43 protein-coding genes (1 of these 43 running past the window's edge) are annotated in these 57,671 nt (G+C 40.4%); 6 read left to right on the forward strand and 37 right to left on the reverse strand.

The window, feature by feature from the left end:
• The first annotated feature begins 28 nt into the window (after positions 1 to 28).
• Both Q0081_RS07035 and Q0081_RS07040 read left to right on the forward strand, forming a co-directional pair.
• Positions 29 to 280 carry a hypothetical protein gene (locus Q0081_RS07035; RefSeq protein WP_298350692.1) on the forward strand — a complete coding sequence of 84 codons (252 nt, stop codon included), beginning with the start codon at positions 29 to 31 and terminating at the stop codon, positions 278 to 280.
• A 149-nt stretch (positions 281 to 429) separates the two neighbouring features.
• Entirely contained in the window at positions 430 to 1,470 is a 1,041-nt protein-coding gene (locus Q0081_RS07040) for a hypothetical protein (RefSeq protein ID WP_298350694.1), read from the forward strand.
• Between the two features lie 56 nt (positions 1,471 to 1,526).
• On the opposite strand, the gene Q0081_RS07045 is transcribed toward Q0081_RS07040, so the two are convergent.
• The 22 genes from Q0081_RS07045 to Q0081_RS07150 all read right to left on the reverse strand — a co-directional run bounded on the left by Q0081_RS07045 (position 1,527) and on the right by Q0081_RS07150 (position 36,084).
• On the reverse strand, positions 1,527 to 2,846 hold the full coding sequence (locus Q0081_RS07045; RefSeq protein WP_298350696.1) for a sulfatase-like hydrolase/transferase: 1,320 nt from the start codon (positions 2,844 to 2,846) through the stop codon (positions 1,527 to 1,529).
• 293 nt (positions 2,847 to 3,139) lie between these two features.
• Entirely contained in the window at positions 3,140 to 4,177 is a 1,038-nt protein-coding gene (locus tag Q0081_RS07050) for an alginate lyase family protein (RefSeq protein ID WP_298350698.1), read from the reverse strand.
• 164 nt (positions 4,178 to 4,341) lie between these two features.
• The gene (locus Q0081_RS07055) at positions 4,342 to 5,922 is read right to left on the reverse strand and encodes a sulfatase (RefSeq protein WP_298350700.1); all 1,581 of its coding nucleotides are present in this window, start codon (positions 5,920 to 5,922) and stop codon (positions 4,342 to 4,344) included.
• A gap of 64 nt (positions 5,923 to 5,986) precedes the next feature.
• Positions 5,987 to 7,471: an alkaline phosphatase gene (locus tag Q0081_RS07060; protein ID WP_298350703.1), complete on the reverse strand. Its 1,485-nt coding sequence runs from the start codon at positions 7,469 to 7,471 to the stop codon at positions 5,987 to 5,989.
• The gene (locus Q0081_RS07065; protein WP_298350705.1) at positions 7,468 to 9,054 is read right to left on the reverse strand and encodes an arylsulfatase; all 1,587 of its coding nucleotides are present in this window, start codon (positions 9,052 to 9,054) and stop codon (positions 7,468 to 7,470) included. Before Q0081_RS07065 ends, Q0081_RS07060 begins: the two co-directional genes overlap by 4 nt.
• A 56-nt stretch (positions 9,055 to 9,110) precedes the next feature.
• Positions 9,111 to 11,447 carry a glycosyl hydrolase family 95 catalytic domain-containing protein gene (locus Q0081_RS07070; protein WP_298350707.1) on the reverse strand — a complete coding sequence of 779 codons (2,337 nt, stop codon included), beginning with the start codon at positions 11,445 to 11,447 and terminating at the stop codon, positions 9,111 to 9,113.
• Positions 11,448 to 11,551: 104 nt separating this feature from the next.
• On the reverse strand, positions 11,552 to 11,743 hold the full coding sequence (locus tag Q0081_RS07075) for a hypothetical protein (RefSeq protein ID WP_298350709.1): 192 nt from the start codon (positions 11,741 to 11,743) through the stop codon (positions 11,552 to 11,554).
• A 227-nt stretch (positions 11,744 to 11,970) separates the two neighbouring features.
• Positions 11,971 to 13,413: a glycoside hydrolase family 88 protein gene (locus tag Q0081_RS07080; protein ID WP_298350711.1), complete on the reverse strand. Its 1,443-nt coding sequence runs from the start codon at positions 13,411 to 13,413 to the stop codon at positions 11,971 to 11,973.
• Between the two features lie 420 nt (positions 13,414 to 13,833).
• The gene (locus Q0081_RS07085) at positions 13,834 to 15,264 is read right to left on the reverse strand and encodes a sulfatase (RefSeq protein WP_298350713.1); all 1,431 of its coding nucleotides are present in this window, start codon (positions 15,262 to 15,264) and stop codon (positions 13,834 to 13,836) included.
• Between the two features lie 11 nt (positions 15,265 to 15,275).
• A complete protein-coding gene (locus Q0081_RS07090; RefSeq protein ID WP_298350717.1) occupies positions 15,276 to 17,942 on the reverse strand; it encodes an alginate lyase family protein in 2,667 nt (888 codons plus the stop codon).
• Between the two features lie 12 nt (positions 17,943 to 17,954).
• Positions 17,955 to 19,163 carry a glycoside hydrolase family 88 protein gene (locus Q0081_RS07095; protein ID WP_298350719.1) on the reverse strand — a complete coding sequence of 403 codons (1,209 nt, stop codon included), beginning with the start codon at positions 19,161 to 19,163 and terminating at the stop codon, positions 17,955 to 17,957.
• Between the two features lie 24 nt (positions 19,164 to 19,187).
• On the reverse strand, positions 19,188 to 20,327 hold the full coding sequence (locus Q0081_RS07100) for a DUF4861 family protein (protein WP_298350722.1): 1,140 nt from the start codon (positions 20,325 to 20,327) through the stop codon (positions 19,188 to 19,190).
• A 1-nt stretch (position 20,328) separates the two neighbouring features.
• Positions 20,329 to 21,738, reverse strand: coding sequence for a sulfatase-like hydrolase/transferase (locus Q0081_RS07105; RefSeq protein WP_298350725.1), 1,410 nt, complete (start codon positions 21,736 to 21,738; stop codon positions 20,329 to 20,331).
• The gene (locus Q0081_RS07110; RefSeq protein ID WP_298350727.1) at positions 21,717 to 23,177 is read right to left on the reverse strand and encodes a sulfatase; all 1,461 of its coding nucleotides are present in this window, start codon (positions 23,175 to 23,177) and stop codon (positions 21,717 to 21,719) included. The genes Q0081_RS07105 and Q0081_RS07110 overlap by 22 nt, the downstream gene beginning before the upstream one ends.
• Before the next feature lie 27 nt (positions 23,178 to 23,204).
• Positions 23,205 to 24,815, reverse strand: coding sequence for an arylsulfatase (locus Q0081_RS07115; protein ID WP_298350729.1), 1,611 nt, complete (start codon positions 24,813 to 24,815; stop codon positions 23,205 to 23,207).
• Between the two features lie 121 nt (positions 24,816 to 24,936).
• Positions 24,937 to 26,055, reverse strand: coding sequence for a formylglycine-generating enzyme family protein (locus Q0081_RS07120; protein WP_298350732.1), 1,119 nt, complete (start codon positions 26,053 to 26,055; stop codon positions 24,937 to 24,939).
• A gap of 5 nt (positions 26,056 to 26,060) precedes the next feature.
• Positions 26,061 to 27,515, reverse strand: a complete 1,455-nt coding sequence (locus Q0081_RS07125; RefSeq protein ID WP_298350735.1) for a polysaccharide lyase 6 family protein — start codon at positions 27,513 to 27,515, stop codon at positions 26,061 to 26,063.
• On the reverse strand, positions 27,512 to 29,101 hold the full coding sequence (locus Q0081_RS07130) for a sulfatase (RefSeq protein WP_298350737.1): 1,590 nt from the start codon (positions 29,099 to 29,101) through the stop codon (positions 27,512 to 27,514). Before Q0081_RS07130 ends, Q0081_RS07125 begins: the two co-directional genes overlap by 4 nt.
• Before the next feature lie 9 nt (positions 29,102 to 29,110).
• Positions 29,111 to 30,658 carry a RagB/SusD family nutrient uptake outer membrane protein gene (locus Q0081_RS07135; RefSeq protein ID WP_298350740.1) on the reverse strand — a complete coding sequence of 516 codons (1,548 nt, stop codon included), beginning with the start codon at positions 30,656 to 30,658 and terminating at the stop codon, positions 29,111 to 29,113.
• A 20-nt stretch (positions 30,659 to 30,678) separates the two neighbouring features.
• Complete coding sequence (locus Q0081_RS07140) at positions 30,679 to 34,242, reverse strand: TonB-dependent receptor (protein WP_298350743.1); 3,564 nt, start codon at positions 34,240 to 34,242, stop codon at positions 30,679 to 30,681.
• 184 nt (positions 34,243 to 34,426) lie between these two features.
• On the reverse strand, positions 34,427 to 35,482 hold the full coding sequence (locus Q0081_RS07145; protein WP_298350746.1) for a FecR family protein: 1,056 nt from the start codon (positions 35,480 to 35,482) through the stop codon (positions 34,427 to 34,429).
• Between the two features lie 8 nt (positions 35,483 to 35,490).
• Complete coding sequence (locus tag Q0081_RS07150; protein WP_298350749.1) at positions 35,491 to 36,084, reverse strand: RNA polymerase sigma factor; 594 nt, start codon at positions 36,082 to 36,084, stop codon at positions 35,491 to 35,493.
• A 790-nt stretch (positions 36,085 to 36,874) separates the two neighbouring features.
• Between Q0081_RS07150 and Q0081_RS07155 the strand changes: the two genes are divergently transcribed.
• The 4 genes from Q0081_RS07155 to Q0081_RS07170 are packed head-to-tail and all read left to right on the forward strand — an operon-like array spanning position 36,875 to position 44,025.
• Positions 36,875 to 40,087: a VPS10 domain-containing protein gene (locus tag Q0081_RS07155; RefSeq protein ID WP_298350751.1), complete on the forward strand. Its 3,213-nt coding sequence runs from the start codon at positions 36,875 to 36,877 to the stop codon at positions 40,085 to 40,087.
• 53 nt (positions 40,088 to 40,140) lie between these two features.
• On the forward strand, positions 40,141 to 41,679 hold the full coding sequence (locus tag Q0081_RS07160; protein ID WP_298350754.1) for an arylsulfatase: 1,539 nt from the start codon (positions 40,141 to 40,143) through the stop codon (positions 41,677 to 41,679).
• Positions 41,680 to 41,725: 46 nt separating this feature from the next.
• Complete coding sequence (locus tag Q0081_RS07165; protein ID WP_298350757.1) at positions 41,726 to 43,045, forward strand: Gfo/Idh/MocA family protein; 1,320 nt, start codon at positions 41,726 to 41,728, stop codon at positions 43,043 to 43,045.
• Between the two features lie 11 nt (positions 43,046 to 43,056).
• A complete protein-coding gene (locus tag Q0081_RS07170; RefSeq protein WP_298350759.1) occupies positions 43,057 to 44,025 on the forward strand; it encodes a hypothetical protein in 969 nt (322 codons plus the stop codon).
• A gap of 8 nt (positions 44,026 to 44,033) precedes the next feature.
• Here Q0081_RS07170 and Q0081_RS07175 read toward each other — a convergent pair whose 3' ends face one another.
• The 15 genes from Q0081_RS07175 to lon all read right to left on the reverse strand — a co-directional run.
• Complete coding sequence (locus tag Q0081_RS07175; protein WP_298350762.1) at positions 44,034 to 44,489, reverse strand: cytochrome c; 456 nt, start codon at positions 44,487 to 44,489, stop codon at positions 44,034 to 44,036.
• 22 nt (positions 44,490 to 44,511) lie between these two features.
• Positions 44,512 to 45,150 (reverse strand): SCO family protein, encoded by a 639-nt coding sequence (locus Q0081_RS07180; protein ID WP_298350764.1) that lies wholly within the window; start codon positions 45,148 to 45,150, stop codon positions 44,512 to 44,514.
• Positions 45,151 to 45,222: 72 nt separating this feature from the next.
• On the reverse strand, positions 45,223 to 45,654 hold the full coding sequence (locus tag Q0081_RS07185; protein WP_298350767.1) for a viral A-type inclusion protein: 432 nt from the start codon (positions 45,652 to 45,654) through the stop codon (positions 45,223 to 45,225).
• 34 nt (positions 45,655 to 45,688) lie between these two features.
• Complete coding sequence (recN, locus tag Q0081_RS07190) at positions 45,689 to 47,380, reverse strand: DNA repair protein RecN (protein WP_298350769.1); 1,692 nt, start codon at positions 47,378 to 47,380, stop codon at positions 45,689 to 45,691.
• Positions 47,381 to 47,454: 74 nt separating this feature from the next.
• Positions 47,455 to 47,682, reverse strand: coding sequence for a hypothetical protein (locus tag Q0081_RS07195; RefSeq protein ID WP_298350771.1), 228 nt, complete (start codon positions 47,680 to 47,682; stop codon positions 47,455 to 47,457).
• Positions 47,683 to 48,615: a DUF4835 family protein gene (locus tag Q0081_RS07200; RefSeq protein ID WP_298350773.1), complete on the reverse strand. Its 933-nt coding sequence runs from the start codon at positions 48,613 to 48,615 to the stop codon at positions 47,683 to 47,685.
• 48 nt (positions 48,616 to 48,663) lie between these two features.
• Positions 48,664 to 49,866, reverse strand: coding sequence for a bifunctional phosphopantothenoylcysteine decarboxylase/phosphopantothenate--cysteine ligase CoaBC (gene coaBC, locus Q0081_RS07205; RefSeq protein ID WP_298350776.1), 1,203 nt, complete (start codon positions 49,864 to 49,866; stop codon positions 48,664 to 48,666).
• Positions 49,867 to 49,941: 75 nt separating this feature from the next.
• Positions 49,942 to 50,256 (reverse strand): DNA-directed RNA polymerase subunit omega, encoded by a 315-nt coding sequence (locus Q0081_RS07210; protein ID WP_298350778.1) that lies wholly within the window; start codon positions 50,254 to 50,256, stop codon positions 49,942 to 49,944.
• A 46-nt stretch (positions 50,257 to 50,302) separates the two neighbouring features.
• Positions 50,303 to 51,205, reverse strand: a complete 903-nt coding sequence (locus Q0081_RS07215; RefSeq protein WP_298350781.1) for an outer membrane protein assembly factor BamD — start codon at positions 51,203 to 51,205, stop codon at positions 50,303 to 50,305.
• 92 nt (positions 51,206 to 51,297) lie between these two features.
• Complete coding sequence (locus Q0081_RS07220; RefSeq protein WP_298350784.1) at positions 51,298 to 51,924, reverse strand: T9SS type A sorting domain-containing protein; 627 nt, start codon at positions 51,922 to 51,924, stop codon at positions 51,298 to 51,300.
• 159 nt (positions 51,925 to 52,083) lie between these two features.
• Complete coding sequence (locus Q0081_RS07225; RefSeq protein ID WP_298350787.1) at positions 52,084 to 53,781, reverse strand: OstA-like protein; 1,698 nt, start codon at positions 53,779 to 53,781, stop codon at positions 52,084 to 52,086.
• A 192-nt stretch (positions 53,782 to 53,973) separates the two neighbouring features.
• Positions 53,974 to 55,077 carry a M15 family metallopeptidase gene (locus Q0081_RS07230; RefSeq protein ID WP_298350790.1) on the reverse strand — a complete coding sequence of 368 codons (1,104 nt, stop codon included), beginning with the start codon at positions 55,075 to 55,077 and terminating at the stop codon, positions 53,974 to 53,976.
• A gap of 47 nt (positions 55,078 to 55,124) precedes the next feature.
• Positions 55,125 to 56,102: an N-acetyl-gamma-glutamyl-phosphate reductase gene (argC, locus tag Q0081_RS07235; RefSeq protein ID WP_298350793.1), complete on the reverse strand. Its 978-nt coding sequence runs from the start codon at positions 56,100 to 56,102 to the stop codon at positions 55,125 to 55,127.
• A 61-nt stretch (positions 56,103 to 56,163) separates the two neighbouring features.
• On the reverse strand, positions 56,164 to 56,505 hold the full coding sequence (gene gldC / locus Q0081_RS07240; protein ID WP_298350795.1) for a gliding motility protein GldC: 342 nt from the start codon (positions 56,503 to 56,505) through the stop codon (positions 56,164 to 56,166).
• A gap of 101 nt (positions 56,506 to 56,606) precedes the next feature.
• Positions 56,607 to 57,671: the final stretch of an endopeptidase La gene (gene lon / locus Q0081_RS07245; protein ID WP_298350798.1), read on the reverse strand. Its footprint extends 1,428 nt past the window's final position; only the last 1,065 of its 2,493 coding nucleotides appear in the window; the start codon falls outside the window, past its right edge — the gene reads right to left on this strand; it ends in the stop codon at positions 56,607 to 56,609.

The following is a 57,671-nucleotide window of genomic DNA, read 5'->3' on the forward strand; positions in this document are numbered from 1 at the left end:
AAAAAACGCAATACACAGCCAATAAAAAATGACAGAGAAAGTCAATAACGACAATGGTTTACAGGCACGGTGGACAGAACGCCAACTGGTAATAACTAAGCATTCGTTTTGGGCGAAGCCCTCGTTGTTTGTTGTCTTCCGAAGGGAGACTGCGAACTCAAAATACATGGAGTTTTTGCAACACGGCAAATGCTACAATATTGGCTTTATCGTCCCTGTTGGCCGTAATTGGCTGTGGCCAACCGTAACGGTCCAAAATAATTTGTGTGCTGTCGGGTAATCAAGGACATTCGGTTTGGTATTTTCTGACCGCACTGAGAAGTTTATAAATAAGGGGTGTTTCTTTGATTGATTGTCAGTACTAAATTGATAATTTAGGCCCTTTAAGTTTTAAAATTTGAAGGTCTTTTTCTAAAAATCGTAAAAACTATGAAAGCACTTTTACCCATTTTATTCTTCATTTTGCTTTTGTCAAAAGAAGGAATTGCACAAGATGAGAAACCACAGGCCATAGAAAGGGCTTGCCCAAACACATTTAGTGTGACTAAAAATACAAAAACCTATTCGTTAAGATACGCCAGTAATCACGCCATTGCCGAATCAAATAAAAACATTACTCAATTGGTTATCTACATTCATGGGGCCAGAAGAAACGGATTGGACTACTACGAATGGGGTGAAAAAGCGGTCATTGCAGCCAATAAAACGAATGAAACCCTGTTTATATCCCCTCAGTTTACTTCTGAAAAAGATTTGGAAGACCACAAACACGATGCTAACCATTTGTTTTGGACAAATAACAATTGGCGAGTAGGCGACGAGTCGGTGTCGAGTAAAAAGCGTAAAATGGACGATACCTTTAGCAGTTTTAGCTTAATAGATTCTATGATTGCCCGAGTTTGCAACAAAAAGCTTTTTCCAAAACTTAAAAATATCCTTATCGTAGGCCATTCGGCTGGTGGGCAATTTGTTTCACGTTATGTAGGTATGACACCAATGCCTACTATACAGAAGAAATACAAATTTCGCTTCATTGTGATGAATCCCTCCAGCTATTTATACTTAGACGATAGAAGGCCGATGAAAACAAATTCAGGGTTGACTTTTGCCAGACCTGATACAACAGGTTGTAGTAGTTTCAATGACTATCCACGAGGCACTGAAAAACTAAATCCCTATGCTTCTAAGGCAGGAATCGGAACCATCAAAAATCAATTTTTGAACCGAGACGTTGTGTTTATACTTGGCGGAAATGATGTCAATATGAACGATAGTAGTTTAGACAAATCTTGTGGTGGCAACCTTCAAGGGCGTTTTCGTCTGGAACGCGGACAGTTTTTTTATGAATACATTCAGCTTTTTTCAACCAAAAAGAAAATTCATCAAATTGAAGTAGTACCCAATGTGGCCCACGATGGCGACAAAATGGTCAATTCAATGGCTGCTCAAAGGTTTATGTTTAATTTTTAAGGGTAATTTGTTTACTGAATCGTTGTTATCAGATGTGTAACTCAGTACATTAATTATCATTTTTGGACTAATGCTAATTTTAAGGCAAGATTATCTTTAATTGTCTTAAAATTAGCATCTTGTGCTAAGTTTTTTTGCTCGGATTCATCTTTTGTTAAATCGAAAAGATACTCTGCACCAGATTTTGTTTTAATGTATTTGTATTGTTTATCTCGAAACGTAGTTCCGTTTTTAGTATCGGGGTTCATAACATGATCAATCTCTTCATAAGTAAAATCACGGGCAAAACTATTGGGTGTTGTTAATAATGACTTGAAGCTCTTTGAGTCTTGATAAGTAGTTATGTTTGTTCCTGCAATGTCGGCAATTGTTGCAAATAAATCGGTTGTATTAATTAAGGAAGCATCTATTCCTTTTCTGTTTACGCCTTTGCCATAAATAATCATTGGAACTCGTACACCACCTTCAAAAAGAGACCCTTTTGAGGTGTCTTTTGTGAAAGGACTTTGAGCAAGTACTTCTGGTGTTCCATTATCACCTAAAAAAATAATGATTGTATTGTCCAACTGAGCCTTCGGAATGTTCTGTAATAAGCGATTAATTTCTGTATCCATCGCCTCAATTGAAGCGAGATATTTTGACAAATTTGTATTCGTAGGCGTGCTGGTTATTAGGTTATTTGGTGGCTCTTGATAAGGAAAATGAGCGGCATTATGTGCCAACCATAAAAACCATGGTTTGGTTTGATTCTTTATCCAGTTAATTGACTCGTTCGTAAATTCTGTTGTTGTATAATTTGTTGAACTTGTAGTTTGTCCGTTCGTAACTTTTTGCCATTTATAATAATCGGTCACTTCACCACCCATAAATCCTGCAAAATAATCAATACCCATTTTGTTGGGGTTAGATGGTCCTCCATTGGTATTGTCGGACAAATGCCACTTGCCTATTACAGCATCGGCGTACTTGTTTGAAGTATTTTGTTCAATAAATTGTTGTATTGATGTAGTTGTCAGCTTAATACCCCCCGCATTAGGTGTAGGCAATCGAACAACACCAGTCCGAAATCCGTATTGACCCGATAAAATGGTAGCCCTTGTTGGAGAGCATAAAGGATTGGCATATACTTGCGTAAAAATTAAGCCATCTTTCGCCAATTTGTCTAATGTTGGCGTTTTTGCCTTCTGTGTGCCAAAATTTGAAAATCCATTAAATGGATCTATCCCAATGTCATCGCCTATTATTAGGAGAATATTAGGCGAAAGGTTTTCGGTTGCAGGCGTACTATTATCAATTGTATCACTTTTTTTACAAGAAGATAAGATAAACAAAACACTCATCATCAAAATGGAGAGCTTGATTATTTTTAAAAACATCGTTGCTAAATTTGATTGATTTGAAACATTTATTTATTCGGTAATAGCTAAATACACTGTTTTATTATTAATTCTATGTCTCGCAGATATACGCTGATTTGGCTGAATAACCCACAGCCTCGGACGGTCGCACGTTTTCGCGGAAATCAGCGAGTATCAGCGGATTTTAGATTTGCGTAAATCTGCGAGAGAGAAAAAATAACTTTTAAAACACTGTACTGAACGTAAAAAATTATAAACTTGAAATAGATAGTTGTTAGTTGAGTACCGATATTCTCTACTTCTAATATTCGTTAAAATACCCAAATCAACGGATTACGTATTGGTAAATTCCGAATTACTTCATCGTTTTTAGGGAAATGTTCGAGTTTTTTCCAAGTATCCAACCAAGCCTTTTCTTTATATTTTTGATACCCAAAAATCAAAAAAGGCTGTGCCACAGGCCATTCATTCCAGTACATTACATCCTGTGAACTTTTCCAAGTGGCTTTATTTTCTACAAAAGGATAGAGAAATTCTACCCCTTTTTTGAGGGTTCGGCTATCTTCTAACGCAAAATCCCACAGGCTCTCTTTTTCATCAGAAAGTACATGGCAAACGGTGGTCATGGCATCTAAATTGAAGAGCGAATAGCCATAAGGTTTAGTCCTTTTAAGTTCGAGCGGAAAGCTGCCGTCCTTTTCTATTTGATTGGGCATTAAGACCGTTTTGAATCTGTTTTTACAATAATCAAGCATTTCTTGGTTGCCAGTAAGCTTTGCAAATGAGGCTACTTGCATTACCCAACACGTTCCGTGGTTATTTTTTGCATCACGTTCTTCTATGCCGTAAGGATGTGAATTTACCCAGACTAAATACTTAGAAAACCAATCTTTTACCTTCCCTAAGTCTTGTTTATTGACAACTTTGGCATTTTGCATCACGAGTACACCTTGTGCCACTTCCATCATTTGTATCATGTCAATCAAGCCTGTACCACGTCCTGTTACTTTTCCTTTGATGGCTTGGGCATAAAGCAATGAGGGGTTCATGTAGGTTTTTTCGTCAATGAACCAAGCATTTAGATGTTCAAACGCTTTCTTGACGTATTTTTCGTCTTTGGTTAGCATGTACGCCGAGGCCAAAGTACCAATTATCTGACTGAACCGAATCATTGCCTTACGATGTGCCACGAAGTTATTGGGGTTTGACTGCCCATCTCTTTGGATGTAAGGCCCATTTGGGTCGTTTGGGTTTTGCCACCAATAATCACCTTCCGAATAAAAATCATGTAGCCCACCTGCCGAACGTTCGCATTGTTGAGCAGTAACCGTGATTGGCTTCTCGGTCATCGCAATTTTAGCGTTTCCTAACACTTGGCTTCTAAGAATTGGGCTTATAGTCTTAAATAACGAACTTTGTCCAATTCCAACAATTGGAAATAGTACGGAAATAATCAATATTTTGGCAAAAATTTTCATCTGGTATTTGTTATTGAGTCCTTTGATTAAGAATTTTATCTCGACTGCTTTTGATTTGTTAAAAATTCTGACATCAATTTCTCGTGGTCTTTCAGCACAGCCTTATATTCTGTTTTTGATGCTAAGTTTTCAGTTTCCAAAGCATCTTTTTGATAGTTATACAATTCCACTGCGACAGGTTTTGCAGTCGATAGAATGATTGTATTTCTGTAATTTTGTTCGTACCAAGCCACATAACGATAGCGTTTTGTCCGAATCGTATAACCCATCATTTTGTCGCCTTTTCTTGGATATTGACTTTGGGTAAATGATTTTAGTTCAATCTCAGGATTTTTCAAAACTGGAACTAAACTTTTACCAGCTAGATCTGCGGGTGTTTTTAAACCTGCCATTTCGGTTAAAGTTGGGAAAATATCTACAAACTCACTTAATCCTTGGGCTTTTTGATTTCCTTTAAATGCTGGCGATGCAATGATAAGTGGGGCTTTGGTGGCTTGTTCATAATTATCGTGTTTGCACCAAAGTCCGTGGTCGCCCAAATGCCAACCATGGTCGCCCCACAGAACAACGATGGTGTTTTTATCTAAGCCTTGTTTTTTTAATTCATCCAACAATTTTCCTACCTGTGCATCCATGTAGCTTACTGCCGCATAATAGCCATGAATTAACTCTCGTTGAATAGCCTCTGATTGTGGCGTGGCTTTGGCATCAAAATGTTCAAAATTGCTTTGCATATAAGCATTGTATAATTCCCCTGAATTTTGAGCTGCATAATCGGGAGCTCCTACGGGCATACGTTGAACACCAGAAATCTTGATTTTTGAACGGTCATATAAATCCCAATATTTTTTAGGCGAAATAAAAGGTAAATGTGGTTTAACAAAACCCACAGCATAGAAAAATGGCTTTTGGTCTTTGGCAAACTTCCCGAGCATTTCAATGGCATTTTTAGCGACAACGCCATCCATGTAGGCATCATCTGGCACATCTGCCGACTCTACAGCTGGACCTTTATTGTTTGCCAAATATTCAGTTAATTCTGTGCCTGTAAGCCCTCGACTTTTGGCATCAGCTTCAATTTTGGCAACTTTTGCTTTCGTTTCAGGCAACTGATAGCCGTTTACAGGTTTTTCAAAGCCTGCGGCATAATTGCTCGGAAATTTTCCATAGGATACTGCTGGAATACTCCAAGAAGGTACATCCATTCCTTTATCAACCGAACGTTGGTCAAACATTTTACCAATCGTCGCTGTAGTATAGCCATTTTCTTTAAAGTATTGAGGGAGGGTAACTACATTGGGAACCATGTCTCTGAGCTGGGTTTTCAAATCCCAAATTCTGGTATAATCAGGTCGTTGGCCAGTTAAAAGACTGGCTCGGGTAGGGGCACAAACAGCCTGCTGGCAGTAATTATTCATAAAAACTGTCCCCATTTTGGCCAATCGGTCAATATTGGGCGTAATCATTTGGCTTTCACCATAACAACTCAACAATGGTTTTAAATCATCTACAGCGATGAAAAGAATATTGGGTTTTTCTGTTTTTTGTGCAAAAAGGTCATGGCCTAAAACAAGTAAGCATAAAGCCAAAGTCCAAAGGGTAGTGGTTTTTTTCATAAAAAAGATTTGCAGTTTAAACTATTTCTAAAAAATCAGTAGCAAGCCAAAAATGATTGAAAAATTAAACAGTCCTTTCCTTTTTCCATTCATAAACAACTGCCCCATGAATGTCATGGTGTTGAAAAGTAATGCTACTTTTATTGTCTATTCGTTTTAAATCAACCGATAAAAAACCGCCTTTTACCAAATGAAAACGGTGATAGGCTTTGTTTTCACCTGGCGTACCACCTGCGTGCTCATCGCTTGCTGCACCGATGCTGAATTCATTAAGACCCGTTTCGGGATGCACCGAATGGTATTGCCAATGACGGTCGCCACAAATCACGAAAAAATTATCTGGGACATTCGCTTGAAGCCAATTTCGCAATTCATCGCCTTCGTGTTTGAAACCTTTATTGGTATGATTATCATCCTTCTGCGGACGGTCAGGCCCCACTAAAGGTGTTGGACTGACAAGCACTTTCCATGTAGTAGTGCTTTCTTTGACCGTTTTTTGAAACCATTCTTTTTGTTCTTTGCCCCAAATCGTTTTTTCGGGACCATCGGGCATTTCATTGGGAGAACGAAAATCCCGTCCATCCGTCAGCCAAATTTGTAGATCTTGTCCCCAACGGAAAGTGCGGTAACTTGGAGAATTTCCATACATGGGGGCTTGTTGATAGAAAATATTCTGCCCTTGTGCGAATGTAAAATCACCCATTTTTGCACCTGGTTCAGAGTCATTATCAAGGGTGTCGTGGTCGTCTTTTAGCCAATATGTACCGACATTGCGGTTAAATTCCATCAAACGAGGCAAACTAAACATGCGTTCCCAATGGTAACGCGCCAATCGCTCTGTAAAAGCCCTTGGCATATCGTTGTCATAATAGACCAAATCGCCTGTCAGACAAGTGAATTTGGGTTTAAGTGCCAGCATCGCTGGATAAATATTGTGCCCATCTGGATGCCCACGGTCGGGATAGCCTTGACAGGTCATCAAGCAAAAACGAAAATTGCTGGGTGTGTCAGCGGCAGGTGCGGTTCCAAATTTGCCTTTAAATGTTTCGCGTCCTTTTTTGCGTTTGTTGGTGGTCGCTTCGCTTTCGTAATAGTAAGTTGTATCGGATTTTAAACCTTCCAAAGTAAAATGATGAATGAAATCGGTGCTTTCTGATACTTCAACCCATTCAGTCGTTTGAGCTGTTTTTAAATTTTCATCTACCCCATAACGAACCCGCACAAAGCCTGAAACACCAGGACAAGCACCTTCGAGTTGCTCAACAGGAACGGTGACAACTGGTAATTGGCCTTGGGGATAATCGTTCATACGTCCAGGAATAAGTACACCTTTGTTATTGCGAACAGGCACTGAAGTTAAGCGCGTCCAAATAATGGCAGAAGTATCCGTGACTTCACCGACCCGCGTACCCATGGCTTGATAAATGATTTTATTTTCATCAAAAATACGGAGGGGTATCCCCGAAAGTACGGAAGAGCCCAAAGCGATTGAAGCCGTTTGTTTTACAAATGCACGACGAGTTACGGGTGTTTTATCTTTTTTTTTCATTTTTTTACCTTTTTCTTACTTTGTTTCACACCTACTTTTTTAGCCCAAACATCAAAATCAATGCTCATTTCAGCGACTTTTTTTTCAGATTGTTGAGCGATATTCTTATTTTCGCTTGGGTCTGTTTCGAGGTCGTACAATGCCCAATCGGCCTCATCTGCTTCTTTTACTAATTTAAAATTGCCTGTTCTAATCGCTTCATTGCCTTGATGTTCCCAATAAAGTGTTCTTGGATTCGCTTTTTTACCCGTCCAAAGATAGCTTAGGCTTTGACCATGAATATTTGTAGCGGCAGGGGCTTGTGCCAAATCAAGGCTTGTCGGCAAAAGGTCAATGACGTGACTTGGGGCATCCATATACCCTTTTTTCGGTTTGATTTTAGCGGGCCAGTGCATGATACAAGGGCTGATAATACCGCCTTCGTGGGTGAATTTTTTATACAATTTGAAAGGCGTATTCGAGACATTTGCCCATTGATAATCATACGTGCCGTAGGAACCCCGCTCCCCGATCCTTTTAGTGGGTAAGCCGAGTTTTCTATCGTCCACATTTTCATCGCAGCCGCCATTATCCGATAAAAAGACGATGAATGTGTTGTCTAACTGCTTCGTGTCTTCTAAATTCTTTATCAATTTGCCAATATTTCTGTCCATCCTGTCAATCATCGCTGCATAAACAGCCATTTTCCTTGCCCAAGTGGCTTTGTCTTGCACTGAATTCCAAGCTGGAATATTATTTGGGCGAGTCGTAAGCGCATAACGTTTGTCCAATAAACCCAATTTCTGCATTTTTTTGAAACGGTTTTCACGGGTCACATCCCAACCTTGTAGGTAGAATTTTTCATATTTGGCAATGTCTTCTTCGTAGGCATGAAGCGGAAAATGCGGCGCAGTATAAGCGAGATATAAAAAGAACGGATTGGCCTTTTTGCCTGCCTGATTAATAAATTCAATCGCCTTGTCGGTAAAAGCGTCAGTGGCGTAATACCCCTCAGTAGGAAGCACATATTCTTGGTCATTCAAGACCATAAAACGTTTTCTTTTCTCTTTTAAAACCTCAAAATAGCTCGAAGCACCCGAAATCAAGCCGAAATATTTATCAAAACCCCGTTTAAGAGGCCAATGTTCTGGGCTTTCACCGACGTGCCATTTGCCCGTCATATAGGTATTGTATCCTGCCGCATGTAGTCGCTCGGCAATTGTCGGCACACTCGGGTCGAGATAACCTTGATAGCTGCCTTTCTCTACTTTTTCATCTTCAAAAGACACCATGCCGCCCATGCCGACCGCATGAGAATAATTGCCCGTCAGTAAAGATGCGCGTGTCGGACAGCAACGACCTGCATTGTAAAAGCTTCTCAATTTAATCCCATTCACCGCTAATTTATCAATATTGGGTGTGCTGATTTCGCTGCCGTAGCAACCAATATCCGAAAAGCCCATATCATCTGCCATGATGATAATGATATTGGGGCGAGGATTTGCCGTTTCTGTTTTTTTCAGCGATAAGAAACTGCACAAAACGATACCACTCAACGCTGTGAGCAAGAGTAGAGCGGATTTGGTTTGTTTAAATATTTTCATAAAAAATTGATTTTTAACGCTTTGTAAAATACCCCCCTCCGTATGTCTGCTAAAATCTAAGGTTTTTTAGTTCTCACACCCCAATTATTCATATCTTCTACTTTCATTGGCAAAGATGAAATTATGAAATCCTTTGGTTTTTCACCTGTGTAAAGTATCGCTTCTTCTCCTTTTTTTAAATTCAGTTCAACCACGCCATCGTGCTGTTTCATTTTGACAGTTTTTGACGCAATCAGTTTTATTTCACCCATAAAATCTGCTTTAATCAAACAGGGGTCTCCTGCAAGACTTTGGATTTTTATAAACTCAGTTTTACTATTTTTACTAACAGCACTGACTAAAAAGCCCCCCTCAGTACGTAGGTTAAAAAACTCGGTATTTTGCCAAGTTGAAGGTATCGCAGGGAAAACTCGAATGACTCCACCCCAACTTTGTATCAACATATCTAAAATACTGCGTGCCGCTGAAATAGGCGACTCAAATGTGGGGTTTTCTCTTTCACTGTAAAAAGTATTGGGTGTAGCCGTTGGCGTGCGTTTCGGGGCAGGCGGTTCTGCAAATCGGGGTAATAACTCTAAGGAACGATTGAGCCATTTCAACGCCTTATCGCCCTCGCCCAAAGCTGACCACAAAGACGATGCGCCTGAAAATTTATAAATACAATTGTCGCCATCTAAATCGGTAAAATGTTGAACAGATTTTTGCATCATCGGAATACGATTGGGTTCGTTTTCAATCGTCATGTCATACAATGGAAAAATTGCAAAAAGGTGGCTATAATGCCGATGGGGTTTCGCAAAAGGCACGTCTTTGCCTATCATTATGCCGTTTTCATCTGTATTGTAGTCCTGCATTTTAGCAAGCGTTTCTTTCCAACGGGGCAATAAAGGGTCGTCAATTTTCAAGCGTTCAGCTATCGAAATCAATGTTTTAAAACCCCACCGAGCTAAGGCAATATTGAGACTGGTTTCTTTTGCATTACCGTATTCATCGGAATAGGTGTAGGGAATATGGTACAAACCATCGTCGCCTTTATACAAAATGCGTAAATAAACATTGAACGCCCGCCGCATCAAGGGATAAATCGCATTTCTCAAACGTACATCGTCCCCAATGCGGCTGTTGTGTACATAATACATCTGCATCAGCCATGGTAAAACGATGATATTCAATTCTTTATCATTATTTTTGTCGTCCGATAAAAACAGTGGATTGTACATATCGTCGTAGTTAACAGGATTTCTAACACCTGCACAATCGGCTTGAAAAGCTGCGGGAACATTGGCGATGAGTTGGTCTTTATGACGGTCAATCAGTTGGTATAAATTATCTTCCAAATCCGCGTGATTGGCAGTGCCAAACACAAAATACGTGAGTTGCACATTCAAATTCATCCACACGAGGGGCCAAGAAGTCGGCTTGAACCAAGGCCCCAAAAGGTCAATCACAGGCCGATTGGGGTGGGTCGCACTGCCTAATTTGTACAATTGAATCCAATAAAAACTTTCCAAACGGGCATCTGGAATAGATATAAAACTTGCAGAATAGTAGTTGTGCCACCAATTTCGGTGGGCTTTTTCCATATCGCTGACTTTTTTCTGTAGCCCCGCTTTTATCGTAGCTACCGCATCCATCGCCGAACCCGAAGCGGCTTTGCGGTATTTGCCCCAACGATTGGCAACTGTCACCAAAACGGTTCGTGAATTATCGGCATTAGTTTTTTCGCTCCACGCCGTTGCATAATCATCGCCCATCAACAAAGGCTGCGTGACGACTTCTATAGCGTCCATTATTTCTGTGCGAAAAGGTGGGTTTTGTTCATATTTTACATTCAATTCTAAACCCATTGCCCGTTTTGCAATGTAGCGTGCGCTTTGTGCTAATTGTGGTCGGAATTGAAATTTTACCGTTTTTTCATTGCCCGTTGTTGTCATATTGACCACAATCAATTCTTCTTCCGAAGGGGTAAAACAGCGAAAAGACAGTGTGCCTTCGGTCGTAGTCAATTCGCCTCTGATTTCAGCGTTCCATAAATCAGTGCAGATTGATGTTTTTATGATTTTGCCGACAGGCTTTAAAAGCAATTGCCCAATGGGCAAACGCGAAGTTTCATAGGCACTCGGTTCTTTTGTACGGTGGTCAAACACGTCCGTTCTGCCAATTTCAAAACGCAGCGCATTGGTGTCTATATCGTCTTTAAAAAGTATCGTTCCCAATAAACCATTGCCGACAAAAGCCCCTTCAAAATAGTCGGCGGGCATTTTATCCCACACTAAATCGTGTTGCGCCAAATAGGATTGCCAATGGACGTTTAGTTGAACGGCCGTTTGTTTTTGTGCCGAACAAAGGATGTTTGTTATGAGAAAACAGAGTATTGTAGTTGTTATTTTCATAATTTAATTGGTCGTGAAGTTTCCCCTCCATAAAAAAGGTATTTTTAAGGTATAAAATGCTCATTTTATCGCATCTCTCACTTCTTCAATAAACTTAGCCACTTTCACTTTTGGGTCGCCTTTGCCAAGTGTTTCAAGTGGAATATAGCTTCGATAACTGCTGTTTGAATAAAATCATTGTGGTTTTGAATGGCGTCAATAACACCGTGTTTTTGACCGTATTCGACACATTCTTTGATGTCTTTGACCATCCATGTCGCAATCGTATCCCATGAATATTCTTTTATGGGGTTCATGGTTTTTGCCATCAACGGGTCGTTGAAAGAAAAGGCATTTAAACTGGTTTTTAAAAATCTCTTTTTAGGGTTTTTGGCACTTTTTTTGTACGATATAAATCAAAAGATGTCAACGCAGGTGCAAATACCATTGATTTTATAAAATTTCTTCTTGCTGTTTGATTTTTCATCACGTTGTTATTTAGTTCTGTAAAAAAGGTGAAATACAGAGGGGGTAAAAAAGTAAATCATTTCCCCAATTTCAACTCCTCCATCAAAGCTAAAGAGAAAAATGCAGCTGAATAAGCACATGTCACAGGATACCACGGTCTGAAAGCTGCGCCCACTGCCGAGTGTAAATTTACGCCAACTAAACCGCCTTTGGCTTGCAAGTCGGGTCCATCGTATTGATTGTTGATGCACCAAGTCAAGGCTTTTCGGGCAGCATTTAGGTATTTTTTATCCGAAGAGGCTTTGTAGGTTTGATACAAAAGATAACTCCAAAGGGCTGTTCCTTTTTCACTCGCCCCCGCTTTTTCTATGGTTTCATCGGCGATGAAAGCCCAACAGCCTTCTTTTTTTTGCCATAAAAGCATTTGGTCTGCCATTTTTTTGGCTAATGTCAAATATTCGCCTGTGGGAACAGCTCGGTGCGTTGCCAACAGGCCTTCCATTGCCCAACCTAAGCCACGGGTCATTTTTATAGACGTTTGAACACCCGTTTTTTTGTGCCAACCCCGTTCCCAAAGCCCATCAGCACGGCTTAGTTTTTTAATGTGTTCTTTCATGTATCGGTCTGTCATTTTTTGATAATACGGGTCTTTTGTCACGGCGAACAATTCGGCTAACCCCTCTGTTCCAAAGCCCGATTCATCAATGGTGTGTACCGAAAACTTATTTTCATCTATATAAAAATCTTGTGGAATAAGCCCATATTTTTTCATCAAAGTATCTGTCGTGGCGGCTAATAATTTGGCAGCGTCCAAATACTCTTTTTTACCTGTAAAATTATAAAGCGGTAGCCAACCCCATCCTGACAAAAAATTAGCATCGGAAGTAGCAACACAATGTTGATAACCAAAATCGGGCAAAATAATGTCTCTGCGCCAGCGTGAAATAGGCACGCCGTAAACAGGGTGTTTGGTATCCATAATGCGGAGGGATAAGCCATTTTGACCTATTGCATCGGCAATGTTGATTAACTCTGTTGTGTTTTTCGATAGATTTAAATCTTGAATTTTGGTCGCTTCCAATAAAGCTTTTATGGCTGGCCCTGCGCCCCAAATCCAATGAGAGGAACGGTAAGTTTGGGCTTCAATGTCATAAAAAAGATTCAAACTGCCATAAGTTGGGCTTGCTGGATTGTGATTTTGAGAACGAATAATGTATTCTAAGGCATTTTTAAGGGATAACTTAACGTTTTTAGACGATAAATCATCTGTCTTCGGTTTTGTGAAAACGCTTAATTTTTTTGTAAAATCAATCTTTTGTGTGCGTGTTTCAGTTTTACTATTTTGAAGATAGCTAACTTCGACGGTACCCGACCAAGTTTCAGATAGTGGTTCGATATTATATCTAAATTGTCCGTTGATGAGCGGAACTTCTTGTAAAAAATAAAAATCCTGTACTTTAACTGTGGCAGGCTCTACATACAATGAGTTTTCCCAATCTTCTAAAAGATGTGGTGCCAAATAGAGTATTTGTTCATTTGGATAAATAGTTTTGTGGAAATGTTGGTTCCATGCCCACAATGTTGGCTTTTCATTCAATTGGACAACGGGTTTTACACCATTTTGCAATCTTAAATCTACAACAGGATACCATATTTCTTTATTTGGTCGTGGACTTGGAACAACTGTACTTGGGTCTGGATTTTTTGGTGAAATGTCAGTTATTTTTGTTATTCTGTTATTTCTGTCTGACTTTATTTTTACATAAACTTTCTTAATATCAGTAGAAAAGGTAGCTCTCAACTCTATTTTATTTTCAATTGAAAATACAGAGATTTCGTTATTTGTTTGCCCAATACTTTCTAATGAAAGATACATTAGAAAGTATAAAAAACTGAGTTTGATAGATTTGTAATTTTTCATTTTAAATAAATAGTTTACTCAATTTGTCTTCATTCCCGGTTTTAACAATGCCCTGGGGCGATTGGCCTCTGCGGTTTTAGGTACTTGTGAATTTGCAATAACCGCTTTACCTTTTATTGCAAATTTTTGAGTTTTTTGGTCGTTCACCTGATTGATATATTCTTTCGGGTCATTTTTATGAATATAGAGTTCTGTGCCTCTTTTGCCGCCATCCCATTCCGTATATCGCCATTGATTATTAATGACAGTTCTGCCTAAAACATCTACATTTTGGGTACTGTCATAATGAAAAACCATGCTTTTTGCAGGTGGAATGATTCTGTTTTTTCCACTAAAAAAGGGGACTAAATTTTTTCCTTCTAAAACTGGTAAAGTTGACCCGCCACTTAATGCCACTAAAGTTGGATAAATGTCTAAAAGTTCTACTGGCGAATTGACAACTTTTCCTTTTGGAATTCCAGCCCCAGCCATAATCATCGGCACATGGGTAGAAGCATCAAATTGACTTAACTTTGCCCAAAGACCATCATGGTCGCCAAGGTGAAATCCATTGTCGCCCACCAAAACCACGACGGTGTTTTCCCATAAAGAAAGTTTATCCATTTCATCTAATAAAAGCCCAATTTGTGAATCTGTAAATGAAATACAGGCATAATATCCTTGAATCGCTTCTTTTCTGTTGGGTTGAGAAAAACCTGATAGCTCAGTTTGTAAAGCAATTGGTGGGACATTAGACATTTTTGGTTCGGCTGGAATAGAAATTTTGTCTTTTGGATATAAATCAAAAAAACGTTTTGGGGCAGTCCATGGCAAATGCGGTTTGTGAAAACCTGCTGCTAAAAAAAAGGGCTTTTTTTCATTTACTTTTTCCCTCAAAAATCTCAAAATAGTTTGGGTATTGTGTGCGTCACGAGTTCTTGAACCGTCTGATGACAGTGCCAAAGAACTTGGTTTGCCGTCTCCTCCACCTTGGCGAGTATCCACGGCACTTTTTTCTTCTGGATCTTGGCTTGGATTATCTTCGTAAAAATCCCAAGAAGCAACATCACTCATTTTAGCATTGTGGAAAACCTTACCAGCCCCTGCTGTGAAATACCCTTTCTGGCGAAAATATTGAGGCAACATCACGGCATTGGGCAGGGCTGTTCTGGCTGAAACATTTAAGACATAAATACCCGTAGTCTCGGGTCTTTTACCACTTAGAAATGATGCCCTGCTTGGATTGCACAACGGATATTGGCAATAGGCACGGTCAAAACGCACCCCTTTTGCAGCTAAACGGTCAATGTTTGGTGAAAAAACTTCTTTGTTTCCATAGCAACCAAGCGAAGTGTTCAAATCATCAACTACAATGAAAAGTACATTGGGTGTTTTTTTAGATAATTCTTGCGAATAAACTGGTGTTAAAAAAAAAGTTATAAGTACAAAAACTTGAATAGCCTTTATCATTGTGTCCTATTTTAAAAGGTTAATTGCCCTAAAAATGAATTGTAAATCGTTTCATCGACTTCCTTTGCCAATTTATCATAAGCAGGATTGGAATAAGCTTTTGCTGCTGTTTTAAGTATATTGACGGTTTCGCCGTATTCCATTTTCTTGATTTGCTTATAATTCCAAGTTTTTTCTTTTTTTAGATAAGGTATTATCCAATTCACACATTTTTGAAGGCTTTTGCCATCGGCAGTCTGGTAGTTCCACAAATCAATATTTAGATGTTCAGCTAAATGTGCATTATGAAAAAAGCCCATTAAATTCATGTTCACGTACCCCCAAGAGGTGGTGCGTTCTAATTCGTGTGGTTGACTGCCATCGGGTTTAAGCTGACTTTCAATGCGTTTTTTTGTAACTGCTATCTGTTTTTTTGCTAAATCATTCTGACCTGTAAAAAGTGCATAGGATATAATCTGAACATCATAATACGTTCCATGATTATTATGCTCGTCGGCTTCGTCAATGCCCAGTGGGCTTTCCAAAGTCCATGTCAAGAAATCCATGAACCATTTTTTTAAATCCTCATGGTCTTTTTTTGACCAGTTTTTAGAGTTTTGCAATAAAATAGCAGCGTCAATTACTCGGTTTAAGGCACGGGTTTCGATGAGTCCAATGCCTCGCCCTGTATTGATTCCTGGAATTCCCTGTCCAAAGTTTAGATTTGGATTTTGGCGGGTTTCTTTGTCCAAAAACCATGTTTTGATGATTTTGGAAGCAAATTCGGCATAGTGTTCGTCTTTTGTGAAAAAATAAGCCAAAGCCAAAGTTTCAGCATCGTCTTCGACTTTATCCATTTCATCCGAGTCTGTTATTTCATAATATTCTGGATTTCGTTCGCCATCACGTCGGATATACGGCAATCCGTTTGGCTTTGAAGGGTCAGGCCACCAATACGGCCCTATACTCATGTAGTCGTGTTTGTCGCCACTGGGTGGGGTTTGCTTTTTGTGCATTACCGAGTACAATTTTCCTTCTTTAACAATCTTATCAGCACTTTTCAAAAGATTTTTTAGTGCTTGTTTTTTAGAAGGGTCAGTATTATTGGTAATGGCTTTAAGGTTTTTCGCCAAAATCCCTTCATTTAATAGAAGTGTCGAAGAACTGTTTGTTGCAAAATCGTTGTCTAACACACCTTTTATTATTTCTGTCCAAACCTTATAGCCTTTTTCGTTAAAATGTAGTTTGTCATTGATGTACATTTCGGGCTGGTATTTTCCATCTTTACCCAAAAGCTGTTGCATGGTTTCAATAAAATGCAGGTTTGGTGTATTTTGACAGTAGCTTTTAAACAACTCATTTGCTTCTACTATTTTGTTTTGAACTGCCCAACGGCGTTCATTTGGTGAAATAGCAATATAGTAAATTGGCGTAGTTGGGTGTTTTTGACGCACCTTTTGTACGACAGATTTAAAGGCTTCCAAAACTTGGGTCGGAGTTTTATCTTGTTTTCCTGCCGTAATATCGTTACTTCCAGAATAAAAAACGATGGCTTTGAAAGCGTGATTAGCCATAATTCGGTCAATGTAATAAGCCATTTCTCCAATATTAGACCCTCCAAAACCACGATGAATGATTTCGTGTGGGGCTAAATCTTGCTTGATGGTTTTCCATAAACGGATGTAGGAACTTCCAGTAACTAAAATGGCATTTGATGAATAGGATTCCGTTTTATCTAATTTTTCAAATTCTTGAATTTCTTTTTCAAATCTTAATATTCCCTTTGAATCTTCGTTTCTATTTAGTTGTGCAAAAAGCCATTGATTTACTTCCTTTAACGCATCTAATTGATTTTCATTTCCGATGTTATGCCCTGCGTTCACATACAGTCGTATGCCTGTCGGAATGCCTATGGCTAAGGCTCTTTCATACAAAATTTTGCTGCCGTATTTAAAACCATGATAAGCGTATGAAGAATCAAAAGGCACAGTGACGTCGGCAGTTCCATGAATATTAAACATGGGAATATCACCTTGTTGAATCCAATGATAGTCAACCATTGCCCCCCAACAGTCCACTACAGCATGTACCTTTGAAGAGTAACCCGCATTACCACTTGTTCCTTCTAACGTACCATGTTTTTGAATATTGATGTATTTGGGTACTTCCTGTTGGTCCAAATACGCCAGTTGCAGGGCAGTCATAGAGCCAGCCGAGCCGCCCATAACATAGATTTTGGTAGTATCTACGCCGTATTTTTCAGCGTTTTTTCTAAAAAAACGAATGGCAGCCTTGGCATCTTGAACGGCTCGAATCATTGCTTCAAAATACGAGGTGTCAGATTTTGGTTTTTCTATTCCTAATCTATAATTGATAGAGCTTGTTACATAACCACGTTTTGTAAAACTTCGACTAAATAGCATTTGAAAACCTTTTGCTTTATCGCCATTGACAAAACCACCGCCATGAATGAATACAATGAGAGGGCGTTTTTTTAAAGTGTCAGAAGTTGGTGAATAAATATCGAGCAGTAATTTTTCGGATTCACCCTTGATGTTTTTAGCTTCGCCATATTGAATATTTTTTAGAGAATCTATGGAAGCAAATACTTCATTTTTAAAACGTTGTGTGTTTTGTCCTTGCATGTTTTGTGCAAAGAAAAACAGCGTAAATAATGGCGTGAAAATGTAACGAATCATATCTTTCAAGTTTTACTTATTCAATTTTCTTTTTCTCAACAAAGCTTCCAAATAATAGTAGTCAGCATATACGATAGGGACATCAATTTCTGATTTTGCTGGAAGATTACCCGTGCTATGAATCAATAAAAAACCTTTGTTTGTTAGTGGTTCGGCCTTGTAAGTTTTGTTGAGACTTTTCATGATTTTGTCGGCCGTTTCTTTATATAAAACTGCTTTCTCAGGAACCATTGTACTGAGTTCGTAAAGAGCCGAAGCGGTGATTGTAGCAGCCGAAACGTCTCTTGGTTCGTTGGGTATTTTTGGGGCATTATAGTCCCAATAAGGCACTAAATCTTTTGGCATACTGGGGTGATTGAGGATGTAATTCCCGATTTTTTCGGCTTGCTGTAAATACTTTTTGTCGCCTGTTTCACGATAACACATGGTGTAGGAATAAAGCCCCCAAGCTTGGCCTCTTGCCCAAGAAGATTCATCGCTAAATCCTTGATGGGTATTTCTTTTTGTAACCTGACCTGTTTTTGGGTCGTAACCAATAACATGGTACGAACTAAAATCGGGTCTAAAATGATTTTTCATGGTTGTATTGGCATGGCTAACAGCTACTTTATAAAAAGTAGAATCTTTGGTTTCTTTAAATGCCCAAAATAGTAGTTCAAGATTCATCATATTGTCAATAATTACCGGAAAATCCCATACTTCGGCGTGGTGGTCCCATGAGCGAATACAGCCAACAGTTGGATTGAAACGAGTAATCAACGTGCGAGCCGATTGAATCATGATGTCACGATATTTTGGGTCTTTTGTGAGACGATACCCATTGCCAAAACTGCAATAGATTTTAAAGCCCATGTCGTGCGTAACGCCATTTGTTTTTTCTTGCTCGATGGGTGCAGAAAATTCTTTGGCTTTTTCGAGCCATTTTTTGTCTTTGGTAAGTTCGTACATATACCATAAATTGCCAGAAAAGAAGCCGCTTGTCCAGTCTTTTGAAGCCACTAAAACCAAGGTGTCGCCTTTGGTTGTTCTTGGACTTACGCCTTTTGCACCACTGGCTTTTACTTTTGCGAACTCTTCAAAAGCATAATCAAACTGAGCTTTGGCGTGGTCAATGGCTGAGACTTTTCCTTCTTTGTTTTCCTTCTTTTCTTTATTCTGAGCTTCTGCATTTTGTGAGGCAATTGCAAAACAAATGCTTAGGACTAAAATATACTTTTTCATGTTTTTTGATTGTTTACAAAATTTTTATTCAACTGTAACTTTAAGTGGGTTTTCAATGCGGTTTTTGTAGGATTGCAAATAGCCAAACCATGCTGTGGCTGAGGTGATTACATTTGCTTTGTTCCAAGCTGCCCCTGTGTAGTACACAAATGGAACGTCTTTTTGCGAGGTAGCTTGGGTTAATAATTGCGTATTGCTAACTTTCATTTTAATAATTGGGGTAGAAAGAATGGTTCCTACACCCGTTATGCCATCTTCGCCCATTTGTGGTTCCCAATAGCCCATGATGCCTTGTTGTTCGTCCAATAACATAGTGCCTTGGTCTTTTCTTTTGATGATACCGACTACCAAATCCATACTTGGTTTATCTACATATTTGTATTGAGCCTCAATCCGATTGAGCTGAGAACCAGCATCTAATGAAATGGTTTTGGTGGCGTTGACTTTCATCCCCGCCACGTCCCAGTCATCGTATTCTAATGCAAAAGTTGTTCTGAGCGGGCCATTGTCTAATACTTTCCAACGAACATAATTTTTGGAATAATAGATTGAGTCATTGACGTAAGGGTAGGCGTTTCCTGCACCGCAGGTGTAACCAACGTGATAATAATCCATGCCATCGCCCAGATTGTCATGGTATTTTCCTCTTTTATAACGCTCATTAATAACCATTCTACTGGTACTTTTCACCCAGACATCTACGCCATAAGCCATTTCTTTGGGGGTTTGTTCGAGTGCTTTTCCGTACATTCTGAAAGCAATTTTATCATTTTCCCAAGCAAAATCATCTTTACGCTCGGGTACATAACGCCCATAGGTTTTTGTGACAGAAGTACCTGATTTTCCTTTCTGAATCAAAAGTTTAGTTGAAGCATTCGCCGCTAAATCTACTTGGACTAAGAGATTTTGAATGGTTTTTTCGCCCCGAAATTCAAATTGAAAAGGCACATCTTTTTTGGCGAGGTTATTAATTATCTTAAAATTGGATGTATCTATGCTTGGGTATTTTAGTAAAATATCTTTCCAAGCAATAGCCACAACTTCTTCCTTTCGTTCTGACGAAGTGGGGTTTGAAACAGTGATGATTGCTTTTTGATTTTGTGCGATTACTGGCTTTGAATATACCCAACTGAATGCCATCAAAATGAAGCCTAATTTTTTCATCTTAGTCGTTTTTACTTTTTTCTTTTTCCTTCAATTTTTCGGCCTTTTTGGCATTTTTCTCTGCTTTATTTGCGTGACGACCACTTCCGTCACCTTCATCCATAATTCCCCCTGCTGGATTGAGTTGCTCTAAAACTGCCGACAAACGTATTTTTGCCTCACTTACTTCTTTATTTTCAGAAACATTGGCTACCAGATTCTCTTCAAAGGGGGCTTTGCTCATATCAAACAATTTACCTTCTCTGTTCAATTTGAATTTTTGGTCTCTGACATACCATTGACTGCCCAATTCCATGAAAATCCATTCTCTCGGATTTCCTTTTTGACCTTTGAGTTGTGGAACAAAACTTCTGCCGTCCAAAACCTTGCTTTTGGGCAATTTTGCTCCTGCTATATTTGCCAAGGTTGGTAAAATATCGGAGGCGTCTATCAAATCATTGGTGACTTTATTAGGAGAAATTACGCCTGGCCAATTGGCAATCATGGGTACTAAACTGCCCCCTTCCAGCATTGAGCCTTTTTTACCTGAAAGAAGTTTGCCACCAATGGTTGCTTTTGGATATTGTTCGCTAGCGGTACCGTTGTCGCCCATGAAAACGATTAGGGTATTTTCTCGAAGTTTAAGTTCTTCTAATGTCGTTATTAATTTACCTACTAACTTATCCATATAAGCCACATTGTCGGCATAAAAATCTTTGCTATCGGGTTTGCTATCAGGTGTTTCTTGTATCAAATTATGCACATGTGACATGGCATAATGAACATAAAATGGCTGGTTTTTATTTTGTTTGATGAAGTTTACCAATTGCGTATGCATCAAATCAGGCATATATTCTTGCTTACCCAATGTTTTGGTTTCTCCATTAACCAGGTAATCTTTTTTATCTTTTGCCCAATATCCTCCACTGCCTTTAAACGTAATATAATCGTCAAAACCAAAATCGGCTGGTGTCAAACCAAACTGACTCCATTTGCCAATCATGGCACTTTTATAACCCTCCGTTTTTAAGATAGAGGGAATAAGGGTTTCTTCTGAGGGTTTTATTTTTGCCACATTGTCTTGATTTACTGCACCAGTTCTAAAAGCATAACGACCTGTCAGAATCAAAGCCCTCGATGGTCCGCATAACGGTGCTGTATATGCATGGTTAAATTTTAAACCATTTTTAGCGAGCTTATCAATATTGGGTGTTTTGTTATTGTCAGAACCATAACAGCCTACTTCACCAGTACCTAAATCATCGGCAAGGATAAAAATGATATTTGGTTTACTGGTATTTGTATTATTTTTCTTGGTTTGTGCTGAAATGTTTTGACCAAGAAAAATTGAAATCAGCAGAATTAAGTATCGAATCATTTTACAGTTTCTTAAAAATATTTTTTTAAAATTTAATCTTTCGCCTTTTTCCAATGTAAAGTGTCGCCTTTAAATCGAGTAAGAGCTTTCATTTCGGTTGGAATACCCAAATCGCCTTGCTGATTCATCCAAGATTTTAATTCAGCAACTAAATTTTCTTGGATACCTTTTAACTTGGGGTCGTTAGCCAAATTATTCAATTCATATTTATCATTTTTGATGTTGTACAGTTCTAATTCAGGGCGGTTTCTGTATAAACTGGCGTGGGCGTTTTCTTTCTTATTGTTTTTAGTTTCGTCCAACCAGCCTTCGTACAATTTGTTGCCAAGCTTGGATGCAGAGCAGTAAAAAGGCTCATTATAATTGAGATTCCAAATCAGTTTATAATCATGGTCTTGTACTGACCGAACAGGGTAGTTTTCAGAGCCGTTGTTGATACCACGTGTGGTATGAACGCCATAAACATATTTTCTGATTTCAGTATTTTTTCCTAACAAAGTGGCATAAAAACTTTTGCCATCAAGGGTCATAGAACCTTCTTTATTGGCTCTTAATGTAAGCGGGTCACCTCCTGCTGCTTCGTAAAGCGTGGGTAGGACATCGATGTATTGTGAAAGAATGCTGGTACGAGTTGAGGGTTTAATTGCTTTTGGCCAACGGGCGATAAATGCCGCTTTCAAACCCATATTATAGCAAGTCCATTTTCCAAAAGGTAATGAAGTGCCGTGTTCGCTGGCAAACATAAAAATGGTGTTGTCTTTTTTGGGTTGATTATCAACAATTTTCATACAATTGCCTACGAGGCTATCGGCATAAGTGATTTCGGCATAGTATTTTACCAACTCTTTTCTGGTCTCTTTGGTATCTACCATGTACGGAGCAATTTTAAGTTTTTTGGCGTCATATTGGGCGGGATTTCCACGAGTCCAAGGGCCATGGGGTTGGTTGGTGGCAACTACCAATAAATAGGGTTTGGTTTTATCTTTGTTTATCCATGCTTCGGCATCGGCTAAATTTATGTCTTGCCCTTCGCCGTTATCGCTGTCCCTGCCACCAAGGTACTCAAATGGGAAAGATGAAAGTGGAGCCGTATGCCGTTTGCCAATCAATGCTACTCGATACCCCATTTTTTTGAAGTGGGTAAAAACACTTATTACACCATCATAAACTTTGGCGTGGTTGGGATAACTGCCATTTTTTACTGGAAAAACACCAGTATATAAACTTTGGCGTGTAGGGCCACACATAGCAGTTGCGTTGTTCATATTATCAAAACATAAACCTTGCTGGGCTAATTTTGCCAAATTGGGCGTTTTTACATCTGGGCTTCCGTAAGGTTCGCAATCAACAGAAGTCATATCATCGGCTATGAAAAACAGGATGTCAGGCTTTTTCTGTAAATCGTCTGTTGATTTTTTTGAAGACTGAATATAAGATGCCAACAACAGAATAATGGCTATTGAACTCAGCGATAAGATTATTTTTTTGTTCATAATTCTTGATTTTTTTGACTACATGTTTTATTTGGAAGGTTTCCAAGGCCAAGGTTTTGTTTTGGTTCTGATGGCTTCGGTTTCCCATTTCTGTGCCATTTCTTTGGCTTTTTCTGGGTACGTTGTTACCAAATTGATTCGTTCGCTTGGGTCATTTTTCAAATCATACAGTTCCCATTTGTTTTCATCAGCGTCACCAAAGGTCTTTTGTTTTCCAGTTTTTGAAACCAATTTCCAGTCACCTATTCTGATGGCACGATTAGCAGAATGTTCCCAAAAAATAAAATCTCGGGCTACGGGCTTATTGATAAATGCAGGCACAAGACTTTTTCCTTCTAATGCTTGCATCTCATTCCCATTAAATTGTTTTGGATACTCTAAACCCGTAATTGCCAAGCAAGTAGCCATGATGTCAATCAAATGAGAAGGTTGTTTTCTTAGTTGTCCTTTTGCGGCAATACCTTTGGGCCAGTGAACTATCAAAGGCGAGGCAATTCCGCCTTCGTGGGTGTATTGCTTGTAGCTTCTAAAAGGTGTATTGCTCACATTTGCCCATTCTTCACCGTAGGTTGACCAAGAATTAGCATCTCCTGGCATTACACCTCTGCCACTTTGAACGAATCTTCCATCACGAGTGTATTCAGGTTTTTTATCTAAAAAAATGGCATCTTGTGGCATTGGCTTTAATACTTTTTGTGCCTCGGTGAGCGGCTTTGCAGGTTTATCAGTCTCGACTGGTTCGGCACAGCCGCCGTTGTCGTGCATGTAAAAGATGACAGTATTTTCTAATTCACCTTTCTTTTCGAGTGCGGTAATTATTTTGCCAATTCCTTCGTCCATGATGTCCACCATTGCGGCATACACTTCCATTCGTTTTACTTGCCAATCTTTTATTGGTTCATCTTTCCAAGCAGGTACGTCAACACCACGGTCGGTTAGCACACATTTATCGCTGATGATTCCTAATTTTTTAAGTTTGTTGAATCGTTGCTCTCGCATCACATCCCAACCTTTATCATAAACACCTTTGTATTTTTTTACATCGTTTTCTGGGGCATGAAGTGGCCAATGAGCAGCCGTATAAGCCACATAAAAGAAAAAAGGTTGCTGTTTTGGATGTTCTTGAATGAATTTTACAGTGGTGTCGCTGATAGCACGGGTATAATAAAAGTCTCTGTAAGGAGCAACGAACGTGTTATTGCTAATCAAAGTGCCAGGGTCATAATAACTGCCTGAGCCGTTGAGTGTACCGAAATAACGCTGAAAACCACGTTGCAAAGGCCAATTACTTTTATCACCGCTCGGTTTCATGTCTTTGGCTATGTGCCATTTACCTGTCATGTAGGTTGCATAGCCTGCTTTTTTAAAAACCTCAGCCATCGTAACCGCATTTTTACTCAAATCGCCCTTATAGCCTTCTTCGGTATAGTTCTCCGTAGAAAGATGCCCCATGCCTGCTTGATGCGGATACAAACCCGTGAGTAAAGACGCCCGTGTGGGACTGCAACGTGCCGTGTTATAAAAGCTCGTGAAACGTAATCCATTTGCTGCTAATCGGTCAATATTAGGCGTTTTTATTTCTGAGCCAAAACAACCAATGTCAGAATAGCCCATGTCGTCTGTAAGAATGACTATCACATTTGGCTTCTTGGTTTGAGCATTTATTGTTGAATATTCAAACAAAAGGCATGTTAGAACCAAGAAAAAGAAGAATTTATTAGTAGTTTTTTGGGAAATATTCATAAAAAAGAAATTAAAATCATTTATCAGCTACACATCTAAAACCCAAGTGTTCCATACCCGAATCGGGAGAACTTTTCATTCGGGCTGCAACTCTATAACCGCTACAATAGGATTCATTACAGAGAAATGAGCCACCTCGCATGGTTCTTTTAGGTACAGTTGGTTCGTCGGGGTCGTAGCTACTTTTCGGGCCTTTGGGGTTTTCAATCACCTTGACATTAGCCATCTGCTCATAATAATCGTGGTGATATAAATCGGCACACCATTCCCAGACATTACCTCCCATATCGTATAAACCGTAGCCATTTGCAGCAAAGGATTTTACTGGTGAAGCACCGTAAAAGCCATCTTTTGTGTCATTTTTATAAGGAAAACTACCTTGCCAATAATTACATTTGTTTTTGCCTTGTTCTACGTTTTCATTTCCCCAAGCATAGACATTGTTTTTGAGATTTCCTCTGGCGGCAAATTCCCATTCGGCTTCGGTGGGTAAGCGTTTACCAGCCCATTGGCAATAGGCATTGGCATCGTCCCAACTAATATGTACAACTGGAAATTTATCGTTGCCTTTAACATTACTGTTTGGTCCTTTTGGGTGTTTCCAGTCTGCACCGTGAGTCCATTGCCACCATTGGCTATAATCTTGCAGATTTACCGCACTTTGAGTAGGCACAAAAACCAATGATGCCGCTTTAAGCATTTCGGGTTTTGGCTTTGGTGTATCTGGTGGTAAAGTGGCTTTGATTTCATCCCAGTTTACATCTTTTTCGGCGGTGGTTATGTAGCCTGTGGCTTTTACAAAAGCAGCAAATTGTTCATTTGTTACTTCGGTTATATCCATAAAGAAGCCATCGAGTTTTACTTGGTGTTTAGGCAATTCATCTCTTCTACCTTGCTCATTGTCAGCTCCCATTTCAAAGGTTCCTCCTTCTATCCAAACCATACCCTCTCGATTTGTGGCAATATTGGTAGTTGTAGAATCTGTGCCTTTATTTTGGGCTGCAAATCGACTTGGTATTTTTGAAGTACAACAAGTCATGGCCTCCGCTTTCTTCTTTTCATTATATTTATAAAAAGAAAAAGCCGCAATACTTGTTATCGCAATTGTTAATAAAACCCATTTTAAGTTTTTCATCTTCTTTATTTTTTCATCCAACTAACGCCAACATCTTTTTTGCTTACAATTTTTGAAACATCAAATACCATGATTTCTTTGTCTGAAAGTTTGATTTGATGAATGACAAGGCGTTGGTTGATAGCATCGATTACAGATTTGTTGGTAAATTGTTTTCCAAAGTAAAAACCATCTTTTAAAACCAAATCTTTTGTTTTAATTTGTGAAAAACCTTTTTCTGATGTTGCTCCATTGGTATAAAAGTTATCAGTTAAAGTATAAGTCGATGTTGGGTCTTCAATTACAATAGGTTCAATGTGTTTTCCTACTGTATTTACGACGGTGTTGCCCACCAACAAAACATTTTTCGGGGCAACCAATGGTTTGCCTTTGTTTGTATTTCCTACACCAATTTTTATGGCTGCACCAACCGAATTAACGATTGTATTATAGGCCACAATGGCATTGTCGGCAGGATAATACTCATTTAAAGCCGAGTTTTCTAAACCAGACATGACTGTTATTGGTGATTTCATGTCTTTATCACTACCTTCCAGATTCTCTACGTAATTATTAAAAAAAGTATTATTGGGATTGATGACTCTCAATCCTGCACTTTCTTTTCTGCCCGCCTTACCGTTGATGTAATTACCATACACAAAACACTTTTGTCCGTGCCTGATTACCATACCGCCATCATTTCCGATGAATGTATTAAAACGATAAATATTATCCCAGCTTTTATTACTCACTACTTCTGTTTCGATGCGTTCGTCTTCAAAATAATTGTATTCAATGATATTAAAACCGTGTGAGAAAGAAGTCGTACTTGTGCCCACTCTGATTTGTTCGCCGCCATTTTCTGAAAAAGTACGATAACCAAAATAATTATGATGAATATGATGATGTGCTGAAGGGGCTACATCCGAGCCTGGAACATATTCTTTTTCTTGTTTATATTCTACCACAAGCGTCGGCCCTTTGTTGGTTTTGCCTAAAAAATAGCAATGCTCAACTTCATTGTATGTCCCGACCAAATTGACATAATAATTGGTTTTTCCTGTTGACTCAGCATGGGTATAGTTTATAATAGCACAATTACTGATTTTTGAATGATGTGCTTCTTTACTTCCGATGGCAAAGCTAATGACGTGCTCTTTATCTTCTAATGTGCATTTTCCTTCAAACAAAAAACCTTCAACTTGTAAATAATTGCCACTCAAAAGTATTTGAGAACTACCCGAAAATGAAACTCTTCCCGCCGTTTGAGCCTTCAAAATAATTGGTTTTTCAGCATTACCATTTTCTTTAAAATTAATTTTAATGTCCTCGTATTTACCATCTTTCCAAACAATAACATCACCCGCTTTTGACTTTGACAAAGCAGTTTCAAATTCGTTTAAATTAGCTACCAAAAAATCAGTAGCATGTGCTTGCATACAAACAAATAATAAAGTGATTATTAAAAGTTTTTTAGTCATTTTTGATTCGATTTGAAGAAAGCTAACATTTTAGCATTCATATCTTTTGCAATTGTTGCATACTTTTTGTCTTTCACCACGTTAACCTTTTCTAAAGGGTCTTTTTCGTAGTCATACAATTCGCTGGCATAAACTTTTTTAGCAGAATAGGGGTCATTGCTGGTAAAGTCACTCATCCAAAGCACATACCGATATTTTTCGGTTCGCATAGCGTATCCCATCAATTTATTGGTGGCGTAGCCCAAACTTTTCTGTTCTTCTTTTTTCAATTTTCGAGGATATTGACTTACAGAAAAGTCTTTTACCTTCGCTTTGTTATTGACCATAATAGGCTTTAAACTTTTGCCATCTAAAAAAGTAGGAATGGGCGTACCTGCCAAATCACATATCGTTGGAAAAATGTCTAAATGTTCAGTCTGAGAACTTGTTTTTCCTGATTTTATTCCTGGTGCGGCAATAATGAGTGGTGCTCTGGTTGCTTGTTCAAAATTGGTATGTTTTTCCCATAAATCATGGTCGCCTAAATGCCAACCGTGGTCGCCCCAAAGTACGATAACAGTATTGTTTAATGTCCCTAATGAATCAAGAGTATTCAAGAGGATTCCCACTTGGGCATCCATGTAAGAAACCGCAGCATAGTATCCATGAATCAATTCTCGTTGCTTTTCTTCTTTAAGATTTACATGAAGACCGCCCTCTTCATTGTAAGTAGCAAAGGCTGGAATATCTGTATAATTTCGTAATTCTCCCGAGCGGTGATAAGCGATTTCAACGCCATTTTTTGAATGCTCTTGAAAAGTTGCCAATGGCATGTCAGCATCCTTATACAAATCCCAATATTTTTTGGGGGCAACAAAAGGTAAATGAGGCTTATGAAACCCAACCGCCATAAAGTAAGGTTGGGTGTTTTTTGAAAACTTTATCAATTGTTGTTTTGCCAACAGAGCATCTACGCCATCATCATAAGCGTTGTCAGGTACATCAATGTTTTCAAATGATGGACCTTTTCTACTGGTTGGATTTTCATCGTCGCCATCATCATTTTTTGGTTTTTGAACTTTTTTATCGAATAAAACCTTCATTTCAGGCTTTTGGTATTGACCGTTAGCAGGTTTACCCAACCCATTGGCATAGTCGCTGGGTGATTCTAACAAATAAGGCACACTCCATGAAACAGGATCTACTCTTTTAATGGCACTTGAGGGGTGGAAAATTTTTCCGACCCCCGAAGTAGCGTAACTTTGTGTAATTAGATATTGAGGAAGTGTAATAATATCGGGGTTCATGTCCCGCATTTGGGTTTTTAAGTCCCAAATCTTGGTGTAATCGGGTCGTTTACCTGTCATTAAGCTTGCACGGGTAGGTCCACAAACCGCTTGTTGGCAATAATTATTCATAAAAACAGTCCCCATTTTTGCCAAACGGTCAATATTAGGTGTCTTTATTTGTGTGTTTCCGTAACAGCTCAATATTGGTTTTAAATCATCAACTGCAATAAACAGGACGTTGGGCTTGCTCTTTTGCTGGGCAAAAATACTTGTTCCTAATAAAATTAGGAACAAGCTAAGTAAAGATACTTTTTTCATTGTAATTGATTAGTAACCAGCGTTTTGAGGGATTACAATTTGAGTATTATTATCAATTTCCCTTTGTGGAATAGGCAATAATAAACGATTGGGATTGGTATTTGTTTGCAAATCTGTCACAGACAGCCTCGGTGCTGAATAGGTGCTATAATGACTTGGATACATCAACGCAAAGTGGTCTTGCAATGTTTTTTCCGCCGTGATAGTTGTTAATGTTGTATTAAATCGTAACAAATCGAACAGTCGTTGGTTTTCAAAAGCAAATTCAAGTCTTCTTTCGTCAGATAATGCCTTCTCAAATAATGCTACTGTATTAACTTGCGTGGCCGTTAAATCTGTCAATGCAGCACGTTTACGAACTTGATTAATGAGTGCCAAACTTGCGGGCGTATTTCCTTGTGCTTCGGCCAGCATCAGCAATACATCAGCATAACGAATTACTGGCCAATCACTTTCAGAATCTTTGGCTACAACCATCACAGAAATATGTTTTTTGGGATAAAGTTTTGCGGCAGTCCCTGTTCCATATACTCCAATATTTACTGCTTTTCTTACATCAGTTGTTGTATATAGGTTATTAACTTCGGAAGTTGGGTAATTATAACCACTACCATCGCCATTGGCTACGGCAGCACCGCTATTTAGAGGTGCGAAAAGGTTTGAAAACTGAGAACCCAATCCTAAACCACCTGCTTTGTAACGAACAGAGAAAAGAATTTCAGAACTCATTTCCGTTGCAGTAGAGAAGATATTTGCATAAGAAGCAAGTAAACTATACCCACTATTGGCAATAATATCTTGCAACAAGGTAGCCGCCTCCGTTTTTTTGTTGAGAGTGAGATAAACCTTAGCCAATAATGCCTTTGCAGACCAAGCGTTTGCACGCCCCAAATCAACAGCTGAGATGGACGCAAATTTCACAGTGCTACCGTTGGCTGCTGCGTTCTGTAAATCAGCCACAATCAGTTTGTAAATCTCTTCTTTCGAAACCCGATTGATATCTTTTGCCTCCTGAGGTGTTACTGGCTCGTGTGCCAGAAACACACCGCCGTATAATCGTACTAAATTGAAATAATGGTAAGCTCTGATAAATGAGGCTTCGGCAGAGAGTTTTTTACGGTTGGCCTCATCAATCGGAATATTAATTTCACCAAAAGTCAATGCTCCTGAACCTGGGCTATAATTGGCCCCTAATGCATCAAGTACAAGGTTGGTATTACGGATATTATAGTAAACTGACAGCCAGTAATTATAATTACCAGCATGTGAAGTACTTGGATATAGCATGTCCAATTCACTCAAATCACGGTTTACCTGTGAACTACTACCCGTAGCTCCCATGACAGAATTGTCACTACGAAGTTCGGTAAGTGTCCATTCTTCAACCAAGGTTTTTTGCATACCACTATAGCAGCCCGTCAAGGCACTGCTCACCTCCGACTGATTTGAGTAAAATGTACTGGCATTTAGGTTTGATTGTGGGTATAAGTCTATGATATTGTTACAACTACTCAAACTTACAAACGAGAGAAGGATTATATATTTGATTGCTTTCATTATTCAAGAGTTTTTAGCGATTAAAAATTAATGTCAATTCCAAAAATGATGGTTTTAGGAATAGGGAAACTTCCTCTTTGATAGCCATCTACCAACGACGAGCCATACGCACCATTCGTAAAACGTCCTTCTGGATTTAAGCCTCTGTATCCTTTGGCAGTATGAAAATAAAGGTTTTGCCCCGAAGCATACACTCTCATTGAACTCATTCCTACGGATTTTGAAATTTTAGTAGGCAATTTGTAGCCTAAGTTTATTTCTCTGAGCGAAAAGTAAGAGGCGTCTTCGACTACATAATCTGTAAGTAACCAGTTAAAGCCATTTGTATTGTAAGGTGTTTTGCCATCACCTGGAAACATGGGGCTCAACCAGCGGTTAGCGTTATAGGCCCTGTTTTTCTGTTTGGCTTCGTTATAGTTGGGATCTCCATTGACAAGCGAGCCTCCTTGCACACCTTGCAACGAAAAGCTAAGGTCAAATGACTTGTAATTGAGATTGTTAGTAATACCCCAAGTAAAATCTGGATATGGATTTCCAATGACTGTTCGGTCGTTGTTGTCGATAATTTTATCCCCATTTATATCAACCAATTTTAATCCCCCTGGAACAAAATAGTTTGTTAGGCTACTTTTTACACCATCCGCTTTGGCTTTGTCCACGTCAGCTTGTGATAGCCACACACCATCTGTTTTAAAACCGAAAAACTGAATCAATGGGTCGCCAACTTTGTTTTGATAGACTTCTGTCCGTTCGCCTTGATTCAATAGGTAGGCTTCTTTGCCTAATTCTAATATTTTGTTTTTGGTATGAGAGAAATTAGCAGAAGTATTCCATTTGAAGTTTTTGGTAGATATATTTCGGGTTGTTAATTCTAATTCAATACCCTTGTTTTCTAAACTACCGATATTATTCCAAAAAAGAGGAACACCCGTAAAAGCCATTGATGATTGTTGCAGCAATAACCTATCTGTTTTGGATTGGTAAACATCAACCGAAAGCTCTATTCTGTTTTTGAGAATAGCCAAGTCTAAACCCAAGTTGGTTTGAAAAGTACTTTCCCAAGTAATGTCTTTGTTGGCAATTATGGTAGGTGAGGTAGATTGACCCGCCACTAAGTTGCCATTTCCTGTACCCAAAGGATAGTTGGCCGAATACATTAAATCCAAAAAGCCAAAATCAAGAATGCGGTTGTTACCAGACACACCATAGCTTGCTCTTAATTTTAATTTATTCAACCAGCTTATGTGTTTCAAAAACTCTTCTTCGGTGGCTACCCAGCCTACTGAAATAGATGGAAAAGAACCCCATTTCTTGCCAGGGCCAAAATAAGAACTACCATCAGTACGAAAACTTGCAGAGAGCAGGTATTTATCTTTGTACTCATAATTGACCCTGCCCAAATAAGATAACAACCCAATTTGATTGATGGAACTTGTTGTTCCAGCTTTGTCAATTTGTGATGCATTGTTGATGGTTCTGATATCATCGCTTGGGTAGTCCAATCCAGTTACTTGGCTTCTGCTTACTTTGGTAGTTTGGGCAGTATAACCAAGCAAGGCATTGATAGTATGACTGCCTATGGTTTTTGTATAATTCAAGGTGTTTTCAGAAAGTAAATCAATGTAAGAAGTAGTATTGTAAACACCCTTGCTTACGATACCATCGCCCGTTGCATTTCGATTAGCCCAGTTCAAACCAGAAGAATTGTTGACATAAACACTCGCCATCGTTTTGAAATCTAAACCTTTGAGGAGATTGATGGTCAGGTTGCCCGAACTTTGTAAACGATACTCGTTCGAGTTTACATCTTGACTTAACACTGCAGATTTAGGGTTGTTTTGTGATGAACCCGTTTGTGGCCCTGTTGGCCCTGTAGATGTCCAAGTTGATCCATCTGGCATCAAACCAGAGTAAACTTGATTACTAAAATGTCTTGGATGGGCAAAATCACCCGCTTTTATATCAGCCCATTGAGGGACTTGTCTGACCCAAGCCGCCGTTTTTTCATTGTGATACACGGGCAGTGAGCTGGGAAATCGCATAAAATTGGTGAAATTCTCAGATGGTGTTTCTCTTGTAGAATATGAAGGATTTAGGTTGAGCGAAAGTTTTACTCTTTTGCTTAAATCCACATCTACTTTTGCACGTATATTGTATTTCTCATAATTACTTTTAAACATCATTCCTTCGTCTGACTGATAGCCACCAGAAATGAAGTAACGAACGTCCTTTTTCCCGCCAGACGCACTCAACAGAATATTTTGAAACTTTCCCGACCTCAAAGACTCGCTTTGATAATCACTTCCTTGACCATCCAGCATAGTTTGTTCAATGATATAAGCCGAGCGGTCGTTATCACCAGCTGTATTTGCGATTGTTCGAGCTGGTGCACTTGGGTCTTGTGCTCGCAAGGCCGCTTCGTCAAAAAGCAACTTTACATAGTCTGTTGCCGACATGATATCATACCTTTTGTAAGGTGTTTTTTGCCCTACTGAGTATTTGAAAGAGTATGTTGTTTTCTCTGACTTTCCACTTTTTGTGGTGATTAGTATTACCCCACTTGCACCACGAGATCCATAAATAGCCGCCGAAGCCGCATCTTTTAGTACTTCAACCGATTCAACATCAGCCATGTTGACAAAGGCAAGTCCGTCTGGTACAGGTTGTCCATCAACTACAACTAATGGACTCGAACCTGCATTTACAGAGGTGATACCTCTGATAGTGATTTTTGGAGTAGCACCCGCTTCTGAAGAAATATTCTGAATTTGTACACCAGCTATTTTACCTTGCAAGGCTTGGTCGAGTCTGGAAACTGGTGCTTCGTCTAATTTTTCATTTTTGTATTTGGAAACAGCACCCGTCAGACTTGATTTTTTTTGTGTACCATAGCCAACTACTATGACTTCTTCCAAAGATTTGTTATCAACCTTAAGCGAGACATCAATAGAATTGCTATTCCCAACAACGATTTCTTCGCTCTGATAACCCACAAAACTAAAGACCAATACTGCTGTTTTGGCATTGGCTAAATCTAAAGTGTATTCACCCTTTGCATTGGTCGTGGTCCCTTTGCTTGTTCCTTTCACTACTACACTTACACCAGGCAGAGGTTCACCACTTGCTGCGTCTTTGATACTCCCTTTTATAGGATTGTCACTTGTTTCGGAATTTGAGGATTGCTGAGCTGACGGCTTTATTTCATTTATATCATCGGCAGATGGCATATTGCTCAAAATAATATTGTTTCCAGAGGGCCTATATTTGATGCCAAGTGGTGTTAAAAAAGCATCCAATACCTCTTTGACAGTCTTATTCTGAACGTTGATTGAGCTTTTTCTTTGGGCATCAATGGCTGATGAACTATATACAAATTTTAGTTTTGCTTCAGCCTCAATCTGTGACAAAATGTTTTTAATTGACTTTTCCTTGATGATTAAAGAGATACGTTTTTCAAGAAGTTCTTGGGCATAACTCTTTTTTGCATAGGCCATTCCTATAAAAAGAAAGGTTATTGCCATTTGAGTAATTGATATTCGCATGATTTTAAGGAATGTTTTATTCCTGAGTAAATTTACTTTCATTACATTTGGTTGTTTTTGTAAGATTTGGAAACGGTTTGACAAGAACACTCCCGACAACGATGCATGAGACTGATATTTTCGGGAGGGGATTGGGGTCGGTAGTGGTGCAAGCACTACCGATTTTTGCAACTTTGGGTTGGTGTTTTTATAAGATTTATTGTCTTATTGAGAATAGTACTATACTTTATTTACAGCCTTTGGCATAAATTACGATTTGGCCATCTACTACTTCATAACGGGCTTGGATGGTCTCACAGATGACCTCTATTTTTTCATAAAGCGTTTCTTGATTCTGGAATACAGCAGTGAGATTGCAATGAGCCAACAAATCGGCATCAAACGTAATTTTTACACCGTAGGCTTCCTCAATTTGCGTTAGCACTTTTGAAATAGGCGTTTCGTCGTACTCAAATTGGCTATTTTCGGAATTCGGAAAAAGAAGTATCGGTTTTTCGACCAAGGTTTTTACTAATTTCTCTTCTGTTTTCTCAAAAACCACTTGTTGATTAGGAACCAATAACATTTGCCCTAAGTGTTCTATATCATTAGTACCAGCTTGTTGATAAACGGTCACCCTTCCTGTACGCACAGCGACCAAAGTTTTGGTTTCGTCTTTATAAGCTCTGATAGTAAAACTTGTCCCTAAAACCTTGGTAACAATGCCCCCGGCATACACTATAAATGGGCGCTGAGGGTCTTTTTGAACTTCAAAAAATGCTTCTCCTGTCAAAAAAACCGTTCTGGTTTGGACTCCAAAATCTGTAGAGACCTGTAGCTTACTCCCTTTTTTGAGGGTTACGACAGAGCCATCGCTTAATTTCGTACTAAGTGGCTGTAAACTATTGTTTTCGGTTTCAGTAGTCTTTGAAAGAACTAGATATTCTCCATTTGGCACTGAAAAGAACGATTTTTGGTATAGAAAGGTAAAAGCCATTATCAAGACGATTGATGCGGCAATTTTAAACCAAGTTTGCTCGAAGAGTCTTTGCTGCTTTGACTCTGTTCTATTCAATATGGCCTGTATTCCTTGTTGAATCTGCTGAGTTGGAATTGTTTTTTCTTCAATTTGAGAAGCAATCACTAAGGATTTGGCTTCTTCGAGTAACATTTTTTTGTTGGGATGCTGCTCCAACCAATTTTCCCAAAAACAATCTTTACTCGAAAGCTTCTTTAATACCCATTTTCTGAAATAGAGGTCTTGTACAAAATCCTCTATTTGATATTTCTCCAATTTGTTCATAAAGATGATTAAGTAATTATAGTGGTTATGGAAAATAGTAATGACATTACCCAGTTTTTTCTTAATAGTTTCAGTGCTTCATACACCAAATTGATAGCGGAATGATGATTAATTGCCATTATTTGGGAGATTTCTTCATATTCTAATTCTTGATTGAACCGCAAATACAACGCCTCTCTTTGCCTCTTGCTTAATGTAGAAAGGTGGTATTTTAGTTTTACGAGCGTTTCGTGTTCGATTTCGTTTTTAATCAAGTAGGTTTCTATATTAAACTGAACCTCAACTTCATAATGGTCATCAAGGTCAGTTACTCGCTGATGCCAGAAATTGCGAGTTTTCTCCTTAAGCAATGCTCTCCGATAAGACGAAATAAGGTATGCCTTGATTGATTGGGGGATGTCAAGCTTATCTCGGCAATTCCACAATTCAATAAAAAAATCCTGAAGGCAATCCTGAGCAAAATCATTATCCCTAACCAAACGTTGACCGTAATTAAGCAAGGTCGGATAGTATAGATTCAATATTTTTTCAAAAGCCTTACGATCACCTTTTTGGAAGGATTGCCAAGTTATTGTCTCCATCACTGATAAATCTTCGTTCATTTGTGAGGTTAGAGTTTAATACTCATTAATATATTCACTCCTTATAAATCGCATTTAGCAATTGAAATATTTCAAGCTAAAGTTAGATGATACTCAGCTTTTTACAGTAAGAGACAAAAAGAATAGTAGAATCCTGAAAATAAATGTGTTTTTTTCAGGATTCTACTATTTAGTAAATTTGACAGGCTGTTTTGGGTTTTAAATCAGGACTAACGATTTCAATCTTAATTTGCCATTTCCTAAAAAACTTATCTGAAATTTGATTTATGGCCTAATTGCTTTCTTGGCTGTTTTTTTGCATACAAGCTTCAGCTAGACTTAGTCACCTCAAAGGAGGTTATCTCGATTTCAATTTTAGATACTCTTAAATCCGTCACTCCCGCCGTTCTTACCTCCGAACAAAGTCGTTTTGCTTTTCATTTACCCACAGGCTATCACATGGAGTGGGTTTCAATCGTTCCCATGATAAAGGAACCTGTAGCCATTGCTTAAATTATGGAAACGCGCCCATGTACGTAGTTTAAATGGAAACCTACACCAAAGACGCAGATGGCAAAAGCAGGGTAAATGTTGTTGGAGGATATTTAGAGGCGCGGGGAAACTGATAAAAGGTCTGTTTTTATTAAAGACCTTTTGTCGCCACGATAGATTTGGGAATTCCACTGATTTATGTTGGAGAAAGGGAGATACAGGCAACGGCGACCGCCAAAAATGAAGTGAATGAATCACCGAATTTGAAATACCTTCTTTTCCCCTTACCTTCGCTCAAAACCACATTCCTAAACAAACTATGAGATCTATTTTTACGCTGCTTTTAATCACAATCACTCTTTTAGGAGGATTTACCCAAAACAAAAAGAAAACAAAAACATCGGCCGCTGTGACCGTGGTAGAAACGCCTAAGCCTGTCAAAATTGACTACGACAGCGTATTTAAGGCGGTTAAATGGCGCAATATAGGCCCCTTTCGTGGCGGACGCTCCGTAGCGACCTCTGGGGTAGTTGGCAATCCCCTCGTGTATTACATGGGTACAACCGGGGGCGGCCTCTGGAAAACAACCGACGCCGGTCTTACGTGGTCCAATTGCTCAGATAGATACTTCAAAACAGGCTCGGTAGGAGCCGTTTCGGTGGCCGAGTCAGATCCCAATGTAGTGTATGTGGGCATGGGCGAACACGCACCTCGTGGTGTTATGACTTCTTACGGTGACGGTGTCTATAAATCGACCGATGCCGGCAAAACATGGACGAAGCTCGGTCTTGACCTTACGCGTCATATTTCCCGCATCAGCATTCACCCCCAAAATCCGGACATCGTGTACGTAGCCGCTCAAGGAGCGTTGCACGGAGCATCGGAAGAAAGAGGCATTTATAAATCGGTGGATGGTGGCAAAACGTGGAAAAAAACGCTTTTTGTTGACACTAATACGGGTTGTTCGGATTTGAGCATGGATGTTACCAATCCACGGATTTTGTACGCGGCCATGTGGGATCACCGTCGTTTGCCTTGGCAAATGGTCAGCGGTGGCAAAGGAAGCGGTTTGTACAAATCGGTAGACAGTGGCGAAACCTGGACGAAAATGGAAAAAGGCCTACCCAAAGAATTGGGTAAAATGGGTATTGTAGTGTCAAGAGCCAATCCAAGTCGGGTATTTGCGGTCATAGAATCAGATACCGAAAAAGAGCAGGGCGGAGTTTTTCGCTCGGACGATGCTGGAAAGTCTTGGACTCGGGTCAGCAAAGACCACCGAACCGTGCAGCGGGCCTGGTATTACATTGAGATTTTTGCCGACCCTACCAACGAAAACGTTGTCTATGTGCTGAATTCACCTGCTCTCAAATCCATTGACGGCGGTAAAACCTTCAGTCGGGTTTTTGGCGGAACCCACGGGGACCACCATGATTTATGGATAAATCCAACTAACGGCAAAAATGTAGTGCTGGCCAACGACGGCGGAGCGGCGGTTTCATTCAACGGCGGAGAGACGTTCTCTCCTCAAAATCAAATGCCTACGGCTCAAATGTACCGTATCAACGCCGATAACCTGTTTCCGTACCGCATTTATGGCGGACAGCAGGACAATAGCTCAGTCATGATTCCGAGCCGTACCACTCACAGCAGCGGCATCAACGAACGGGATTGGGAGCCGTCGGCCGGTGGAGAAAGTGCGTTCATTGCCTTTGATCCTGATGCGCCGCGCTACCTGATGGGGGGAAGTTATCAGGGAACCATGGAATTGCTTGATTTGCAAAATAAAGAAGGAAAAGGCGTTATGGCCGCCCCGATTCAGTACCAGGCGTTGAAGGCCAAAGAAATGAAATACCGTTTCAACTGGAATGCCCCCATCATTTATTCCAAACGTGAAAAAGCCTTTTACCATGCCGGAAACGTTGTGCTGAAAACGACGGATTTAGGGAAAACGTGGGTGGAGAATTCTCCTGATCTGACGCGGAAAGATACCACAAAACTGGGATTGGGCGGAGCGCCCTACACCAATGAGGGTGCCGGGGGGGAAAACTACGCAACGATTTCGTACCTGATCGAATCGCCCAACGAAGCAGGTGTTTTCTGGTCAGGTAGTGATGATGGATTGGTACACGTGACGAAAGACAATGGCAAAACGTGGACGAACGTAACGCCCGTCGGACTCGAAGAATGTTTGATCAATGCGATTGAGATTTCGCCGCACGATAACGCGGTGGCTTATGTTGCGACGCATCGTTACAAACAAAACGATTTTACTCCTTCTGTTTATAAAACAACCGATTATGGTAAAACGTGGACGAAAATCACCGAAGGGATTCCGTATGGAGCCTGTGTGCGGGTGGTGAGAGAAGATTCGCAGCGCAAAGACCTGCTTTTTGCAGGGACTGAAACGGGACTGTATGTTTCCTACAACGGCGGTAAAAATTGGTCAGCGATGCAGTTGAACCTGCCTGTAACACCCATTACTGACTTGAAAGTACACCAAAATGACCTGATTGCGGCTACTCAAGGGCGGTCGTTTTGGATATTGGACGACTTAGGGCCGTTGCGCCAGTGGAAAGGCAATTTGTCCAAAGATAGTTTGGTCGTTTTTACGCCCGAAGATGCCTATCGGGTATCGGGCCGCAGTCTATTGGATCAGATAAGTGAAGACGATGATGATAATACGGCTTCATTTGGTACCAATCCTTCGACAGGCGTTGTTTTTTATTATAATCTGCCTGTCAAAGCAGATACATCCATGTCTTTGACGTTGGAAATAAGCAACGAAAAAGGAGACGTGGTGAGAACTTACAGCAGCAAAAAAGACAAGGATTTTGAGGTATATCCAGGAGGTCCAACTCCCGATCCAACGCTATTGACCAAAGGCGGTATGAATCGATTTGTGTGGAACATGCGCGCCGAAAGCATCAAAGGTATCCCAAAAGTGTTTATTGAAGGTAGTTACGTGGGGCGTAAGATGTCGCCGGGCAGTTACTCCGCCAAATTTACTTATGGCAAACAAGCCCAAACTGTTCCTGTAAAAATTCTACCCGATCCGCGCATTAATGCTTCGACTGCTGATTACCAAAATCAGGAAAATACGCTCAAAGCGCTCGAAAACAGCACCAATGACATTCATGAATCTATCGCTAAAATGCGAAAAGTGTCGAAGCAAATAAGCGAAGTGAGTTCTTTATTGGCCGAAAAGACCGACCTGAAATCGGTGGTAGATGCCGGCAATGCCATTGTTAAGAAAATTAAGGCATGGGAGGCAAAATTGGTTCAGAACAAATCGGAATCAAACGATGACGTAATCAATTTTAAAAACATGCTGAGCGCCGATTATATTTTCGTTCGCGGGGAATTGGACTCCAATGTGCCCGTGGTTACCAATGGTCAGAAACAGCAATTGGCCGCACTCGATGCACAGTGGCAAGTCCTTAAAAACGAAATGAATGATTTGTTGAACAAGGACATCGCGGATTTCAATAAACTCTGCGCTGACAAAGCATTAACAAAAGTCATTGTGCCGTAGAAAACAGAGATAACCCGTAGCTTTTTAGTTTTAAATTAATTCCAAACCCTCACATGAAACGTACGATAAAACAGTTGATTTACACGATTTGTTGCTTCTTATTGGTGCTGTTTTGCCTATCACTAAAACCGGCCTCTCAGAAAAACAAAGCCCCCAACATCGTCTACATTTTAGCCGACGACTTGGGCTATGGCGACGTTTCGATTTACAATCCCAAAGGTAAAATTGCAACGCCCAATATTGATAAGTTAGCCGCGCAGGGAATGAGATTCACGGATGCTCACTCGCCTTCGTCGGTATGTACGCCTACGCGATATGCCTTACTCACCGGTCGTTATCCGTGGCGGAGCCGCCTGCCCGTGGGAGTCTTACGCGGGTACAGTCGTACATTGATAGAAGAAAATCGTCCTACGGTTGCTTCCTTGCTCAAAAGTCAAGGTTATCAAACGGGCGTCATTGGTAAATGGCATTTGGGATTGGATTGGGAAATGGCACAAGGCAAAGAAGAATTGCTGAAAACGGAAAGTTACGGCATCAAAACCGAGATGAAACCTGAAGAGATTGACTTTGCCAAAAAGCCAACGGGAGGACCTCTAACTGCCGGGTTTGACTATTCGTACGTTTTGCCGGCGTCGTTAGATATGCCGCCCTATTGTTATTTAGAAAACCAACAACTGACCGAACAGCCGACGGCTTATACAAATGGAAATAAGTTGGAATCGGGGTATACCGGTCCTTTTTGGCGCGAAGGCAAAATGTCGCCATCCTTTGATTTTTATGGTGTCTTGCCCGAATTTGTTGGGAAAGCCAACGCATTTTTGAAAAAACAAACCGCTGCTAAACCTTTCTTTCTGTATCTGCCTTTGGCGGCGCCACATACGCCTTGGGTACCTAAAAAGGAATATTCGGAAAAATCAAAAGCAGGGGAGTACGGCGATTTTGTGCAACAGGTAGATGCAGCCGTGGGCGAAGTATTGAAGACATTGGAAGCATCTGGTCTTGCCGAAAATACCATCGTCATTTTTGCCAGTGACAACGGTCCCTATTGGCGTCAAAATTTTGTAAAGCAATTTGACCATGCCGCAGCCGGGGAGTTCAGGGGCATGAAAGGCGATGCCTTTGAAGGTGGTCACCGCATTCCATTTATCGTTCGTTGGCCCCATAAAGTAAAACCCAATACTGTCAGCAACGCCACTACCACCTTGGCTAATCTGCTGTCAACCTGTGCCGAAATTGTTGGAATGAAAGACGCTAAATACATCACAGAAGACAGCTATAGTATTTTGTCGGTGCTGTTGGGGAAAACAAAAAAAGTAGAAAATCAGCCGGCAGTGGTGCATAGTTCATCCATTGGGTATTTTGCCATTCGCAAAGGCGATTGGAAATTGATTGAAGGGCTTGGTTCAGGAGGTTTTACCGAGCCAAGAGAACTGAAACCTAAAGTAGGAGAAGCCCCGGGTCAGCTTTATAATTTGGCCACTGACATTTCAGAAACCAACAATGTGTACGAACAAAATCCTGATAAAGTGAAGGAATTGACGCAATTATTGACGGAAATCAAGCAAAGTAAAACCAAGATTACCTTAAAATAACGATAAGATACTCCTTCACTGCTACACCCTCAAATTTTACGTTAACATGAAAGAAGAAAATTCAATGAATCGCCGGGACTTCGTAGGAAAAGCAGCTACTGCCTTGGCAGGTATTACCATTTTGCCGCGCTACGTGCTGGGCGGTACGCGCCCGGATGGCTCAAGGTACATTGCTCCCAGTGATATTATTTCGTTGGGCTTTATCGGAACCGGAAAGCAGGGCAAAGGGCTGATTAACTCCTTTTTGGGAACTAACGAATCCCGCATTGTCGCCATCAGTGAAGTGTATAAAGCCAAAGCTCAGTTGGCACAGGAACGTATCAAATCGAATTACGAAAAGAATCCACAACTTGGCACCTATTCTGAGGTTCCTGTTTATACTGATTTCAGGGAATTGTTGGCTCGCAAAGATGTGGATGCAGTGGTCATTGCTACACCCGACCATTGGCACGCCGCAATGGCCGTTCGCGCCGCCGAAGCAGGGAAGGATATTTATTGCGAAAAACCGCTGGCGTTGACGGTCAAAGAAGGCCGGGCGATGGTAAATGCCGCCCGCAAATACAACCGTGTGTTTCAGACGGGAAGTATGCAGCGTTCCTGGCTGGAGTTTCGTCAGGCGGCTGAATTGATTCGCAATGGCTACATTGGGGAAGTAAAAAGCATTAAAGTAAACGTGGGTCCGCCGCCAAAGCCTTACGATTTACCTGCTGAACCGATTCCTGAAGGGTTGGATTGGAATACCTGGTTAGGACCCAATGCACCCGTTGCGTTCAATTCCGAATTGGCGCCCCCGATCTCAAAAGATGTATTTCCCAATTGGCGGAATTACCGCGAGTTTGGCGGCGGCATGGTGACCGACTGGGGCGCTCACATGTTTGACATTGTCCAATGGGCATTAAATATGGACGACAGCGGTCCGGTAGAAGTATTTGCTCCCGACGGCAAAGAGCATCCTTTCTTGACGTATCGCTACGAAAGTGGCATCACAATGACCCACGAGAAGTGGGATTGGAACAACGCCATTCTTTTTACCGGAACGGAAGGCGAGCTTCGGGTTCAGCGCAAAAAAATAGAAACTACGCCAGCTTCGTTAGCTACAAAGGTGATTGGAGAAAACGAAAAGCACGTCTATAAAAGCGAAAATCACTACAAAGACTTTTTGGACGCGATGCGGAAGCGCAGTAAGCCTATTTGTGATGTAGAAATCGGTCACCGTACGGCTTCGGTTTGTAACATCGGAAACATTGCCTACCGCCTCAATCGTTCATTGCAATGGAATCCGAAGAAGGAATCGTTCAAAAAAGATGACGAAGCCAATGCGTTATTGGGACGTTCTATGAATGATGTGTGGGGTATTAAAATCTAAGGGTAAAGCAGTTGAAAAAAAGTGCATTTTTTTTATTCTTGATGATTTCGGTGAGCGCCTTTGGGCAAAAGGTAGATTTTCGGAAACTTAAATCTCCCATTTTGTTCAAAGGCGATTCTGTTACGGCCTATCGCGATCCCATGACGGTGTGGCACAACAGTACTTTTTACCTTTATTTCACTCTGACCGAAATAGAACATGACGGTAAAATTTACATGTACACAGCCTTGAGTAAAAGTAAAGATTTAGTAAAATGGTCACCCATAAAAAAACTGACCCCGAAAGACCAAAATCTTGATTTTTCGAGTCCGGGCAATGTCATTCGATACAAAGGAAAATGGATAATGTGTCTTCAAACGTATCCGCGTCCTGATTACACAGTTAATCAAATGCCTCGGTACGGTACTGCTGATTCACGGCTTTTTATGATGAGCAGTGAAGATTTGGAAAATTGGTCTGTTCCCATACTTTTGAAAGTAAAAGGCAAAGAGATTGCCGTAGAAAATATGGGACGAATGATTGACCCTTATTTGGTGGAAGATAAATCAGAAAAAGGGAAATGGTGGGCTTTTTACAAACAAAACGGTGCCAGCCGGTCTTATTCCTATGATTTAGAACATTGGACCTACGGCGGACATATTCCTGCGGGCGAAAACGTCTGTGTATTGGTCGAAAATGATGAATATGTAATGTTCCATTCTCCCAAAAACGGGATTGGTATCAAAAAATCAAAGGATTTAACGAATTGGCATGACGTAGAAACCGCTTTGGTACTCGGCCAAAAAGACTGGACTTGGGCCAAGGGGAGAATTACAGCGGGCTACGTGTTAAATTTGAAAAACGACACCCGAATCAAACGTTATTTAATGTTCTTCCATGGTTCAGGCCCTAAAACCGAAGAAGAAGGGGATTTTGATAAAAATGCTTCTATTGGATTAGCTTGGAGTGATGATTTACTTCATTGGGAATGGATAAAATAAGACTTCTTTTATTTAGAAACACATTCCTCCAGCGCTTCCTGCACCGTTTCTATGGGGGTGATTTCTTTTTGTTTTCCCCAAGTCGCATAGACATAGGTCACAATTTCAGCAGTTTCCAAGTCTTTTAGAGCAGGATTAGCGGGCATGGCACGGTTATAAATTTTTCCATTAACCGTCATGGGCTGATTAATTCCGTTTTTTATCCAACAAATTACGTTCGATTTGTCCATCAAATACTCCGACGATAGAGCAGGGTAGAGATTTTCGAGTCCTTTCCCGTCGCGTTGGTGGCAATTGGCGCAGTGGGTTTGGTACAACGTAAATCCTTCGGCAATATATTGGTCTCGTTTAACATTCCCCTCACTTTGGCAGGAATTGAGTAAAAAAATGGAGAAGAAGCAAAGGAATAAAAAACAAATCCTAAGAATCAAAAAAACACTCAAAAACACTTTTTTTATACCCATTATCTTTTTTATTAGCTACTCACTACTTATTTTTATACTCTTCCTTTAGGCGTTCTATATCATCCATGAGCCGTTTGGTAGCTTCGTCGTCGGTGCCGTTATACATACCGCGTACTCGTTTCTCTTTGTCTACCAGCACAAATGCTCCGCTGTGAATATAGCCTCCTGGCGCGGTAGAATCGGCTCCAGCAACTACCAAATACTGTTTCTCACCAATTTCGTAAATCTTTTCACGTGGGCCCGTTACAAACATCCACTGAGTGCCTTTTACGCCTAAATCATGGGCGTATTCTTTCAATACCGCAGGAGTATCGTGTTCGGGATCAATGGTGTGCGAGAGTATAGCAATGTCGTTTTGCCCCTGAATCTTTTCATAGACTTTTCGCAACTGTTTTTTCATAACCGGGCAAATCGTTGGGCAGGTAGTAAAGAAAAAGTCAGCCACGTAGATTTTGTCCTTGAAGTTTTGAGCAGTAACCGTATCCCCTTCCTGATTTACAAATTTGAAATCAGGAATCGTATGATAGATTGTATCCACGACTTCCTTGCCATTTACGGTACGAATAGCAGTATCGCGTTCTCCCAAAATAGGTAATCGGTCCGTATTTTTGCTGCAACTCCAAATGGAAAGCGCAAAAACGATAAAAAGTAAGTACTTCATTTTTGATTGATGGAAAGCGAATAGTGGAATACAGATACTAAATAAAAGACGTCCAGCCCCTTAAAACCTGAATTATTTCTTTAATAATTGCGCGGTTTTACCCATGCTTTCAAGCATTTTATCACGGACTGCTCCAATTTTTGCTTTTTCAGCATTCATGGCTTTAAGTGCTTCATCCCCCGAAAGCGTTTTGAGCGAATCTCCGTTATAATCGTGCATCCAATCCATCATTCCTTTATCGGCATCCTGAAGCGAACTGCTTAGCGCTAATGCTTCTTCTTTGCGTTTTTGCAAACTGTCTATGGACTTAATTTTCAATAAACTATCCAATGAAGTAATCTCTTTGGACAACGCTTCTTTGTACTCCATCAGTTGGCCTATTTTTGGCATTACTTCATCGTGGATGACAAATACTTCTTTTTCAGCTTGTTCTACAGCAGCTTTGTCTTGTCCGCAGGAACCCAAAATAGCCATTGTGATGGCACTAACGATTAATTTTCTCATCTTTTCTCTTATAAACTTATAGGTAATATTCGTTTTAAAACAAGCCAATCTGTCCTTTTTGGCCTTGAACCACTTGTTCCTGAAGCATTTCACGGGCGTTTTGGACAATCGCTTCGCTGGGTTTGCGTCCGCCAATCATTTGGGCAATTTCCTGAACACGCTCTTCAAAGGTCAGTTTACGGATTTTGCTGACCGTTTTTTCGGCTGAATTGTCTTTAAAGACAAAGTAGTGAGCTGTGCCGTGAACGGCAATTTGGTGCAGGTGCGTAATCGAAATTACTTGGTGACTGCGAGCAATTTCACGCATCATTTGACCCATTTTAATGGCTATCTCCCCCGAAACTCCTGTATCAATTTCGTCAAAAACGATGGTAGGCAACTTTCTTTTACTTGCTAAAATATACTTAATAACCATCATCAAACGCGAAAATTCTCCACCCGAAGCTACATTTTTCAACTGTTGCGGTTTGATTCCTTTATTGGCACTGAATAGAAAATCTACGTCATCAATACCGTAATCGGTTGGCTCAATAATTATATGTTTGATATTGAGTGCAGCATTGGGCATTCCAAGCTCTAAAAGATAGGTTTTAACCTGTTTTTCTAAAGGATCCATCACTGCTTTCCGAGTGTTGGAAAGTTTTTCAGCACTCTTGATGAGTTTTACATGGACTTTTTCTGAAATGATTTGGGCCTTAGCAATATCTTCATCCAGATTCAGTACTCGACTCACTTTTTTCTCCAATTCCTTCTGAATGGCAATCAGTTCCGCCAGCGTTTTTACCTGATGCTTTTGTTGTAAATGATAAAATAAATTAAGGCGCTCTCTTATTTCTTCGGCCCGGGCATCGTCAATCTCTACATTGTCTTGCTCGTAACTGATTTCGGAAGCTAAATCTTTTAGTTCAATGTACGCACTTTGAGCCCGTTCGCGCAGAAGTTCATACTGGGGAGCAATTTTTCCAATTGCATTCAAACTGCCAACTGCGTTCTTCAGAAAAGAAATCACCGATTGTTCTGGATTGTCCAAATATTCACTTGCCAACTGCAACCGTTCGCGGACATCCGTGGCATTTTCCAGAATATTAAGTTCCTGCTCCAATTGCTCCTGTTCTTCTGCCCGAAGGCGGGCTTTCTCGAGCTCATCGTACAAAAACTGGTTGTAATCAGATTCTTTACGCAGTTGAGCCGCCTCCGTTTTTAAGCGTTCAAGAATTTGATGGGCTTTACGATAGCCCTGATAGTCAGCATGATACTGACGTAAAACAGCCTCATTTTGGGCGTACGTATCTACAATCTGTAACTGAAACTCATTGGAACCCAGCAACAGCGTATCGTGCTGTGAGTGAATATCCATGAGTTGGCCTGAAATACGGCGCAATATTTCCAAATTGACGGGTGTATCGTTAATGAATGCCCGTGACTTACCGGTGGGGCTTATTTCGCGCCGAATGAGGCATGTGGAAGAAAAATCCAATTCTTCTTCCTCAAACAGATGTTCTATAAAATACCCAGACAAATCGAAGGTGCCTTCGATGATGCACTTTTCAGCGGGATTATAAAGTACCTTGGTATCGGCACGACTTCCCAGCAGAAGCCCAATGGCACCCAACATGATAGACTTTCCCGCCCCTGTTTCGCCCGTAATGATATTGAGCTGAGGGTCGGGAGTCAATTCCAACTGTTCGATTAATGCGTAATTTTTAATCAGCAGATGTGCAAGCATAAAGCAATCGGTTGAACCACCGCGAAGTTAGTCAACTATTCAACAAAATAGAATGGCTTTGGGTTTGGAAGTAGTCAAAATATCGCCGATTGATCATAAATTACTGATTCAATTTGCGAAAAAGCCAAGTTATGTTCGTGTTTGCGGAGGTCTTTAAGAAAAATTAGTTGATTTTCAATTTTCCAACAATGCCCAAAAAAAGTTTGATTACTTTTCAAAACAACATTGATGTCTCGGTCGAGAAGTTCAGCACTACGATTTTCCAAGTCGGGTTGAAAAACGCGAATCAATCGTTTTCCCATTTATCTTAAGAGTTTGCGATACATTTCCGTTTTGGCAGGGTCAAGTTGGGAGAGTATTGTAAAGGCTTTTTGCCTTTCGTCTTTGCTTGCCTCAGCCATGATTTTGTAAATTTCTTCTCCTTTGGCATCAAAAAAAGAATTGATATAAACCGAAGTAGGCATCAACTTACTTACCTGTTGAACGGTCGTAAGTACATTCATGATTTGCCGACGCGCTGCGATGGGGTTTTCAGTAAAGGTATCCAGACCCAGTCGGTGATAAGTATAGATCCCTTCCCGAAAGGGGAGTATTTGCTGATTCATCAGGTTATCGACTAACCAAAAACGGCTGCGAACATCACCGCTTGAGCGCCAGGCTGAACCTGCCCCGGAACTGTTTTGGGCAATATTCATCAATTGAAAAGCCTTTTGAACGTAAGGATTACCGCCTTGTTTACTAAATGAATCGTAATCTACTGCCAAAACAATGTAAGCATAAAAAGCTAACATCTGTGTTAGTTCGTCGCTGTACGTGTTTTCATTAAAGTACATCGGATTGCTTGGCAGGTAATTGAAGTTGAAAAAACGGTCTACATAACTGAGAAGAACTGTTTCATAATTACTGCCAAAAACCGGGCGAGTCACTACTAACTGAGCCGTACCTTCGTAGACGCCCTGTGCCGGAGAACGGATAAGGTTAATATTGAGTTTGCAATTGATGCGCTCTTCTGGATTGAAGTTGTCATTGGTCCAACGGCGGGCATTTATAAAATCAGTAATCACACTTTTCAACTGATTCAGGTTGGCATTGTCCGTGTTTTGTTGCGAAAACAGCTGATTGTAGTTCAGCATCACCGTACAATTCAACTCTTGCGCCTGGGCAAAATGAGAGAAGGAGAAAATTAGTAATTGGGTGAATAAAAGAACCCTGCAATAGCTTGTTATTAGTTTCATTACCAACGATTATCTAAGATTAACGGTTGTTTTGCTAGAGGTTATCAATTACAATTTCGATGACACAAGTTTTAAAATGTCATGAGCTACCTCCGTTTTTGATTTTAAATCAAAGTGATGGACTGAGCCACCCGCTTCAATAACGGTAATTTTGTTGGTATCGTATGCAAAACCTGCGCCTTTGTCGTTGAGCGAATTTAATACAATTAAGTCTAAATTTTTAGATTTAAGTTTTCCCAGCGCATTATCAAACTCGTTATCGGTTTCAAGAGCAAAACCAACCATGATTTGCCCCTCCTTTTTTTGTTGTCCAAGCGTAGCGGCGATGTCAACGGTTTTGGTAAGCTCAATGTTAAAATGCGCTTCTTCCTTTTTTATTTTTCGGTCGGCAGGATGGGTAGGGGTGTAATCGGCCACTGCGGCTGAAAGTATAATTACATCGGCACTTGGAAATGCTTCCTGAGTAGCTTCATACATTTCCTGAGCAGAGCGTACTTTAATCAATTGAATCGCTGAGTCAGGAACAGGTTGCGCCGTAGGACCGCTCACAAGTGTCACCTTCGCGCCTGCGTAGGCAAAAGCTTGAGCAATAGCATACCCCATTTTTCCGGTGGAATGGTTGCTGATGTAACGAACAGGGTCAATTGATTCTTGGGTAGGCCCTGCGGTAATTAAAATGTGTTTATTTTTTAAGGTCGGGCTTTGAGAAAAGTGCTTTTCCAAAGCAGCCAGAATATGTTCGGGCTCCGCCATGCGCCCTGTTCCTGTAAGCCCGCTGGCTAATTCACCATGTTCGGCATCAAGAATATGATTTCCGTACTGAGTCAGTTTCTGTAAGTTCTCAACGGTTGAGCCATGTTGATACATGTCTAAATCCATGGCAGGTGCGAAGAAGACAGGGCAACGAGCAGATAAATAAACTGCCGTAAGCAGGTCATCACATATCCCATTGGCACATTTGGATAAAGTATGTGCTGTAGCAGGAGCGATAACGATGGCATCTGCCCAAAGGCCCAGTTCCACATGATTATTCCAATCGCCTACTTCATTTTTAACAAAATTGGATAGGGCAGGACGTTTTGACAAAGTAGCCAATGTCAAAGGGGTAATGAATTCTTTGGCAGCTTCGGTCATTACTACCTGAACTTCGGCTCCTGCTTTTACTAACAAACGGGTAAGCAAAGCAGATTTATAGGCAGCTATGCTTCCTGTCACACCGAGTAAAATTTTTTTTTGTTGAAGTAAAGACATAAACTTTAATGAAAACAAACAAAGCCGCAACAAACTGGAGATTTGTGCGGCTTTACAATTGGAATATTGCTTTGACTATTTAGTGTCTTCGTCTTCGCTGAAACGCCAGAACAATTTATCTTCCATAAATTCTTCAATGGCGATGCCCGTAGGTTTAGGCTGACGCTCATAAAATTTCGAAATCTCAATTTGCTCACGGTTTTCAAAAACTTCTTCTAAGTTGTCAATACCTGAAGCAAACTCAGCTAATTTATTGTTGAGTTCTTCTTTGGTCTTAGAAGCTATCTGACGTGAACGACGAGAGATAATTGCTACTGATTCGTATAGGTTACCCGTTTTTGCGGCCAACTTATCAGTATCACGCGTTATAATTGAAGGAGATGCTGCCATATCTTTAAGAAATAATGAATATTTATTTATGATAAATGTTGAATGGTCAATTTTGCCCTGATGAGGAGGGGGTTGAAAGCTTTCCTGTATTAGAGGGTGGTGTTTCTTTCGCTGTTTTTTCAGCTTCCAATATCGCCGTCAACTGCTTTTGAGAACTATCATAATACTTCTCTGCCTGACGAATGTACTTGCTCGTTGGGTATTTATCTATAAACGCCAAATAATACTTGCTTACATCTTGGTAACGCTCTTTTTGTTTTTCGGCAAAACTAAGTTTCGCTAAGTTGTACTGCGCATCAACCCTTAAGTAAGCCAATTCTTCATTGTATTTAGAACTGGGAAAATCTTTCTGATAATTGGTGATAGCAACCACTGCAGAGCGAAAGTTTGCAATGTTAGCTTCGCTGGTTTGGTAGTAGAGCTTTGCCTTTTCGTAGGCTTTTTTCTCCAACTTTTCCCGCAATTCTAAAATCAGCGAAGTACTTTCTTCTCTAAAAGCACTTTCAGGGTAGGTATTGATGAAATCCTGTAGAGCACTGATGGCTGTTAAAGTACTGGCTTGATCTAAATTGAAATTGGGCGAGTCTTTGTACAATGAATAGGCGTGCATATACAACGCTTCCTGCGCGTATTCGCTTCGTTGAAATGTCTCGTAAAAGTTCTTAAACAGGAACTGAGACATGTTATAGTTCGCCTGTTTGAAGTTACAGTAGGCGTTATAAAACTGAGCTAATTCGGCCTGACGTGCGTCTTTACCATTCAGAAGAGGAGTGATTTCTTCAAAGAGTAAACCGGCGTGGTAGTAATCGGCTTTTTTATAATACTGAAGAGCTGCCTCATACTTCTGCTCGAGGGTACCTTCTTTTTGCAGTTTTGCAAATTTGCTGCACGAACCCAGAACAAGGGTAGTCAAAATCAGCAGGATATATCCAAATAGGGTGTTACGCATAGCGGGCGCAAAAATACGAAAGTTGCTTCATATTTCATAACGAAACAGAAGCAAAAAAAGTATATACGGGAAAGAGATGAGAAGTTGAACTATTAGTGACGAACCAACAATTTTTTAGTTGCAATTGCCTTACCTTCCAAAAGTAACCGATAAAAATAAACTCCTGTTGGCATCTCACGAGTAGGGATGCGAAGCTGGTGATCATTTTTATCCAAGTCATATTCAGCTACGTTATTGCCAATGACGTTAAATAAGGCAATTTTAGCATTTCCAACACCTACCGACATTTGATAGTCAATCTCAGTATACTCATTTGCCGGATTGGGGTAGGCATTCAAAACACGCAGCTTATCACTTACAAATAATAAATCTTCAGATTTAGCAGCATCTTCCAAATTAGGGCGTGCTTCAGTAGCAGCAACGGCCGTAGTTTCTTTAATGGTACGATTTTTGTTAGCAACGCTGGTGCTGTTTCCCGTAGTTGGATTAAGTAAAATAGAACGATAATAGGCGTTAATTGCCGCACTTGGGCGCAATTTTATACTACGATCAAGCGTGCTTGGTATTTTTGTAAATGTATACGCAGTACTTTCAGTAAGTTTTTTACCAATGTTTAAGCGGCTTTTGTTGCGGCTGGCTTCCGACTGCGCCGCTGCGTCACTTAGCGCCAGGAAACTGAAGCAAGTGAATAAAGCGTATATAAGTATATTTTTTTTCATAGCTGGATGGTTCTTGTAAGTGCATACTGCAATTGTATTTTTAGCAAAAATATAGGCTTATTCCTGAATAATCAAAAATCATGCCTTAAAATGTTGTTAAAATTTATTAAACGGTGTACAATAATATACGGGCAACGAACGTAAAAAGTTTCTTATACACTAAAGTTTCTTCAACTTTGGTTTTACTTTCGTTTTTAAGACTTCTTTTTTTACAGTTTGATTCGTTTTATCCTGTGGTTTTTCAATTGGTTTGACAATTTTGGGAGGCTTTGGTTTAAAATTAGTTTTGGCCAATACATCCGTTTTTGTTGGTTTTTCTTTAATTCGCCAATTAAATCCGTCCAATTGTTTGCCTTCCGCTTTCACTCCCTGCGGCGGAATAAAACGACCGTCCGGTTGTCCCACAAACTGTATTCGATTTACCTGATTTCTTTTAAAATTAAGCGTCATCTTAGCGCATTCAACCCGGTTCATCCCCATAGGTTTGTTGGCTTCGTTGGCGGCAAAATAAACACTCTCTCCATTACCTTCTACAAAAACTCGTTCTAAACGCGTGCTGTCATCAAAGAAGGCCGTAATTCGTCGTCCTTTGACTTGGTTAAAATTGAACAGTGTATCCTGAGCGATGACAAATGATTTTGCCTTCAGATACATGGTTCTCAGTTTTTGATTGATTAATTGAGCAACAATGGAATCGGCTTCCATCTGGTATTTGCCTGACCAGATGATTGGCTTCTTTAAAAAGGTTATTGTAGAGTCCAACGAATTGTAAATCAAGGAATCACATTTGCTCTGCAAGTCTTTTTTATACAACAGTACGTTTTTATACCCAATCAATTGTCGGGGTTTTTGAGCATCACTTGTATCTGAATCTATAACGTTTTTTGATGCTTTCTTTGTTGGTAGAGCTTTTGCCCCTTGAATTTCAATGGAATACAGCGTATCGGCGGTCATAAAGAGCGTATCTTTAGAAATTACCGTACGGGTAAGCGCATGTCCCCATACTTTCGAGCGCCCTAATTTTCCATTGTACTGCCCAAAGTCCCCGTTCAGAATCGTCTCGTCATTTTTAGAAACCAATTCGACATTTCCTTTGGCAAATCCTTTTTTATTGAGGTTATCAAAACTAAGGGAATCACCCGTTAGCGTATAATCAGGGTTATCAATGGTAGTTCGTGTACGAAACACAGATTCACCCGTTTCAGTATTGTATGAACCATTTTTAGCAATGACGGTTCCGTCTTTGCTTACGACTTTGGTAGGACTTCTGAAATCCGCCATTTTAGTAAGCGAATTATAGACCAATGTATCGGTTGTCAGCGTGTATTTCTTGTTAACTAATTTAACGTCGTGGTAGTACGTTGAAATCTTGGTGCGCGTATCGTAATAACCCTGCTTGCTGGTAAGGGTATTTTCGGCATCTACGGTTTTGCCACGGTCAGGATAAAACGCAACCCCGCTTGCCATATCGTATTCAATGCGATTGGAAGTCACAGTGCGTTTACGGTCTTTGAGGGTAACTACTTTGCCCGAGACTTTTGCCAAACGACTGTTACCATAGTAAAAAAGAGTATCACCCGTAACAGTTACGGTATCTCCCTGCACGATTTTAACGTGACCATACGCTTCGAGGGCATTGGAAGCTACGTTGTGAATGGCTAAATCACAGTACATCAACGCGCCTTTGTGACGAAAGATTACCTTATTGACCACGCGTCGTATTTCAGTGCCATCGGGGAGTTTGTTGATGGTAATACTATCAGCACCGAGCAGAAAAACCTTCTCCTCGCCTGCCGTAAGTGGCGGGCCGGAAGCAGGGCGCTGGGCGTAGATAGTTGTAAAAGTCAGCAAACTCATAAAAGAAATAAGCCATTTAAACTCCATTACGCAAAAAACTGCGTTGGGGTTGCAATGGGAATCGTTATTTTTTTTGAAAATCATTGGGTATCTCTTTTGCAGATAGAGGATCTGTGCTACAAAATTAGCTAAAAACAGACGTTGGCTTCATTCTTAACATACATTAACGAAAATCTCAACCAATCGAGGTATTTATTTCCATTTTCCCAATCTCAGTGTTTTCTGAACACCGGCGGGATGAAAAAGGGTAACCGTCTGACTGTCAATATCACCAATGAGTAAAATGTCGCGGTAAGGTTGGTAGCTATTTTTCTGAAATCTTTCCTGAATGGTGCGTAGCAGAGCAGGAGTAGGGCGTTCAGCGAGGGTATCACAAACGCAGGATTTTCCTTGATGCAGTTCATGTAAAACCTCTAATAAGGCTTTGGTATCTTCTACTTTTTCAGCTTTTCCGGCAGCGGTCATGCGCTGAACACGGTTTTTAAAATATCGTCCATAAGGCTCATATTCAAACCTTAACGCGGGTAATTGCTGTAACATTTCAGACGATTTTTTGAAATGCTGAACGTGATTCGGGTCGATGAAACCCAAAAAGGTACCGCCCCACGTCAGACCATATTGCCCGCCTATATCTCCAATAAAGTTTTTATAATAATTAATGTGTTGTAACTGCCGTCCCTTATAGACAATCGCGATGTCGGAAGCCAAGCCAAAATTGTGTTGTGATAAGGGAGATACACTTTTTCCCATTGCTAAGTGGCGACGTTGATTGCCACTTCCCCGCAAATCGGATTGAACACGAAGCTTGTATTTTGGATATTGACGAAGATAGGCTTGCATCATTGAATCCCGTTTTACCAAAAATCGAGTTCTTGTTTCTCTCAAAAGAGGCTCATAACGGTCATAAGGATAATCGGGACGGTCGGCGAGTGTCCACAGGTAGGTTTGGTCGAGCCAATTTAAAGTGTCAGTCTGTGACAATGAATCACTCAATGATAAAGCGAAAGGTCTGTCTTTGAAAGAAGCGGCTGAAACCGCACCTGACTGTTGAAGTTTGCTATTTTCTACGATTGCCATAAAAACGGTGGGAACCTCGGTCAACAACTCTTTGAGGGTATCAGCTTGCAAAAAAGGCAACACCAAATCAATGACTTCAAGCTTTTCAAGTCGTTGTGTGGTGTCGCAATACTCTGTTATCCAAGAGGTACGAGTTGTGGAGGGGTAGTCACTGATGCTGCAAGCCCAAAAAAGCAAAATGAGACAAAAACTGCCGGTTGAAAAAGCTAATTTGCTCATGTTGCTCTATTGTTGGTGGAAAATGCAGCGGCCTAAAGTATTGCTTCCTAAAAGGCGGCAGCTTTCAGGCGTAATCCTGCTGTTTCAGGAAGTCCGAAAAGCAAATTCATATTTTGTACTGCCTGTCCGGATGCTCCTTTGGTTAGGTTATCAATCTCGCTAGTAATGAGCAGATTCCCCTCGTGCTTTTGGAGTTGGATAAGGCATTTATTGGTGTTCACTACCTGCTTTAAATCAATGTCCTGCGTGCTTACGTGGGTGAACGGGTGCGAAGCATAGTAATTTTGATAAAGTGCGAGTGCCTCTTCAATTGTTCCCGAAAACTTGGTGTATACATTCGCCATGATTCCACGGGCAAAATCACCGCGGTAGGGAATGAAATTCACCTCTTTCGTAAAGCCTGATTGCAAGGCAGTGAGACTCATCTTGATTTCTTTGAGGTGCTGATGAGTGAATGCTTTGTAAATCGAAACGTTGTTGTTGCGCCACGTAAAATGCGTAGTTGCACTCAAAGCTTGACCCGCACCCGTTGAGCCCGTAATCGCACTTACGTGAATATCGTCCGTCAGTAAACCTGCCGCGGCTAATGGCAATAAGGCTAATTCAATACTGGTCGCAAAACAGCCCGGGTTAGCAATTTTGGACGCAGTTTTGATTTTTTCCCGTTGCAATTCCGGTAACCCATATACGAAATCATTGGTCTGGTCCCGAAAATCGGTGCTTAAGTCAATGATTTTAAGTGAATCAGGGATTGTGTTTTCAACTAAAAACTTCTTTGATTCATTGTGACCGGAACAAAGAAAAATAACATTTAATCCGTCCAATGCGAGTAAAGAAGCAATGTCATCTCCTGAGAATGTTAAATCTGTGTCGCCCAACAAATCGGTATGAGTAGCGTACACCGGCTTACCTGCCTGACTTTTTGAATGTGCCCAAGCGATTTCTGCGTTGGGATGATTGACTAAAATCCGGAGCAACTCTCCTCCTGTATATCCGGCTGCTCCGACAATGCCTATTTTTATCATTGAGTGATTAAATAAAGCCCCCTAACCCCCAATGGGGGAACTATGGACAGTGTAATGTATTTTATTTCGCCGCTTTTATTTCTCTTTGCAGGCGTTGAGTGAGTGCCATTCCTACTTCATCTATTTGGGCAGCCATGATTTCATCGCCAGTTGCGTTGCGGAGTGTATCGGCTACGCAACCGATCATTTCAATACAGAAGCGCTTCATGTCCAATACTGCCATGTCTTTAGACCAGAGTGGAATAAATAGGGTACCGCGGTGGAAATGGTCCCATACGCCTACTGCAATCGCTTTGGTTTCTTCCAACCCTTCGTTAGGATTATCCGTAGCTTCCCAGTATATTTTTTCTGGGATTTTCTCCTCATCCTGTTCAATGGTAAATTTGATTTCTTTGTGTTTCATTGGTGGAAATGTATTAATCGAGGGGCAAAGTTAAAGAAAAGGTGTTGATAGACATACTATCAACACCTTTTATGAGCCTTCCCGGGTAGATAAATAAGCAGTTAGTTTGACAAAACTGGAATATTTTCTTTCTTTTCTTCGGGCAATATAAAGTTGGTCGGTTTCTGAACCTTTTCAGAAAGCAGAGCAATCGCTAAGACATCCTGCACGGTATCCACGTAGTGGAATTTCAGATTTTTGATGTAACTTCCATTGATTTCTTCTACGTCTTTGCGGTTTTTAGAACACATAACAATTTCGGTAATACCCGCACGCCCGGCCGCTAAAATTTTCTCTTTGATACCGCCTACGGGTAATACTTTTCCGCGTAAGGTGATTTCGCCCGTCATCGCAAGGTGGGTTTTGACCCGGCGTTGAGTGTAGATGGAGGCCATCGAAGTCAACATGGTAATACCCGCTGAAGGGCCGTCTTTTGGTACTGCCCCGGCTGGAATGTGAATGTGTAAATCGTAATGGTTAAAAACTCGGTAATCAATTTCCAGTTCGTCGGAATGGGCTTTCAGGTAGGAAAGAGCTGTCATAGCTGATTCTTTCATGACATCACCCAATTGTCCTGATAAAGTCAGTCCTCCTTTACCTCGGCTAAGGCTGGATTCAATAAAGAGAATTTCGCCGCCCACTGACGTCCACGCCAAACCAGTTACCACTCCTGCGTTGTCGTTGTCTTGGTATAAATCTTTGTCAAAAATCTCAGCTCCCAGCAGTTTCTCCACGTGGTCAGCCTTGATTACTTTAGGATAATCTTCTTCAAGTGCAATGGATTTTGCTACTTTACGAACGAGGGTTCCAATTTTTTGTTCCAAGTTCCGGACGCCTGATTCTCTGGTATAATGCTCAACAATTTTCAAAAGAGCTTTGTCATCCACGGCAAAAGCTTTGGTGTCTAAACCGTGGTCTTTGCGTTGTTTTGGGACGAGGTATTTTTTTGCAATCTGCAATTTCTCTTCTACGGTATAGCCCGTCAGTTCAATGATTTCCATTCGGTCGCGCAAGGCAGGGTGAATGGTTTCTAAAGAGTTGGCAGTTGCTACAAACAATACCTTAGAAAGGTCGTATTCAACCTCTAAATAGTTGTCGGTGAAGGCATTGTTTTGTTCCGGGTCAAG

It is taken from the genome of Runella sp. (assembly GCF_027484545.1).
Classification (GTDB): domain Bacteria; phylum Bacteroidota; class Bacteroidia; order Cytophagales; family Spirosomataceae; genus Runella.

Excerpts from the sequence above, each read along its gene's own strand:
- Q0081_RS07135 (WP_298350740.1), bottom strand. The coding sequence starts at position 30,658 with ATGAAAGCAATCAAATATATAATCCTTCTCTCGTTTGTAAGTTTGAGT.
- Q0081_RS07180 (WP_298350764.1), bottom strand. The coding sequence starts at position 45,150 with ATGAAGTACTTACTTTTTATCGTTTTTGCGCTTTCCATTTGGAGTTGC.
- Q0081_RS07100 (WP_298350722.1), bottom strand. The coding sequence starts at position 20,327 with ATGAAAAAATTAGGCTTCATTTTGATGGCATTCAGTTGGGTATATTCA.
- Q0081_RS07225 (WP_298350787.1), bottom strand. The coding sequence starts at position 53,781 with ATGAGTTTGCTGACTTTTACAACTATCTACGCCCAGCGCCCTGCTTCC.
- Q0081_RS07200 (WP_298350773.1), bottom strand. The coding sequence starts at position 48,615 with ATGAAACTAATAACAAGCTATTGCAGGGTTCTTTTATTCACCCAATTA.
- Q0081_RS07125 (WP_298350735.1), bottom strand. The coding sequence starts at position 27,515 with ATGACTAAAAAACTTTTAATAATCACTTTATTATTTGTTTGTATGCAA.
- gldC (WP_298350795.1), bottom strand. The coding sequence starts at position 56,505 with ATGAAACACAAAGAAATCAAATTTACCATTGAACAGGATGAGGAGAAA.
- Q0081_RS07095 (WP_298350719.1), bottom strand. The coding sequence starts at position 19,163 with ATGAAAAAGTATATTTTAGTCCTAAGCATTTGTTTTGCAATTGCCTCA.
- Q0081_RS07065 (WP_298350705.1), bottom strand. The coding sequence starts at position 9,054 with ATGAAAATATTTAAACAAACCAAATCCGCTCTACTCTTGCTCACAGCG.
- Q0081_RS07220 (WP_298350784.1), bottom strand. The coding sequence starts at position 51,924 with ATGAAAAAAAATATACTTATATACGCTTTATTCACTTGCTTCAGTTTC.
- Q0081_RS07045 (WP_298350696.1), bottom strand. The coding sequence starts at position 2,846 with ATGTTTTTAAAAATAATCAAGCTCTCCATTTTGATGATGAGTGTTTTG.
- Q0081_RS07110 (WP_298350727.1), bottom strand. The coding sequence starts at position 23,177 with ATGAACAAAAAAATAATCTTATCGCTGAGTTCAATAGCCATTATTCTG.
- Q0081_RS07185 (WP_298350767.1), bottom strand. The coding sequence starts at position 45,654 with ATGAGAAAATTAATCGTTAGTGCCATCACAATGGCTATTTTGGGTTCC.
- Q0081_RS07085 (WP_298350713.1), bottom strand. The coding sequence starts at position 15,264 with ATGATAAAGGCTATTCAAGTTTTTGTACTTATAACTTTTTTTTTAACA.
- Q0081_RS07175 (WP_298350762.1), bottom strand. The coding sequence starts at position 44,489 with ATGGGTATAAAAAAAGTGTTTTTGAGTGTTTTTTTGATTCTTAGGATT.
- Q0081_RS07130 (WP_298350737.1), bottom strand. The coding sequence starts at position 29,101 with ATGAAAAAAGTATCTTTACTTAGCTTGTTCCTAATTTTATTAGGAACA.
- Q0081_RS07050 (WP_298350698.1), bottom strand. The coding sequence starts at position 4,177 with ATGACCGAGAAGCCAATCACGGTTACTGCTCAACAATGCGAACGTTCG.
- Q0081_RS07165 (WP_298350757.1), top strand. The coding sequence starts at position 41,726 with ATGAAAGAAGAAAATTCAATGAATCGCCGGGACTTCGTAGGAAAAGCA.
- Q0081_RS07040 (WP_298350694.1), top strand. The coding sequence starts at position 430 with ATGAAAGCACTTTTACCCATTTTATTCTTCATTTTGCTTTTGTCAAAA.
- Q0081_RS07060 (WP_298350703.1), bottom strand. The coding sequence starts at position 7,471 with ATGAAAAAAAAAGATAAAACACCCGTAACTCGTCGTGCATTTGTAAAA.
- Q0081_RS07055 (WP_298350700.1), bottom strand. The coding sequence starts at position 5,922 with ATGAAAAAAACCACTACCCTTTGGACTTTGGCTTTATGCTTACTTGTT.
- Q0081_RS07160 (WP_298350754.1), top strand. The coding sequence starts at position 40,141 with ATGAAACGTACGATAAAACAGTTGATTTACACGATTTGTTGCTTCTTA.
- coaBC (WP_298350776.1), bottom strand. The coding sequence starts at position 49,866 with ATGTCTTTACTTCAACAAAAAAAAATTTTACTCGGTGTGACAGGAAGC.
- Q0081_RS07145 (WP_298350746.1), bottom strand. The coding sequence starts at position 35,482 with ATGAACAAATTGGAGAAATATCAAATAGAGGATTTTGTACAAGACCTC.
- Q0081_RS07230 (WP_298350790.1), bottom strand. The coding sequence starts at position 55,077 with ATGAGCAAATTAGCTTTTTCAACCGGCAGTTTTTGTCTCATTTTGCTT.
- Q0081_RS07215 (WP_298350781.1), bottom strand. The coding sequence starts at position 51,205 with ATGCGTAACACCCTATTTGGATATATCCTGCTGATTTTGACTACCCTT.
- recN (WP_298350769.1), bottom strand. The coding sequence starts at position 47,380 with ATGCTTGCACATCTGCTGATTAAAAATTACGCATTAATCGAACAGTTG.
- Q0081_RS07070 (WP_298350707.1), bottom strand. The coding sequence starts at position 11,447 with ATGAAAATAACAACTACAATACTCTGTTTTCTCATAACAAACATCCTT.
- Q0081_RS07075 (WP_298350709.1), bottom strand. The coding sequence starts at position 11,743 with ATGAACCCCATAAAAGAATATTCATGGGATACGATTGCGACATGGATG.
- Q0081_RS07150 (WP_298350749.1), bottom strand. The coding sequence starts at position 36,084 with ATGAACGAAGATTTATCAGTGATGGAGACAATAACTTGGCAATCCTTC.
- Q0081_RS07090 (WP_298350717.1), bottom strand. The coding sequence starts at position 17,942 with ATGATTCGTTACATTTTCACGCCATTATTTACGCTGTTTTTCTTTGCA.
- Q0081_RS07210 (WP_298350778.1), bottom strand. The coding sequence starts at position 50,256 with ATGGCAGCATCTCCTTCAATTATAACGCGTGATACTGATAAGTTGGCC.
- argC (WP_298350793.1), bottom strand. The coding sequence starts at position 56,102 with ATGATAAAAATAGGCATTGTCGGAGCAGCCGGATATACAGGAGGAGAG.
- Q0081_RS07195 (WP_298350771.1), bottom strand. The coding sequence starts at position 47,682 with ATGGGAAAACGATTGATTCGCGTTTTTCAACCCGACTTGGAAAATCGT.
- Q0081_RS07140 (WP_298350743.1), bottom strand. The coding sequence starts at position 34,242 with ATGAAAGTAAATTTACTCAGGAATAAAACATTCCTTAAAATCATGCGA.
- Q0081_RS07120 (WP_298350732.1), bottom strand. The coding sequence starts at position 26,055 with ATGAAAAACTTAAAATGGGTTTTATTAACAATTGCGATAACAAGTATT.
- Q0081_RS07035 (WP_298350692.1), top strand. The coding sequence starts at position 29 with ATGACAGAGAAAGTCAATAACGACAATGGTTTACAGGCACGGTGGACA.
- Q0081_RS07155 (WP_298350751.1), top strand. The coding sequence starts at position 36,875 with ATGAGATCTATTTTTACGCTGCTTTTAATCACAATCACTCTTTTAGGA.